We start from the raw sequence: 57,671 nt of genomic DNA, 5'->3' as shown, positions 1-57,671 counted from the left end.
ACTATTGTTTTTACGATGGGGTTTACGGCTGGTTTGAGGGCTTTTACGGCGGCGGTTTTGGGGGGGATTGGCAATATTGTCGGGGCGATGTTAGGAGGCGTTTTGATTGGGTTGCTTTCGTCTTTGAGCGATCAGTATTTGTCGAGCCGCTGGACTAATGCTTGGGTGTTTGGGGTTTTGGTGGTGATTTTGGCTTTTCGGCCAGGCGGTTTGTTGGGAGAGAATGTTCAGGAAAAGGTTTGAAGGTGCTGGTTGAAAAAATGGCAAGAGATACTTATCGGGACTTCAACAAAAAATACGAGCTAAATGAGTTCTAATGCTTGAAGAGCAAGCATATAACGTTAAAGAATGAGCAATGAAAGAGACGACCCCCGCCGCGATGCCCCCCTGCTTGGATAAATGGTGTCAAAGATTTGACGATATCTTTGGTCATCAAGCCCAAAAACGGGAGTTTAGGAACTATTTAGGCGGATTATTATTGGGCTATCGGGAGCGAAAAAACCTCTCGCAGATGGCGACAAACGCCTTGGCGAGTAATTTACCACAAATTACACCATTTTTTAACTGCTGCGCCCTGACGGGGTTGTTAACCCGTCAGCAATTTGATATTATTGATAGCCATTGCTTAAAGTTGTGCTGTGATTCAAGGTCAAAAAATCAAGACAATGGGAATTCAAAAATAGGTGGGTAGGTTAACTGAATACGGGCGCTCGATACGTGGCCATAGTAGTTTTTAGATTCGATTATACGGTCAATGTTGGGCCGAGCGTTGCGGAGGGAGTTGGCATGGAATGCAAGTCAAGACATTATTACGCTCATTAATCGGAATTAGGCGCACTAAACTACGATTTTTTTAGAGGGGTATGAGGGCTATGTCCTTGATTCTATCAATGTTTTGACTCTTGTTTTCACCCCCTCATGGGTAATGCTTGTATCACAGTTTAAATGCACAACAGCTTATATGGATTGTCCAGTGACCCGCTCACTCATGCTATCTCAACAATCTACTCCCGACAAAGAAGACCCCAAAGTCTCATGGTTCTAGCGCTGGGTTGTTTTAAGTTTGGGAGGAATTCGATAAATAACCCAGTTGGGTGTTTCTTGATAGAGTTCCAATGTTTTTTGAATGTACGCAACCAATTTAGGGTTATCTTTTGCTATTTGATTATTGTCATATTTAACAATTCCCATCCAATCTGCTCCCTGGATAATCAGGTCTTTCAAGAGTAGAATTAAAGTATCCTCTTTTATTTTCTCTCTCCAATTAACCCTATTTTGTCTAATGCTGCCTTGATAGCTCTCAGGAGGAAAAACCCAGCCACGTCGTTGACTATAATAGATAGCGACGGGATCGCCACCTCCACGATTAGCTATGGTAACAACAAGGTCACTTGGTTGAGTTATTTGCTGCAAAGCTATCCCTAGTTCGTAGCCATCTTTTGCCCACGGATAATAGCACCATGTATTTAACTGTTTATAACCAATTCCAGAAATGATTAGTAGTATTGCCGTTATGAGTGCTAATGCTGAAGATGAGCCTCCGACTCGCTTGGCGAATGAAGCAAGTGCTATCAAACCATTTCCTGCTAGAGCGGCGGCGGCTGGGTTGATAATATTTAAGTTAGAGGGATTTGCGACGAGCTGTTGAGCGCCAATGAAGTAATAAATTGCAAAAGCAAGTATCCACCAATGAAACATCCCTGGTACTGGTACAGCTACATTACTTGACTGCTCCTCAGATTCCGGGGTAGGAAGTTTATAATGAGGAGGAAGGAACAAACCAATAGCAACAAGGAGCATGATGGGATATGTCCAAAGCCAGTTATAAATAATATTATATAGTTTAGGAAAGAAATATTTTTGTTGCCACCATTCACGTAACTGACTATCCCACAGCCAGTTCCCGCTGCCAGCAAAGTGGTAAGGCGGATAGGTGAGAGCAAGATGCCTCGCCCACAAATAATAGGCAATTACTGGCAGGAGGATGGAAATAGCAGCTACTCCAATTACTATCAGCTTTTTCGGGCGCAGTAATCCTCGATGACCCAGGACAACAAATATTGTATAGAGCATCGGAATGCCAATGATTAAACCTGGTAGTTTGGTTAAAAAGCCCCAAATTGCAAAGAGGGTGGCAAGTAATAAATAGTACCAGCGGTCAGTTTGTAGGTAAGCAATCAGCATCCAGAAACTTGTGACAACTAATGCAACCATTGCCGGGTCGGGAAGGAAAGACCGATCCAGATATATATTTCCTGGAAAAATGGCGAGAATTGCGGCACTCATAAGAGCGCGATCCCGATCCCAAATACGAGAAACTAACTGATAGAAGGCAAATATTCCCCACAAGCTAAACAGGACAACCACACTGCGTCCCACCCAATCATGCTGTCCCAATAAAGTATAGAGAAGGGCTGTAATATAAGTAACTGTTTGAAATTCGCGTCCATTATAGCTAGGCCCTGGCCCATCCCAGCTAACTTCAGGGTAGAAGATATTCCAATTTCTGCGATATAAATTTTCGGCCATCATGGCTGTGCTTGACTGACGCCAACTAAAGGTATCCATAAATGGCTGATTGATATTAATCAATCGCAAAATAGCTGCCACTACAAGAATTGATATCAGGAGATAAGTGGTGTTCCTATAAATTGGAATTTTCATTGGATATCTGATGATATAAAAAAATATCTGACCTGTAAAGCTACGCAGTAAGCTAGTGGAACCTAGACAAGGGCAGCGCTAGCTAGCTAAGTTTACACATTGGAAGATATATTGGTCAAGCAGCAAAAGCTTAAACTATATGTTAAGGATGAAAAATAGTCAGCGTTCGCTGTCATCTTCCTACTACTGAAAAAATACTTAATGGGGCGATCGGCAACATTAAATTTTTATTTCCAAATCTAAGAGAGCGCTTCTCAATTGAGTGGAATACTGTACGCCCAATTAAATATTCCCTGGTTTGAGCCAGCCAAAAACTTCGCCTAAAGTCAACTGCATTTCCGGCAGAAAATTGGGCATCGGAAGTATATCTGTTGGTTCTTGCAAGGAAATCGGCTGCTGTCTTGCGGGATAGGCTAAAATGTTTTTTTCATCGGGATCGAGCAACCAACCCATCTGACAACCGGCATTCAAACAGTGCAAAATATTGTTTGTGACTTTGGTTTGGCTTTGGGCTGGGGACAAAATTTCTATTGTCCAGTCTGGGTGAGCATTAAATGTATTGGCAATTTCGCCGTCAGCGTCTAGGGGAATGCGATTCCAAACAAAAATGGCGACATCGGGCACAATAGAACGTCCGCCAAAGGTGCAGCGAAGTTCTGGTAGGGCTAGGGCAATTTGCGGTTTCTCTGCGATGTCGTTGGTGACTGTTACGAGTCTGCCTTGTAGTTTGCTGTGTTTTCCTTGCGGCATAGGTTTTTGTAAAATGACACCTTTGATGTATTCGCTAGCGGGTTTGGTTTCTGGGAGTTGCAAAAACTCGTCGAGGGTGATAGTTTTTTGAGGTGCTTGTACCATATAGCGATCGCCCGTTTGAAGTGTGTTGCGGTAACAGTTCCAGTATATAGCAGTTGACAGTTGACAGTTGACCCTTCGACTACGCTCAGGACAACGCAGTTGACCCTTCGACTACGCTCAGGGCACCGCAGTTGACAGTTGACTAATGGTAAGGTGCGTCGCTATGAGATTGTCTATTTTTTTGAGGGATTCTTTGTGGCGACGCACCCTACGACTAATCACTAATGATTACTGACTGCTGACCAAGAATTTTTTGATGGTACCCGCCACGTGATTTATCTCGCGCAAGTCAATCCAAAATCTCAAATCTAAAATCCTTGCGTCCCCCGAATTTATCTCGCGCAAGTCAATCCAAAATCTCAAATCTAAAATCTAAAATCGAATGACTGCTGACTAATGACTGCTGACTAATAACTAATAACTTCCTGCTATGTCAAACAAGATAATCCAAGCAATTAAATCGACTGGTATTTTAGGGGCGATCGCCTCTTTGACTGTTTTGTTATTCGGCGGTTGGAGCGGCACGGTGATCGGGTGGCTGATGGGTACGGCTGCGGGCTTTATGAGCTGTCGGGATCAGAAGGTTTATAGCCCGAAAATGGGTGCTGCGATCGGCAGTTTAGCGGGATTGGGATTGGGAGTTTGGCTGTTAGTTGCGAGTGTGGTAGAAGGGGTTTTGATTAGGCCTTTGTCTGGTCAACCTGCTGTTGCTTTGCCGACTACGCTGCTGTACGGGATTTGCAGTTTGACGATCGCAATTTTGACAGCTACGTTAATGGGTGCTTTGCAGGGTTTGCAGGGGGAACGCCAGCGGCTGGCAACTCTGGTGACATTAGCTTTTATTCTAATTCTGTTTCCGTTTATCGACATTCAGGCTCAGACTGGCTGGATTGCTACTGTAGTACAGATTCAAATCTTTATTATGTTGGCGTTGGGTTTGAATATTACTGTGGGTTTTGCGGGTTTGTTGGATTTGGGATATGCGGCGTTTTTTGCGATCGGCGCTTACACGACAGCTTTGCTATCTTCTGGACAGTTAAATATTACTTGGAACTTTTGGGTGGTACTGCCGATCGCCGCCGGTGTAGCTGCGATCGCGGGCGTAATCCTGGGTATTCCGACACTGCGGCTCAAGGGCGATTATTTGGCAATTGTTACCCTCGGTTTTGGCGAAATTATCCCGGTTGTCTTTAGGAATTTAACCGCGATTCGGATTGACGAACCAGTCTCGAAGATTGTTGCTTCCCTGTTGGGGAAACCCGAGTTGGTGCTGTGTCTGGTTGGGTGCGATCGACCTTTTAACCTCACCGGCGGCGAAGCGGGAATAAACCCGATCGGGCGTCCATCTCTCCCCATCGTCGGCACTTTCAGCACCGGCAACTACTTTCCCTGGTACTACCTAATTTTGCTGCTAGTTGTCTTCGCTTACTTCATGATTTCGCGGTTGCGAGATTCCCGCTTGGGCAGGGCATGGAATGCCATGCGCGAAGATGAATTAGCGGCTAGTGCGATGGGGATTAACCTGGTCAAAACCAAACTTTCGGCTTTTGCGATGGGAGCGACGTTTTCGGGCTTTGCAGGCGCGTTTTACGCCGCCTATATCAGCGCGATTTTTCCCAGCGTTTTCGATTTCTCGGTGTCAGTAATCATCCTGTGTATGGTGATTTTAGGCGGTTTGGGGAATATGACCGGGGTGATTTTGGGGGCTATCATTATCATGTCTGCCGATCGGCTTTATCTGCCACAATTAGCGCAAGTCCTCAAGGGTTTTATGAATACTTTTGTACTCCCCAGGATTGCAATTCCCCAGTTGCGAGACTTTCTAGCAACCAGTTTAGACCCGATTCAAATGCGCTTATTCCTATTCGGCCTAACTCTTGTTGTCATGATGCTCGTGCGGCCGGAGGGGCTGATTCCTGATAAAATACACCAAGCTGAACTTCATTCGGATGCTGAAGCGAGCAATGAGTCTTTAGCAGATGCGAGAAGTCAATAAGTAGGTAAGGACAAAAACCCTAGTATTTTGTAGGCGGGTTTAGCTAAGAATCTAGGATGCAACTCACATTTTGCACCATTCTCAAGAACAGGCAAGATGCCTGTTCCCCAATAAAATTCACTCTTTGTGGAACAGGCATCTTGCCTGTTCATAAAAACCTTATTTAGAATGGTGCAACATCTCAGATACAAGGGAGTTTAGGGGTGTAAAAACCCCGTCCCCATCTAATGTTTATTTGTAACCAACTACTTAGTAAGGGTGAAAGATTAGCCATGAAAAATGTAACGGGTACTGCTTTTATCGTTGCGGAATTTAGGGCAGAAGAGAATGAAGAGGAAATTCCTCTCTATACTGATCATGTAGTAAAAATATGGCTGAATGAGGAAACAAAAAAAATAGCTGACCAAATAGCTCACAACTCTCCCGCAGCTAAAGAAATGGTTAAGTTGCGGACTAAATATTTTGATGATGTTTTGTCAAATCAAATTTTAGGAGGTTGCAAGCAAGTAGTTATTTTAGGTTCTGGTTTGGATACTCGCGCTGCTAGAATTAATGGAGAAGGAGTGATTTATTTTGAAATAGACGACCGCGCTACTCTTCAATTAAAAGAAGAAACTCTCAAAGCTAACAAAGTTACTGCCAATGTTCGCTACCTCCCCGGCGATTACGTAAAAGACGGTTTAATCTCCTTGCTGAAACAGAGTGAATTTGATTTCGCTCGACCGACATATTTTTTGTGGGAAGGCAACACTACCTTGCTTGACAAAAAAGATGTAATATTTGTATTAGAACAAATTCGCGACAATGTTGATAATTTTCGATTGTCCTTTGATTATATGTCGGAAAAGGTAATTTTGAGAACCACGGGCTACCAAGATATCAATGATTACATAGATAAATACGAAAGTATGTATGCACCGTGGATTACTGGGTTTGAAAAGATTGCAGCTTTGGCTGACGAACTCAATCTCAAACTTATTGAAAACTTTTCGACGGCCGATTTACACGCACAATATCGCCCTGGCCGTTCGCTAGAATCTAATCTTTTTAAGTTCTATTTTGTCTGTACGTTAGAAAATATGTCCTAAAATATCCCAAATTGATTCGCGTGCGTGAAACCTCGCGAGCATCCCGCTCGCACTACTATAAAATCTTAGAAAACAGAACCAAAATGTCATTATTAGAAGCACAGCAACTTACAATGCGATTCGGTGGTTTGACTGCCGTCAACCAGGTTAGTTTAACATTGGAAAAAGGCTCGATCGCCAGTTTGATCGGCCCCAACGGTGCGGGCAAAACTACTTTTTTTAATATGCTGACAGGTATCTACAAACCGAGTGGCGGTCAGTTGCTCCTAGAACAGAAGAATATCACGGGCTTACCGCCCGATCGCCTGACAACTTTCGGCATTGCTAGAACTTTTCAAAATATCCGCTTGTTTAACAACATGACTGTGCTGGATAATGTTTTAGTAGGTAGACACTGCCGATTGAAAACAGGTTTGTTGGGTGCAATCCTCCGCCCTCCCGCTGCAAATCTGGAGGAGCGGGAAGCTAAAATAAAAGCGCTCACTATGCTTGATTTTGTCGGTTTAGGTGCTTCTAAAGCGCTGGAGTTGGCAAAAAACCTTTCCTACGGAGACCAGCGCAGATTGGAAATTGCCAGGGCTTTGGCTTCCGATCCGAAAGTGCTGCTTTTGGACGAACCTACGGCGGGGATGAATCCGAACGAAACGGCTGATTTAACTCGCTTTATTTACCGAATTCGCGATGAGTTGAATTTGAGTATTTTGCTGATTGAACATGATATGAAAGTGGTGATGGGAATTAGCGATCGCGTGAGTGTTATGGAGTACGGTACTAAAATTGCTGAGGGAACTCCAGATCAAGTTCGCGCCGATCCTCGCGTAATTGAGGCATATTTGGGAAAAGAAGAAGATGGACATGGATAGTATAGAATAACTATAGCAATCCTAAATGATTTGTGTAATTTTTGTAGGGGCAAACCCCCCGTGGTTGCCCCGATGCAGGCTGGGGTAGGCACGGGGAGTAGGGGTAGCACTACCCCTACATATTTTTACAAATGATGCGAGGATTGCTATAGATAGGCGACTTCTTATTAAAGAAGTCGCCTATCTAACAGCGATAGTTGACATACTTAGGGATGAGAATTAAATAAAATCCACTTTTCATGACTGTTGTGGGATGGGCGTCCCGCCCGTCCTTTCTGGGCGGGCGGGACGCCCATCCCACAAGAAAAAAGGGAAATTATTTAATTGACGATCCTTAGATGTTTTGCATCATTCCTAAACTTTTGATTTAACTTCAGAGAATTGATTCTTAAATTTTCTCCCCTTCGCCAGGAAACAGAAAAATAGGGCAGTGCCTAATATAGTAGTAGGTTCTGGAACTGGTTCGGCTTCGGAAAGTGGTTGCGATTGTGCCACTGCCATATTGTTCTTAACTTCTACTAATCTTAAATTAGTGGTGCTGTCAAAAGTCCGCGAATACACTCCCGAAGTATACAAACTCAGGCTTTTTGTATTACCTTCAGCCAAAAAAGCAAAATTAATTTGTGTTGGATTAAAGTTTCCAGCGAGGTTGTATGACACACTCAATTCCGGGGCTTTAAAAGAGTGCAAACCGAGCCCAAGTTCAAAGGATTCTAAAAGAATGTTAGAAACAGTATCAATTAATGAAAAAGATATACTGCCTAGGGCGCTAGCCCGTTCTGATTGGGGATTACTAACAGATGTAAAAAGATGTAAAATAGTCTGAACCGTGAAGGAAAAAGTTTCTCTCGCATTAATAGAGAAGTCGCCGATCACTGCTGCTTGACTTTGGGCTACACCGAAATAGTTAGTCCCGCTGCCTATGACTTCACTTTGCGAGAGATTTGTTGCCAGCAATTCGTGACAGTTAGATATAAAAAATGCCTCAGCTTTTGCTTGGCTAATGGCTGCACCGCTGTTAGCTATTGTCTGAGTTTTAGTGTTAGTAGATGTACCTGTATCAGTCGGGGTGTGACTGAAGTTATCAATCGTTACTGCTGCTGCAGAACCGGCTAGTGTGGCAGCACGGCTGGGCGCTATACCTACACTCAAGCTGGTTACTAAAGGAGTTGCTAATAAAAATGCGATCGTTCCGCTACAGTGATGGAATTTCATGGTAAATCTCCTTAAATTTGAAACATTTTAAGTGCTGTTATTAGTAAGTTGTAGCGGTTGGTTTCGCTTACGTATCAATACTACCTATTTACTTAAAGATTTTTGTAAAGCTACTGTCAAGAAATCGTATTTTTAAGTAAAAATTATGTAAAGTCGATCGCCACAGCTACTAAAAATAGATTCTATGGGAGCTAGGGCGGGTCTTGATCTAAGTAAAATTACTGTTTACTCTAAAAAAGCTGGATTTTAAATAAATGCAATAAAATTTTATAATTAGTCGGGATAATATAATAAAGCACTAAGCAGAAAGAGTAATCATGTTGGAAATTAAAGACATACACACCTACTACGGAAATATCCACGCTCTCAAAGGGGTATCGCTAACAGTCTCGCAGGGAGAAGTTGTGACATTAATCGGCAGCAACGGGGCGGGCAAAACGACCACTCTCCGCACGATTCAAGGACTGCTGCGCCCGCGAATCGGCACTGTTTTATTTGAGGGAAAGCCTTTAGAAGCACTATCTACAGAGGCGATCGTCCGTTTGGGGATTTCTCAAAGTCCCGAAGGGCGGTTGATTTTTCCGCGAATGACGGTGCAAGAAAACCTGGAAATGGGTGCTTATCTCCGCAACGATACTCTCGGTATCAAGTCAGATATGGAAAAAGCATTAAATTTATTTCCTCGTTTGCGAGAAAGAATTAGTCAAAAAGGGGGAACTCTCAGCGGCGGGGAACAGCAAATGTTGGCGATCGCCCGGGCTTTGATGTCGCGCCCCCGCTTGTTATTATTGGACGAGCCGAGTATGGGATTGGCACCGATGTTAGTCAGTCAAATTTTTGCGATCGTCCGCGATATTAATGCTGAAGGAACAACTATTTTGCTGGTGGAACAAAACGCCCGTATGGCTTTAAGTGTGGCCCACCGCGGCTATGTCATCCAAACTGGTGAGGTTGTAGTCGCCGGTACTGCTAGCGATTTGCAGTCAAATGAAACTGTTCGCAAAGCATATTTAGGTGAAAATTAAATAACTATTCTGGTAATCGGTAATGGGTAATCGGTAACAGCAATTACCAATTACCAATTAGCAATTACCCTATTTGCGATCGCAACTTCCCCGTTTCCAATTCCGTCTCAAAAGCCGCCCGCACCTTTTCCCACTCCGCTTGGGCTTCCAACAGGCGATCGCGCGCCGTACTCACATCAAAAACCTGTTCCCCTCCCGACTCAACCGCCAAGCGACCCATATATTCCAACTCCTTGCAAACAGCAGAAAAAGACACCGCTCCTAAATTGGCGCTGCTCGACTTCAGCGTGTGAGAAGCCAGCTTCAAACTATCAGCATCGCCGAGAAAAATAGCCTCCTTAATAGTTTCTAAATGTTGCGGTGCGTCTACCAAATATATCTTGATCAGCTCCCCCAAAAAATCCGGATCTTCATCATCGTCTAGCTCGCGGAGATTTTGCAAAATATGAAAATCAATCGGCGAATCGGCTCCCGGTTGAACGCTCGAAGATGCCGCAGCATCACTGTCAATGTCATCAGAAATATCTTGATTGTTTTCCTCTGTTACCGCATCCAATTCATCCCGAATCAGAGGTGAGCACTTGCTCAAGGCGATCGCCAACTCTTCCCGGCGTACCGGCTTAGTAATATAATCGTCCATACCTGCTTCCAGACACTTTTCGCGATCGCCCTGCATCGCATTAGCAGTCATCGCAATAATTCTCGGCTTCTTGTTAGCAGGCCATTCCTGACAAATGCGGCGCGTCGCTTCCAACCCATCCATATTCGGCATCTGCACATCCATCAGCACAACATCGTAAGATTGCCGCTTCAGCGCCTCCAAAACCTCCAACCCATTAGCCGCAATATCAGCCCGATATCCTATCCTGTCGAGTAAATGCGTAGCCACTTTTTGATTCACCACATTGTCCTCCGCCAGCAAGATCCGAATCTGACTAGAATTAGCTCCATCCTGTCCGGCAGAATTCGTCGCAACCTGCCTCAAAACAGCAGGCGTCCGCTGCGCGCGGTGTTGTTCTTGAGAATTTTCAAAATACTTCAATCCCGAAGTCAAAGTCACCACATTTGAAACTTCTCCCCTGCCGCTTCTGCCAGTAACATATCCAAAAACTTGCAGCAACACATTATAAAACTGGGACTGTTTTAAAGGCTTAGTTAAAAAAGCCGAAAAATGTACTTCTGTAGTTTCAAGTTTTTTCCAAACTTCCGCCTTACTTAAATAAGTAAACAGTACCAAAGGTAGTGCTATTTTGCGAGGGTTTTTAACGATGACATTCGGATTTAAGCCGTCGTCGCCAGACAAATTGCTCAGCTCAAATTTCCGAATCTCCACAGCCAACGCCACACCGTCCATATCTGGTAGATTCATCGCCAAAATAGCTAAATCGAGCGGCGAGTTTCCTTTGATGATTTCCAAAGCCTCAGCACCCGAAGTTACAGCCACGGGTATCATTCCCCAAGACTCTGCCTGCCGGATCAAAACTTGCCGGTTAATGGCATGATGCTCAACAATTAACAAGCGCTTACCAGCGGCAAATTCCGGTCTTTTTTCCTCAGCCCGGATGTCATTCGCTTCAGCAGTCACCGTGAAATAAAAAATCGAACCCGAACCCGATATCAAGGGCGGAGTAAATTCTTCTGGCGACCTTCCAGCGATACTTTGTCCGGCAGAAACTCCCGGTTGAGACTTAGAACTTCGGGGATCAACCTGGCTGACAACCCACATTGTACCGCCCATCATATCGCTCAAACGCTGGCTGATAGCCAGTCCCAAACCCGTCCCGCCGTAATGTCGTGTTGTCGAAGCATCCACCTGCGAAAAAGCTTTAAACAGGCGATCCATCCGGTCTGGCGGAATACCAATTCCCGTATCTTGGACAGCAAATTGAATCTCGTATTGTTTGCTACGTGCCAACTCTCCCTGGTTAATTGCTAGCGGTTGTGGCTCTAGAATATTAATTTTTTCCGGCGAACTCTTAGCAGCTACCGGTTCAATTTGCCTAGCCGTACAGCACACCACAATTTCTCCAGATTCTGTAAACTTAACTGCATTGCCCAGCAAATTTACCAAAATTTGGCGCAGTCTCGTGACATCTCCTAAAATGTTTTTTGGCACAGAATCATCAATAAAATAAGCCAACTCTAAACCTTTTTCTGAGGCTCTAGGAGCCAGTAATTCTAGAGATTCTTCTATACAGTTTTGCAGCTCGAAGGGGCTGCGTTCCAAATCCAATTTTCCAGATTCAATCTTGGAAAAGTCGAGAATATCGTTAATAATAGTCAGCAAAGCATCGCCGCTGGTACGAATTGTCTCCACAAAATCCCGCTGTTCTGGAGTTAGTTCCATATCCAGCAGCAAGCCCGTCATCCCGATGACCGCATTCATCGGAGTGCGGATTTCGTGACTCATAGTCGCTAAAAATTCGCTCTTAGCTCTATTAGCAACTTCCGCCGCTTGTCGTGCTTGATCCAAAGCTTCATTTTGCTCTGCTAACTGTCGCTGTCGCTGAACTTCGGTTTCTAAAAGTTGTGCTTGAGCTAAGGTAATGCCAACTTGAGCAGCAACATCTTCTAACAGTTCAATTTCGTCGGGATTCCACTGGCGAGTTGCATCGCACTGGTGCAAAGTAATAATTCCATTCGGTTCTCCTTGATAGGAAGTGCGAACAGCCAACATAGATTTTAATCCGATGCGGCGGCACATCGGCCCCGAAGATTCCAGCAAAGGATCGGCAAACACATCGGGAGATGCCAGGGCTATATCTTCAGCGAGAAGTTTTTCTGTGTAGGGGTTATAAGTGACAGAAAGCTCTAAATCTAAAGCCGATTCGTGACCGGGTTCTAAGTATTCCGCGACGCAAGGAAGGTGGGGATAAGGTTCCGAAAGATAGGTGTGAATTGTACAGCGATTGACACCAAATACGCGGCCGATTTGGGTGGCGGTAGTTTGAAAAATTTCTTGAGTGTCTAAGGTCGATCGCACTTTTTGAGTAATTTGTTTGAGTAGTAAAACGCGCTGGTACTGACGTTGCAAAGTTCGCTCTCGCTCTTCGCGGGCAATTTCTGCGCCGATGTAATTGCCCATCAACTTTAAAATTTCAAAATTCAGCGGTTTAAAAGGAGATTTAGTGGTGCGAGAAGTAAAGCTCAAAGTGCCATAAATTCGCCCTTGCACTATTACCCTCGTCCCCACAAAAGCCTCCAACTTGCGGACGCTGTAAGCGGGGTGGTTGCGCCACTGAGTAGTGCCCGCTGATTCGACAGAAATAGGTTCGCTCGATCGCAAAACCTCTCGCTCAAAGGTTCTGCTCAAAGCAAAACCGTCTCCTTTAGCAAATCCAAAGGGAAAATCTTCCGGTACATAAGCCGAAATCACTTCGTAGCGATCGCCCAAAACCCTGCCCAACAGCCCGATATCCATCCCAAACTGACTACAGCCCATTGCCAGCAACCGGATCGTTCGATCGTCAAAAGAGCCTTCCGATGTCACCATTACCTCATAGAGCGATCGAATTGCCCGCTCGCTTTCCCGCAGTTCCTCAACTCCTTCGAGGCGGTTGCAGACATCGTGCAAAGTCCCGAAAATTCCCGCTATTTCGCCTTGCGAATTCCGGCGGACTTGGGCAAATAATTCTACGGAAACAAAGCCGGAATTACTGTGAATTCCCAAGGAGTTTTTCTCCGAAACCGACTTGGACTTAAATCGCAGTTCTCGCCGTTCAAATTCCGACTTCCCGGACAGCAAAGACTCCAATAAATTTGCACATTGCTCGCGCTCATCTGGATGCACCCACTCTAAAAAATTAGTTTGCAAACTTTCGGAAACCGCATAATTAGTAATTTCCGTCCAAGCGCGGTTGAGGAATTTCCAAACCCCCGCCGCATCTATGTGGAAAATTACTGTTGCTTTCAAAGAGTCAAATAGATGGAATTGTTCTCGATCGTGCTCGCGGTTTTTGACTTCAAACTGCTTGTTTAGAGTAATATCTGTATGAGTTCCTACTACCCGCAGCGGTTTGCCAGTAGCGCTGCGTAAAACTTGACCTCGGTTCAGCACCCAGACAGTGCTGCCGTCTTTACAGTACATCCGATATTCGGCTGCAAAATCCGGTGTCTTTTGGGCGAAGTGTTCTTCTAAAGCTGCCTTTACCGAGTCAATATCATCTCGGTGGATGCGACTCCACCATTCCGATCGGCGATTCGAGATTTCCCCTTCTTGGTAGCCCAGCATTTCTTGCCACCGCGCCGAATAAAAAAACTCATCTGTTTCGAGATTCCAGTCCCAAATCCCCTGATTGTTGACTGCAGGGGGGAGATTTTGCCGCTCTACGAAAGTGTGGTGAGAAATTTCAGCCATCTCGTGGCTATTTGCTGCTGTCCGCTGTATTTCTGCTGAGAGTTTTTTGTATTGAGCGTTGCTAGATTCTAGCTGGCGCTGCAAAGCGATCAAGCCAGAATGCAGAGATTTGGAATCCAGCGCTTGTAAAAGGATAGTTTTAGGATTAATAATCCCGATCGGGTGATTTGTTTCATTGATGACTAATAAAGGCAACTGGCAGTAGTGTTTTTGCAGCAGCGCGACGGCTGCTTCGAGGCTAGAGTGCGATCGCACCAGTGGCGGCGAACTGCTGCAAATTGCTCCCGCTTTAATTTTATTAGAGTCTCTTCCCAGGGCCTGTAACTGCACAATATCCCGCGAACTTACCACCCCAACCAGTTTGTGAATGTTGGGATTTGTAAATTTGGAATTGTGAGCCGCGCCAGTCGAGTGTTGATCGGGGGTTTCAGTGATTAATACATAACTAACATGGTGTCTAAACATCAGTTGCGCCAAATAGCGAACCGAAGAATTAGAAGGAGCGTGAATTATTCTTGAAGCTGCTATTTGAGGGATTTGATAAAGTTTAATTAAACTTGCGGGCAGCTCTAATTTCTGATGCACAATTGGCAGCGGCGGAGGGAACGCGAAAGCCGCAGGTGGCGAAGCGCTGCTTATTGCTTTTGGTGTCGATTCCCCAATTCCCTGCAACATTTGCACCAAGCTTTGAGAGCTAATTAAACCGACAAGTTCTTCAGCCTCGCTGACGACGGGCAAATGGCTGATCTGATGTTTATCCAGCAGATTTGCTAAGGCAAAAAAGTCGGGAATTTCCGATTCTCTGGCTACAGTTACGGTTCTGATCATGATTTGCTCGATCGCAAATCCCCTCAAAGCAGCGCCGATCGAATTTAGCTGTACGATATCTCGCGCTGTAAAAATCCCCAGCACTGTCTGGCTGCTAGGATAGGGAGCTTTTGAGCCGTTGAGAGGCCGCCCGTTGCCTCCTGCGTGTAGCGCACGCGGTACACCGTTGTAGAAACCCGACTGTTCCCGCGATTGTGGGGAAGTCCCGTTCGTGGGATTTCCGAGTTGATAATTCCCGCGCGGTTCTACCACGAGGACGTAACTGGCTCCTGTGCTACTCATCAGCTCGATCGCCTTTTCTACGGGCGTCTCAGGGGTGACGGTGAGGGGATTGCGGTTGATGACCTGACTGAGGGAGGGAATAAACATCAGGGGGCATAAAAGTGATATTTGTTGGAAAAAGCCGATCGCGAGCAGCAGGTTGATTGAGAGGCTTTACCCGCGAGATTTCCAAGCGCGCTCAAAGTTTCTGTACGATTCAACTCACCCATACTTCCAGCATCTTGGCATTTAAAATTAATTCCGTGCCATATCCTGATAATTGACGGCTTCTGACTTCCAGAACCAATGCTATCTGCCAGAGGGCGGACATGAAGGCGGGCGGGTAATTCCTCGCCTAGCCTAACTGCTGCGGGTTTACGAGCAAGAATTTCTGCGATTGTCTAGACTGCACCCTACTTTCTGCCCCTCAACGGAACTCTCGCTCACATTCTGCTTGAGGCCAGATACCTGCACCCTACCAATTTACCAGCGACAGGAGGGGAATCACAACATGACATTTAGGTATTGCAACTGTGCAATTGGGGGTTCGAGGGTTCGAGGGTTCCAGGGTTCCAGGGCCAAACAGGCAGAAAATAAATAATTTTGAGCATAACTAATTCTATCTTATCCCAATTATGGCCCAGAGGATTTGAGCTTCAATTCTGGCGATCGAACTTGATGAGAATAGCGCTGTTCCCTGCCAGTGTAAAACTCGCATTGCCGCCCTTGAGCCTTAAGCTACCAACAACCTCATCCATTGTTTTAGAACTGAACTCCCGCACCGTGCCATTACCAGTTTTTATCAGCTCCGAAATATCAGCATTAACAGTGTAAGATGTTGCTCGGTCATTGACAACCAGCAAGTAAACATTCTTGCTAGAATCAAGAGTGGCAACTGCCCTTAAATCCGAACTGTTAGTGATAGGAAAAAAGGTAGCTTTCCCGCCCTGCAAAGCCCTAATTCCCATCCGTAAAGCATAGTAGCCCGCCCGCCGTTTTCCCCCGTCCCCTAGCAAACCTTCCGCCCCTGCGGGCTTGCCCCAGTCGTACAAACAAAATATGTGACTGCCGTCAATATAATTATCCCCCGGTTGAGAACCTCGAATCAAATTCTTAATCAAATTTAAAGCTAAAGATAAATCACCGTAGCTCATGTTGTAAGTTCCCCATTCTCCTACCCAAAGCTGCGAGTTAGCGCGGACAGTACCGTTCATCCAGCCGCGCACTTTGCGGGTGTAGTTAGAAATATCTGCATCGTAGTTGTGGACATTGACTGTATCGAAATAATTCGGTATTTCCTGCAAAGCACTAGCCGGCCAATTGCTGCCGCCTATGGTTTTCGGGCCGTGGATGCGGTAAGTGCGCGAAGGCAAATAAGTTTTATAAACAAAGTCGATCGCATCTTTTGCCACCTTAACCAATTCAAAATAGTCAGCCCTAGTCCCGCCCCAACCCTGATCGCGATTGTCCGGTTCGTTGTGAATTTCCCAATCATCAACGCGGTAATCATTGCGAACATTCAGCCAATAAACCGTAGCAAAAACGTGTTCCCACCACTCGTTCCAATCTTCTCCTGTGCGCGGCGGATTCAGTTGCAGCGCCCAACTGGGATTCCAGTTATTATCAACATTCCGAATACTCACCACCGGGCGAATATTTGCTTGTTTTAGAGTATTAAAAATAGTCCTGGCATTGCCTTCCCAAACCGTACCCGGTTTTCCAGACCACCAATAATCGCTACCCTGGGGCGGATTAGTCATAATCTGATCCCAATGTGCCCAATTAATTATATTTGGATTTGTCTTAATTTCGTTAATAGATGGCCAACCGTATTTACCGTCGTCGTCTTCGGCTTCCCACCGGGACATCCCGCCGTAAATGCGGTAGGTATTAATTCCCAAATCTTGCAAATCTTTGATGTCGAAATTGATATTGCCCTCGACTGCACCGATGTAGCGAGTGCTGACACCCGCAGCAGTGCCGGAAATTTTAATTGTTTCGATGTTTTGAGCAAAAGTTGTTATTCCGATGAACAACCCTAGGCTGATGGCAATTAAAACACCTAGAAAAAAAATCAGAATTCTAGTTTTTGATAACACGTGATTATTAACTACTAATTTAGGTTATTTTCTGTTCGAGGTAAATATACCCATCGCTAATCTAACTTAGGATCGCAAATTAAATAATTTACACTCTTGAAAGTGGGATGGGCGTCCCGCCCGTCCTTTATGCACGGGCGGGACGCCCATGCCACAAGAACAATAAAGATTGTAAGTTATTTAATTCTCATTCCTTAACGGGCGATCGAGTTTGTTACCTGTTGTAATAAAAAAGCATTAACTATACCAATTTCCCGAATTAACACATAAAGTAAAATAGCACAGGTAGCAGTCAAAAGTGAAGGTTCACCTCGAACAACCACAGTAAAATATTTGGGTATAACAATTAACCATATAAATTGCGTTAAATATCTGGCGGGGTGACAACGCCGCCGGAAACCCAGCCATGCCTCATATTTGATCGACTTGTGTTAAAAAAGATAGGTCAGAGCATTCCAAGGGACGATCGCCTTTTGTTCGCGGGTAACAAGAAAACATGGACGCCCAAGCTGCAGATAAAGCGAGTTTGGGCTTGATCTGGGCTGAAAATTTGTTTAAGTCCCGTTAGGAAAAAACGCTTTTATTAATTAATTAGACGATCGCCATTTAATAAAAACATTAAACCCTCAGCAATTGCCGAGGGTTTATTTCCCAAATCCTACAATTTTCCCCACAAAAAATATATCGGTCTAAAGGTAGATGATATTGGTGACCAACCTAGGTTACGCTAGGAGAAATTCTATACTTGTTTATAGCCACAAAACAGGCGCATCAAAAATGCAATAATTAGACCCAAAGCCCCACTCGTGAAGCAACCTAAAACATCGATGGATTTCTCTAGAGTAAGTCTTAAAGGAGCATAAAAATGTTAGATATTGATGAAATGAGTTCAAAAGAAATACAAGAACTTTTGCAGCAAGTAGGACACGGACACCTCGGCTGTGTATTTGAAGGGCTTCCCTACGTTGTGCCAATGCACTATTATCTCCAAGATTCGGACATATACATTTTCACAACAGTCGGGATGAAAACGAAGTATATGGACGGCAATCCAGAAGTCTGCTTGCAAGTGGAAGAAGTCCGCGATATGGAACACTGGCGCAGCGTTGTCGTGAACGGGCGAGCAGAACGCCTTACGCAGCAGGAAGACATCGATCGCGCGATGGAATTGGTCAAAGAACACAATCCCAAACTTTCGCCCGCCATCAATCGCACTTGGATTGACTCGCTGGGGCGTGCGGAGGCGATCGCAATTTACCGGATTCAGCCCTGGGAAATGAGCGGGCGCACGACGGAGGGAATCAGCAGTCGGTGAACGTCGAGACTCACTTGTTACCGGGTTTTTTACGAAAATACTTAATTAAGATTTTCAATCTCGGTAAAAAACCCGGTTGACGATCGTCAGGGCGCCTCCAAGACTATAAATTCCTAAAAAATGCTGCCGGATAAAATAGTGCCAAATATCAGCTCAAACAGCTTTGCTTGCCAAAAAATCTCTCATGTACCGATTCACTAACTGCGGCTGTTCCTGCTGCACCCAGTGGCTGCAATTAGGAATGTAATGAATCTGAAAATCCCGCACATAATCTGCGGTTCCATAGGTTAACTCTTTGCCGAAGGCGGCATCATTTTCTCCCCAAATCATCAGCGTCGGAACTTGCAGCACGCTCCAATTCTGGCGATCGAGAAATCCGCTAGCCAGATTGCGGTAATAATTGATAGTAGCAGTCAGAGCGCCCCGTTTGGCAGCCGCATCTTTGTAAGCTTCCATATCTGAGGGACTAAAGGTGCTTTTGTCCACTGCCATACCTTCCAAAGCGGCCGAAATTGCCTGATAGTCGCCCAACTGAATTAACAACTCCGGCAAAACTGGCAACTGAAATAAAAAGATGTACCAACTTTTCAACAATTGTTGGGGAGTGCGTAACCCTTCAGCAAACTTGGCCGGATGCGGTAGATTCATCACAATTAATTTATCCACCATTTGGGGATAAGCATAAGCAAAATTCCAGGCGATCGCGCCTCCCCAGTCGTGACCAACTAAGACGCAACTTTCATACCCCAAACCCTGAATAATTCCCTTGACATCTTGCACAAACTCTGACATCACGTAAGCAGATTTATCATGAGGTTTGTCGCTGTCGTTGTAACCTCTGAGATCCACAGCGACGACTTTATAATCTGATGCAAATTCTGGGATTTGATGCCGCCAAGAATACCAAAATTCAGGAAATCCGTGCAGCATCAGCATCAGCGGCCCAGAACCTTGAGTGACATAGTGCAGTTTAATGCCGTTCGTAGCGATAAATTCGTGTTTCCAAGCAGCTTCTAGCACAGACATATTTGATGCTTCCTCTAGCTATCAAGATATCCTAGCAGTTGCTTTCTTTGACAGGAACCAACTTTGGGCATATCTAGCAATTATCGCAGCACCTGTCAACTCTTCCTCTTCTCTTCTCTTGCTTTGTGGAACAGGCGTCCCGCCTGTGGTTCTTCGCGAAAGCGGTTCGTAAAAAAAAGCCGATAGCCGGATTCCCGAAAAGATTGCTATCTCAGTCAAAATATTAGTATAATGTTGCTGGCATCCCCACAACTGTTAAGGCAAAAATCACTGACTTTCGAGCGATCGAGAATCCCGATTCGCAAAAATTTGAGGTTTGTGAGGGTGCAAGTTAAATAATTCAGATCGGGCGAGTGTACTAGGAATTAAAGGAGTTAATATCATGTCTGGCGATCGCCTGCAAAACATTGTTAACCGCTTGACAGATCGTCTAAAGCGCGATGTATTAGTTGAAAAATCCCTCTACGACATTCGAGAAGTTTTGCAGAGCGATCGCGCGGTGCTTTATCATTTTTACAAGCAGTGGCAAGGTCGAGTGACTTACGAGATGTTGAGTGCGATCGAACTCTCTATCTTGGGTTCAACAGGGCCAGACGAATGTTTTAACGAAGAATACGCCGCTTTGTACGAAGCCGGCAGAGTTAGAGCAATTGCAGATATTGAAGTAGAACCAATTAACCCATGTCACCGAGATTTTCTGCTTAGCCTGAAAGTTCGCGCCAATTTAGTCGTGCCAATTTTAACAAACAAAGGACTGTGGGGGCTGTTAATTGCTCATCAGTGCAGCGGGCCCCGCACTTGGTTGCGATCGGACATTGAATTCATGCAGCAACAAGCACAAAATATGGCAATGTCTCCCACAATTCAAGATAGTTAATATTTAATCCCAGATTCTGCTTGGTGACAGTTGGGGTATCGAGCATAAAATATATATGCGAAAACCGAGACAGAAATATTTACACATATATAATGTTGCAAAGCTTAGGGGAAGAGAATTTCAGATTCTATTTTGTGTAATTAATTCTGTCTAACTACTTATCCATCTAACTGTTCCAAACCTTGGTCTCTAGGAATAGTTGGTGGCAAGGAGTTTTCGGATGCTGGGGGAGCGAAACCCAAGAATGATATCTTGAGGAGACACGCCACGTTGAATCAGTTCTCGATCGATGTATATCTCGGTACTGTTGTGCTGAATCCAGATTTTATTTTCAATGATATCGAGCTGCATGGCACACCCATAGATGCGATATTCGTCGCGCCATTCGTTGTGCATAACGAGATATCGATCGCGGGCGATATCGAAAATTAACTGAGCATTTGCGTCATTTTTAGAAAAGTCTTCGAGAAAGTCACAAACAATTTTGCGGTATTCGTTTAGTCTATCCATTGGTCGATCGCCTCACGAGTTGGATTGTAAATAATTAGTCGAATTTCATAACGTTCGATGACAGTTTTTGCGGGTTCAAATCTGAGAAAACTTTGGTAGGTATCGGTGGGTACTGCCAGATACAGCATACGTTCTGGTTCGCTAGAGACTTCGATGGCAACGCGATAGTTGAGGAATTGACCGAGGGCAGTGTGGAATTCAGAAATGGTGGAGCCACCTGCGAAACTTTTGACTTCTACAGCTATTTTACGTCCTTCTTTTTCAGCGGCGATCGCTTCTTCGGCTGCAAGAGCGATGTAGACATCAGCAACACCATAACGTAACTGGTAGGGATCGTGGGTAATCTTCCAGCCATCTTTTTGTAGGGCGATTTTGACCCGGTTGTGGAAGAGATCCTTTGCCATTTTTAGTTTGGGTTCTAATTGGACGTATTCCCCTTAGATAGCATTACGATCGAGTAAGACTTGCTGTCTTCGGATCATACCGGAATTGATCGAGGGTTCCTTCCTTGATTTTTTCGATCGCCTCTTCAATCGCCTCTAGCGGAACAAGGAACCACTCCCTCGGTTTCACGGGTATGCCAAAGCGATCCGGCAATTCCAACTCCAATCGAACACTGCTGAAAACCTTTTGAAGTAGTGTCTCAAGTCTCTTGGGGTTGATTTTTGACAGTTTGAATGTTACGACGATTTCCACTTCTGCGAACAAATAAGTCGAGTCTTTCTTAGCGGTGGCAATTCGGCTTTTTACATCACCTCTGGTAACACCAATCTTGTGAATGACAGACCGATGCTCAGCAATGAAGGGATGATCGGATTGGCTTCTCAGCACGTAAATGTACCCAGTTGTTAAGTCGTCTTTTGCTTCAATGCCAGAAAACAGGGGACCGAAATCGGGGTCGGTGATGCGGCGGCTGGCCTTGTCTTTATTTAACGCACGCTGGAGCGATCGCAACAGCAAATCGCTCTCGGTGGCATTGTCATAAACCACCCTCAGCCGGCAGTCCGATCGACCATAGTCGCTGACAAACGGCTCACCCATATCGGCCACCATCACCTTCTGCCCATCAAGGATGAACAAATCCCCTTCCTTTACGGCCGCATAGTCCTGGTATTTGATGGTTTGCCGTTCGCCCGACTGCAATTGCCGTTGCACTTTGTCAAAGATGGGTTTGAATTCATCAAAGTCCTGGCAGGGAGTACGTTGGGCGATTTCCTCCGCTGCTTTGATTTCGCTGCGCGATCGCACATGAGTAAGCTGGGTAACGTCGTTCTCTGAGGCTGCATCGACTCCCAGGGAGGCCAGCAGTGCTTCATCTGTCAGATCGCGAACTGTGATCAGGCTGGCATCAGTCTCAGCATCTAAAAGTCCGCGTGAGTCTAGCGGTTCCAAGACTGCGCGACATTCCTCCGATTCTCGCAGGCGATCGAGCCGTACTGCATAAAGCCGCTCGAAGATATCCCGATCTTCCCCATGTTGGGGCAGTCTGCCATATTCTTCCACAAACCGCTCGATCTCCTCAAAGCCTGCGACGATCCGCTCTTCTCTGGCAGAACGCTGGCCGGAGGGTTCGGGGGTCATGTCCATGCCCAATTCACCCAGCAATTCCAAATCATCATCGGTGGTGTACTTAGGCATTAGTTTCCTCCTTTACTTTGCGTTGCAGGAAGGCAACTCCTTCTGCCATCCGTTTTTCCCAGGGATCGACTGCTGTGAGAGAGGGCAACCTGCCCTTTTCTTGCTTGAACCGCAGCGCCCGTTTGGCTAATTCCCGCGCTTCTTCCACGCTAAGGGTTACTCGCTTAGCCGCAATGACTTCCGCCACCTGCTTCAGCCGTTCTTCGCTCATGGACTTAGCCAGAATGGCGTAGGCTTCGCCAAAGGGATTGATGCGATCGATCAGATCCATATCGAGGTCTGTTACCGATAGGGCGAACTTCCTCACCCCATCGAGGAGTGAGGTGTTTTTCGCTGCTTCCCCACCACCAGGATTTGTGGCGTACTGCCCACCACTTTCGTTCATGGTTTTTTTAGCTTGTTGGACGAGGGTGAGGGCGGCGATCGCGTGTTGGCGGACGGCTTCTCGATCTTCCGCTTCTAGATTTGGGAACTTCTCTTTGACGATTTTGCCCATGCGAACTTGGGTTAGTTCTTCCGGCACCAATTCTTCATCAAACAGGCCGCGCTCGATCGCTGGCTTATCTTGGACAAATGCCGTCACCAGTTCGGTCAAGTCTTCGCGGCAGATGCGTTCGGCTTCCGGGCTCTTGGGTTCGGCTAATCCCTTAATTTCCATTTGAATCAGGCCTCTCTCTGGATTGATGCCCACGTTGCACTTGCCAGGATTGTAACCATCTTCCCCGTAGTCGAAACCGGGTGTTGGTTGATTGTCGGGGCGCTTGGGTTTGAACTCGAAGCGCGGCGCGAGCACTTGCTCCATCAGTAGGCTGGCTGCAATGGCTTTGAGCGTGTCGTTCACCGCCTCGGTGACGGCAGATTCGGCGGCATCCGGCTCGGCAATCAGGTTGGTGAACCGAGCGCGGGTTTTCCCTGGTGCATCGCGGGTGGCGCGACCGATAATCTGAATAATCTCGGTCAAACTGGAGCGGTAGCCGATCGTCAGGGCGTGCTCGCACCAGATCCAATCGAAACCCTCTTTGGCCATGCCGAGGGCGATGATGATGTCCACACGATCGCGATTGTTCTTCTGGGTGGGGTCTTTTAGGGCGGTGGCGACTTTATCCCGTTTGGTGGGGTCGTCGTCTACGAGATCGGCAATCTTGAGGATCGTGCCGTCGGCGGTTTTGACGAGTTGAAATCCCGTCTTGGGATCGGTGCCTTGCCATTCGCCCAGTTCCTCGATGATGTGCTCCACCTCGCGGATCTTGTCCTTGGTGCTTTCGCGGGAGTTGACGTTGGGAATGTGCAGGATGGTTTTCTCTTTGGGGTTTAGCACCTGCACGATTTCGTCGGTGTAGCTACCCGCGTAGAAGTAGTAGCCGATGTCGAGTTGCTTCAGGTATTGGTAGCCGTTGAGCTGTTCGTAGTAGGTGTAGGTGACGGTATCGAATCGGGATTCGTCTTCGGGGTGCAAGACGGCTTCGGCATCGCCGCGAAAGTAGGAGCCGGTCATGGCTATGATGTGGGTTTTGTCGCGGGCCATGAGTTGGCGCACACGATCGCCCAGCTTGTTGTCTGGGTTGGACGAAACATGGTGAAATTCGTCTATGGCGATGAGGCGATCGTCTAAGACTTCGATACCGAATTTGTCCACGGCAAAGCGGAATGTGGCGTGAGTGCAGACCAGAATCTTGGCACCGCTGGCTAGAAACTTCTGCACCGCGCCCACTTTGCCGCCGTCGTTTCCCGGTGCGTCGCAGAGATTCCACTTCGGCTCAACTTGCCAATCGGCCCAAAAGCCAAACTGACTCAGCGGCTCATCGTGGAAGCTGGAGCCGATCGCCTTTTCTGGCACGACGATGATAGCTTGTTTGAGGTTTTGGTTCTCTAGTTTGTCCAGGGCGATGAACATCAGTGCGCGACTTTTGCCGGAGGCGGGGGGCGATTTTATTAGGAGATATTGTTCGCCGCGCTTTTGGTAGGCGCGTTCTTGCATCGGGCGCATACCGAGGGCGTTGGGGCGGGTGGAGGTGCCATCCTGGGCGTAGGTGACGGAAACTGAGGGAATCGCGATCGGTTTGCTCATCGGAATTTTTTTAGATATTTTTCTGCTAGAGCTGGTTTAAGAGTTCTGTGGGGGAATAAATGGGGAGGTTGCTACCAATGAAGTCTTTCCGATCGCGGGTGACGATTCCATCAAGTCGATTGAGGGTCGCGCAGGCGAGTTGGATGCTGTCTTCAAAGTCTTTCAGACCAAGGCTGAGAGCAGTTTCGACGGTCTGGCGATCGACAGCACAAAATCGGAGTCCAGTTAGTAGCCGATGAATGGCAGCAAGGGCGACTTCACGACCTTCGGTTTTACGGATGATGTAGAAAATATTGGTGATGGTGGTTGCGGCGATATAGCCTTCTAAGTTGCCCCGTTCAATTTGCTCGAAGAGGGCGATCGCGGTTTCGACAAAGGGTTCCCGTTCCAGGATTAGGTCTAGGACAATGTTGGTATCAATGAGAATTTTCACGGGATGGCTTACTGGTATTTTTGGGTGAGATAGTCGGTATATTCTGCTTGTATGTCATCCTCGTTTGGGGCTGAACCGGGACGTTTGGCGATGCCCCGGAGTCCGGTGAGAGTGCCGGGGGGGATAGTTTGACGGGGGGAGAGTTTTTTTTGGTGGAGGAATTCGGCGAAGTTGAGGACTTCGTTGATTTGGCTTTCTGGGAGAGTTTGGATAAGCTGGTAGAGTTTTTCGGCGGCTGTCATGATTTTTTGGGGATGGATGAATTTTTACTTTTATTATGGCTGAAGGGTCTAGGGCTTAGTTTTACCTTTAGCAGGCTTTTTCGGGGGGCGTTTGCTGGGGGTCATTTTGGTGTATGGCTCGAAGAGATTTTCGAGGCGTTCGGTGTCGTTTTGAAGTGGCGATCGATGTAGATGCGATCGAGCAGCGACTTCTTTGGGGTAGCGTGGTCTGCGCGGAGGTTGGGGGGCATGGTTTCAGGGTGACTCCCATTTGCTTTTAAGCACTTAAATCCTTGATTTATCAGGGTTTTGAGCTTTGGAGCTTCGTCATGTGGATTTGCATTTAAGCACTTTTACGCCCAAAAAGGGAGGTAACGACTCTGCTCTAGCTAAGCTAACCATTAGAATCAATATCGCCCATGACAGCAAGCGCCAACTTAAACTTAAGTTCTTCACTGAAATCTTCCTCGAAAATAAGAGACTCAATCAGTTCACATAAAAACTCTTTAGAAATTTTTCCTTCTGCTATCCAGACGGCGATATTTTCCATTTCTAGGACAAACTTTATTACCACAAAATCGTAACCATTGAGCTTTAGAAAATAAGCTCCCAATGCAATACTAGAGCGTTTATTTCCATCATTAAAAGCATGAAACTTGTTGACAGCAAAAACTAGGTGAGTTAATTTGTGGTGAATCTCAGGATAATAGAGATCGTTTTGAATATGTTCTAATGCACTCTCTAGTAGACTCGGATTATTAGACCCCGGAAAGCCCCCTGATTTTTCGATAATCCAATCATGCAGCTCGATCGCATAATGAATGTCAAAGTAAAAGAAATTTGCTGCCATAACTTACCGATCCTTCAATCGCTTAAATACAGCCAAAAGAGCCGGATCGGAAAGTTGCTCTTCTAAAGAACGGCTGGTTTCTCCTAAAAATTTATCAAAGTCGCTCTCTGGAACACTTTGGATATACGCTTCTAATTGTTGATGCAGAGCATCCCGAAACCCTAGATCGCGACTGGCCATTTTGATGCGGGCATCTTCAATAATGGGTTTTAGGTAGGGGTTTTCCTCTGCCGATTCAAATAGCGAATCAACCTCTTTCTGTTTCAGCTTTCGTCCCACCTTTTCTGACTCGGCTTTCAATTCTGCTGCCAAACCATTCTCTAGACTGGCAATGGCGATCAGAACTTCGGCATACATGGTATCACGGGGACAATCGTTTTTACCCAGGCTTAATATCTGCTTATATTCTTCGGCTTTCTCTCGGAAAACAATCTGATACACTTTGTTGGTGTAAATGCCATACTTAAATTTACCCATGTCGAGGTAATTATCAAGGGCATCGGTAAAGGTTTTACGATAGCTAAATTCTTGATAGACTGCTGGTAAGTAATTGTTATCTCTCTGGTTAATGTATTTGGTATGTCCGCCTGCCCGTTCTGCCATTACGTCAATGACGATATCTAAGATGCGCGATCGAATTGCACGGGCTCGATCGCTCTCCACTAGCACCATTGCTAGATTTAGAGTCGCCCGGAAGGTGAAAACCCCTAGGACTGTGGTTTTGGTACCGTAATCAGTTACGGTAGCATCCATCAAAGTCTTGAACTCTCGAAGTTTCTGGCCTCGTAGCACCCTATAGCCATTAGTCTTCAGCTCATGGTTGTGACTGGATAGATACTTTTCAATTGTACTTTCGCTGATACCGAAAATTTCAATCAGTTGTTGTTTGGTAAATAGCAGTTCTTCATCATAGTAAGTGCCTCCTAATCCTAAGTATTCTTCTATTTTTTCTAGGGCATAGCGATTGTTGAGGATATTTTGGCGATCGAGTGGCGATGAAGTTAAATCTTTTGCCATCATCATTTTTCTCCTTTGGTTTTACGTTTGGCGGACTTTTTTGGCAGTGCTGGTTGACTGGTCATTTTTGTGTACAATTCAAACAGTTTTTCGAGGCGTTCGGTGTCGTTTTTGAAGCGGCGACCAATGTAGATTCGTTCCAGGATTTCGTCGTTACGATCGTGCGCTTCCCTAACCAAAGGAAATTCGGTATCCATACGATCGCGATCGTACATTTCGGCGATCGTGGCTGGGAAATAGTGCTCTCGCGCTAGCAGGATATCTTCGGCGCAGCGGGTGAGGTCGGCTTTGTTTTGGTCGGTGAGGGTGGGGACGGGGAAGGTGTTCCAGCCGAGGGTGTTGGAGTAGCGAAAGTCTGTTTTTAGCTTGCCGCAGACGGTGGCGATCCAGACTAGGTGCAGGCGGGAGGCGATCAGCGCCATGTTCCAGAGGGGGGCATCGTAAAGGGCGAAGGCACTATCGTTAATAATAAATGAAGAGTCAAGAATACCTACTGGCAGAAATGAGCGGTTTTCTGAGGAATGCCTAGGTACGATGAAGCTCCATATCCTAGCTTCTTCTATATCACGAAATTGATGTGCACGTTCTGCTAGCTTTCTTGCACTCTCATCACAACTTGCAAGACGATTAGCTCTATTTTTCTGTACTCTATCAGCAATAAACGGAATAGACTTTGCTGCGCCAATATCCACATCTCTGATCCAAAGGCAGTGACGAGATGTTCCATTGATATAGTCATGACTACCTGCAATGGGTCGCAAGTATCGGGAAATCGCCTCAGCATCTTCTACAGGTATGTCATCTCGGAGCACAAAAAGATATCCGCCATCAACCGGTTTGTTCCCATAAGTCATTTTCTCCACAAGGGAAATTGGTTCTCGTCTCGATTCAACAAATACGTTTGACGCAGCTACCAAATAAGCATTAATGTTTTCAGCTTCCTTCGCGATCGTCTCACCGTTATTCTCAACGGAAATCAAATATCGAACTTTATCAACGTGATTGGAAATCCCAACAATAACTACAGTTACCCCAGCGTTATGACTCGCCAGATTCGCCCACTTGAAAGATGTGTGAGCGAAAGCAATCTCGTGTCCTGTTTCAAAAATTAGCGGCCATAGAGTCGGAACTTGTTGGCCCTGACAAATCGAATTTGTGGATACAAAAGCAGCAGCAGATGTCGTTTGCATCCCATAATCCGCTGCTTTCATAAACCAGCCAGACACATAATCAAGTGACTTCCACAACTTGGTACGTCCATCGAAAACAAGCTTTAGATCATCCTTCTGCTCTTTCGATTGCCAAGTAGAACCCAAATAAGGTGGATTCCCACAAATATAGGTTTCTCCGCCCTCATTCTCAAAATCAATCTCCGCCACTTCCCGCATCTCGCCAAACAAATCCAAATCCTCGCGCTGCACCTTCACCCCCGTCCCCGTCGGCGGACAAAGACTCAACCAATCCAACCGCAACGCATTCCCACAGGTAATCCAGTTATCATCCTTCAGTGGCAAAAACTCCGCCAGCGCCAACTTCGGCCCCCGATACAACACATCACATTGATACTCCGCAATAATCAACGCCAACCGCGCAATCTCACAGGAAAAGTGACGCAATTCAATTCCCCGAAAATTCGTCAGCGGAATCTCAGACTTGCGATCGCCCTCACCCCGAAGACGATTAATCTCCGCCTCAATTTCCCTCATCTTCTTATACGCAATCACCAGAAAATTCCCCGATCCACAAGCCGGATCGAAAACCCGAATTCGCGCTATCCGTTGCCGCAAATTCAGCAACTTACGGGCGTTATCCCCCGCTGCCTCCAATTGCTCCCGCAAATCATCCAAAAACAGCGGATTCAACACCTTCAGGATATTCGGCACACTCGTATAGTGCATCCCCAACGCACCCCGCTCTTCATCATCCGCCACCGCCTGAATCATCGAGCCGAAAATATCGGGATTAATCTTTGTCCAGTCCAGATTGCCAACATGAAGTAAGTACGATCGGGCAATCTTGCTAAAACGCGGCACCGCCACCCCACCCGAAAACAGCCCTCCATTCACATAGGGGAATCTATCTGCCCAATTGCGAATCTTCGCCGCCTCCCGATCCTTAAGCGGCGTACACATCGCCCGAAACATCTCCGACAGCACCTCGTGCGTATTCGACGAATCACTCGCACTCATTTGTTCGATGGTGGCAGTGAAGAGGGCATTGCTGTGAAAGATATTCGTATCCTCCGCAAAGAAACAGAAGATTAGTCGCGCCATGAAGTGATTTAACGCTTCCCGGCGATCGGCCTTGTCCCACTCCGGGTTCTCCTTCAGCAGCTCGACATACAGGCGGTTGAGGCGCCCCGTAGCCTTGATATCAAAGGCATTCTCCCGGATCTGCTTGACTGTCGTAATGCCCGCCAAGGGCAGGAAAAAACCGAAATGGTTGTGAAAGTCCGGGTAATCGCAAGCGACTATCTCCCCATCAGCGAGGTTTTCCGCCTCAAAACTTTTGCCATCGGTGGCCAGGATAAACTTAACCTTATACCGAGCCGTCGCCGCACTATCCCGCAACGCCGTGAGGGTGTTTGTCACCTCGCCTTCCGGGCAAACCTTCACATGAATATTGTTACGCTGGAGCACGCCACCGAGATCCGATTGGTTTGAGCCACCGCTTTTGCTTTTGAGCCGCTTGAGAGTCGTCGGCTTGTTACCAAAGGCTTCGAGGAAGGCAAAGGGGAACTCTTCCGAGTCAAAGGGCGCTTCAGCCAGCCTGGAAACTGCTTCTTCGATTTCGACTGCATTCATACTTCGACCATAGGTAGCTCAGGGGCGGTAGCTCAGAGGTTCCATTATCACCTCATAACGCAATTTTGGATTTTACCTTGATTTTCGATTATGGGGGTTGCGATCGCAGCGTTTTGGGGTGGAGGGCGATCGCCTACATCTTTCTTACTCCCCATCAGCATTTCCCTTCATCGAAGGTTAGGTGCTGTAGTGAGAATTAACTAACAGCTACAGCCTCCCCCAAAGGATGCTGCTCTAAAACAGCTTTCAAATACTTCCCAGTATAAGACCTCTGATTTGCCGCCACATCCTCCGGCGTCCCCGCCACAATAATTTCGCCGCCCTTATCTCCCCCTTCAGGCCCCAAATCGATCGCCCAATCGCAGCACCGAATCACATCTAAATTGTGTTCGATTACCAAAATTGAATTACCCTTATCCACCAATCTTTGCAGCACATTTAACAAATGGTGAACATCATAAAACGACAAACCAGTCGTCGGTTCATCTATCAAATAAAGCGTCTTCCCAGTAGCGCGGCGCGACAGTTCCGTTGCCAATTTTACCCGCTGCGCTTCGCCTCCAGAAAGCGTCGGCGCCGGCTGTCCCAACTGAATATAACCCAAACCAACATCAACCAAAGTTTGCAGTCTGACGCCCGCCCTGGGAATATTTTTAAACATCTCCAAAGATTCCTCCACGGTCATGTTCAAAACATCAGAAATCGACTTGCCTTTGTACTTCACTTGCAGCGTTTCCCGGTTGTAGCGCGCACCCTTGCAAACCTCACACTGCACGTAAACATCCGGCAGGAAATTCATCGAAATCACGTTCACGCCTTGGCCGCCGCAAGCTTCGCACCTTCCCCCTTTCACGTTAAAAGAAAACTGCCCCGCTTTGTAACCTCTTGCCTTCGCTTCAATGCTTTCGGCAAACAAATCCCGAATCACATCAAAGACTCCCGTGTAAGTAGCGGGATTAGAGCGCGGAGTACGACCGATGGGAGATTGATCGATGACAATTACCTTATCAACCACATCATCGAGAGAGCGTTCCCCTTTAGTTTTTAGGGCGTCCATATCGGGTGGTAAAGGCACTTTTTTGGTGATATAGTGTTGCAGCGACGGGTACAACAATTCATTGATTAAAGTTGATTTTCCCGAACCGGAAACCCCCGTCACGCAGACGAGTTTTCCGAGGGGAATTTCCACATCGATATTTTTTAAATTGTTGCGCGTCGCATTGATGATTGAGAGAGCTTTGCCGTTGCCTTTTCTTCTTTCATTAGGGGTTTCAATTACTCGCTTTCCCGACAAATAAGCACCAGTCAAAGATTCCTCTGCCGCCAGCAAATTTTCTAAGCTTCCTTGCGAGATAATTTTGCCACCGTGAACGCCAGCACCGGGCCCGATATCGACAATGTGATCGGCCGCTCGCATCGTTTCTTCATCGTGTTCTACGACAATCAAAGTATTGCCTAAATCGCGCAATTTTGTTAAGGTTTGCAGCAGGCGAAAGTTGTCTCTTTGGTGCAGTCCGATGCTCGGTTCGTCCAAAACGTAGAGCACTCCTGTCAAACCAGAACCGATTTGAGTCGCCAGCCGAATTCGCTGGGCTTCTCCGCCAGAAAGTGTCATTGCGGCGCGGTCTAAAGTCAAGTAATCTAACCCGACATCAAGCAAAAATTGCAGCCTTGCTTTGATTTCTCTCAGGGCTAAATCGGATATTTGGAATTGCCGATCGCTCAATCCCAAATTATTGACTCGTTCGCGGCATTCGCGGATCGAAATACTGGTTAAATCCACAATTCCGTACTGTCCCAACCGCACCGAAAGCGCCTCGGGTTTCAAGCGTTTGCCGTGACAAACCTCGCAAGAGCGATCGACCCGATACTGTTCCAACTTCTGCTTGATCAAATCAGAACCAGTATCGTCGTACTGGCGCTGCAACATGGAAATTACGCCATTAAAATCTCTCCTAAAATCGGTGGTGTTGCCGTCGCGCTTTTTACCTTCTGCGGTGCGCTTTTGTTCATTGCCGTACAAAATCACGCGCTGGTGTTCGGGCTTTAATCGATACCAAGGAGTGTCGATATCAAACCCGCAAGTATCAGCAATACTGCACAGCAAAGAAAGATAATAAGAATTATCTTTGTCAGACCAAGGCGCGATCGCACAATAAAGAGGCGCTTTCTCGTCGGGAACTACCAACTCCGGCGCAAAAGTCCGCAAACTCCCCAAACCGTGGCAGTTTTGGCACGCGCCGTAGGGCGAATTAAACGAAAATAACCTGGGTGAAAGTTCCTCCATTACCGCGCCGTGTTCGGGACAAGCAAAGTTTTCGGAAAATACGATCGGCCCCTGCGGTTGGGAATTTTCATCACTCGGTAACTCTTCAACGATCGCAATTCCCTCTGAATGGCGCAAACAAGTTGCCAGAGAATCAACTAAACGTTCTTCTAAACCGGGTTTTTTAATTAACCGATCGACAACTATCTCGATATTGTGCGTTAGATTTTTATCTAATTCGATATTTTCCGAAAGTTCTAAAATTTCTCCGTTAACTTTGACGCGAATAAATCCTTCCGCAGCTAAACTCGACAATAATTTGCGGTGAGTGCCTTTTTTTCCGCGCACAACTGGTGCCAGAAGATGAAAGCGAGTGCCGTCGGGAAGTGCCATGACTCGATCGCACATTTCATCAATTGTCTGCGGCGCAATGCAGCGATCGCAAATCGGACAGTGCGGTTCACCGGCTCTGCCGTAGAGTAATCTGAGATAATCATAAATTTCTGTAACAGTGCCAACAGTCGATCGCGGGTTATGAGAAGTTGACTTTTGGTCGATCGAAATAGCCGGACTCAAGCCCTCGATCGCGTCCACATCCGGTTTGTCCAACTGTCCCAAAAACTGGCGCGCGTAGGCGCTGAGAGACTCGACGTAGCGGCGCTGTCCCTCGGCAAAAATTGTATCGAAAGCGAGGGAAGACTTACCAGAACCGGAGACGCCAGTAAAAACGATCAGGCGATCGCGCGGCAGTTCCAGATCGATATTTTTCAGGTTGTGCTGTCTCGCACCGCGAACCCGAATCGTATTTTGGTTGTTAGAGTGAGAATTCGTCAAATTATGCCCGTTGCGGGATGCACTTGGCTGGCTGTTTGAGGTTTCGGCGCGTTGGGACATGAGAGTAGTGCAAAACAGTGCTTAACCATCTTAGCGCTGCCTTTGGAATAGCTGGCATCCAAACTCAAGAATATCAAAGAATTGTCAAATAAGTTTCCGTCGGCCCGTCGGGCAAAACCTTCAATCTTTGATTTTTCAAATCGACTTCAATTCCCAGCGCTTCCATCGGAATCACCCCTAAAAGTGGAGTTTTTCCCTCTGGCAATTCCAAACACTCAAAAGTCCCTTCGCGGCCGCACAGAGAAATCGAAGCATCCCGAAAAATCCTCGCCTCACTAATGCCCGTGGCTGTTTCCACAACCACTTGCTTGAGAATTTTCAAACCCAGTCTGGCGATGACATCTTTAGGCAAACACAAAGTTGTCGCGCCCGTATCCACCAAAACATTTTCTAGAGTAACAGACCTGACTTGCTCCATTGGAATCAGACCATCTTCTGCTTTAGCTTCATCAATCCGATTCGTAATTACTAGGGTTGTGATAACTTTTCCCATTGGAGTTTCCGTAGTTGTTTCCATTACGTTCAAATTATCATAAATTGCTGCTTCAATTTTAGCACATAGTTCCACAGACTGTAGGACGATGCACTCCCCACTTTACACCGCCCACCTGACGAATAGCTCTGGCTAAATTATCAATTTATTGCACACCAATAAATTTGTGAGTTTGCAAAGATAGCCTGTAACTAGGATTTTGTTTTAGCAATCCCAAAATAATTGGAATCGCTGAAGTTTTTGAGTTCCATTCTGGCTGCAAGAAAACCGGAATATTCACATTCTTTTCCAAATGCTTGTGATAAAATTCAACTTCTTCGCCCGTGCTAACCACCAACTTAATTTCATTAGCTCTAGTCCACAAAAGCTCTTGCACCGGATATTTAGGATTGACGTGTTCTTTAGGAGAAAGAGTAATCCAAGCCTGCGGGGAAACATCCTGCCAGTAAGCACCCGAAGTTTCAATACTCACCTGCTTGTCAGCTTCTAACAAAGCTTCAACTAACTCCGGCAAATCGCCGTGTATAAAAGGTTCGCCACCAGTAATGACCACCCTCGGAGACTGCAATTGAGCGAGCAATTGGGCGATCGACTGCGGTACAGACGGCAAACCTTTGCCCCCATTTTCGTAGCCTGTGTCACACCAAGGACACCGCACAGGGCAACCGGCCAATCTGATAAAATCAACTAAAGTCCCCGTCCAGTAACCTTCGCCTTGAACAGTACACTGAAAAGTTTCGTGAATTGGTAATTTTAGTTGTAAATTAGACACCCGAAGTTACGCCTCAAATCAATTAATTACGTTGTTTAGATATAATATTCTTAAATTGTTATTTCTTCGCGGTTTGCAGCAAATAAAAACAGTCCTGAACCTATAAACGGGGTTTATGAAAAAAAATTATCCGTTTTATCCTAAGCAATCCGGTTTCTTCATAGCTTTGGTATGAGTCCCTTAAAAATCCACCACAAACCGCAAATAACTCTTTAATTATGCTGTTCAGGTTCCATCAGAGTAGCCCAACGGCGTTTTAGGGCCAAAGTCAGTCCGTCAGCAATGGGGACAACACTGAGAGTAACTCTGGGATCGTTACGCAATTTGTCGTTAAAAGTACGAATGGCGAGGGTGCTTTCGTCTTGTACTTGAGGATCGGCAACTCGTCCAGACCACAGAACATTGTCAATTACAATTAAACCGCCATTGCGTACAAGTTGCAGCGATCTCTCAAAATAAGCCTCATAATTTTCTTTATCGGCGTCGATGAAGGCAAAATCAAACGTTCCAGCTTGTCCCTCGGCTATTAGTTTGTCGAGAGTATTTATTGCTGGGCCCAACTGCAAAGAAATCTTATTAGCAACGCCCGCAGCTTCCCAATAGCGTCGTGCGATCGCAGTATATTCCTCGCTGACATCGCAGGCAATAATTTGACCGTTAGGAGGCAGTGCTAAAGCTACGCACAGCGCACTATAACCAGTAAAAACGCCAATTTCTAAGGTTTTGGTGGCTCCCATAAGCTGCACCATGAGCTCCATAAACTGACCTTGTTCGGGAGCAATCTGCATCATCCCCATAGGATGCTTAGCAGTTTCTTCCCGTAGTGAAGCCAGAATATCTGGCTCCCGCAGAGAAATAGATAACAGATAATCGTAAAGTTGATGTTCTAGGCCAAGAGTTGAGTTCGCCATTGGTTTGTCCTTGCTGCTCACTTTTGATTTTAGATTTTAGACGCCCTGTTAATGGAAATCGGAGAATGTAGAGTTAATTTAGGCACCTATTTTGCTGTGGCTGAGGGCAGGTTGCAGTAGCACTGTCTCGGTTACACAGAGGAAACTTGCAAAACGCGCGCTCTACTTCCAAATCAGTTTATCAGGAAATTGGGTTTAAAACCCCGTCACTTCGGCTACGCTCAGTACATCGCCTTCTAGGGCGGCTTTAATTTCTTAAATCCATTCCTAAAAATCAGGAATTGCTGGTATTGGTAGTATACTAAAATCGTCAAGGTTAAACTCCTTTACCATCGTGAAACAGTTAAGACACACTTTTAGGTATAAACCGGGGGACGCAGAGCGGCGAAAACTCTTAAAACAGCTAAAGGATCAACGCATCCTTAAACCAGTAAAAACAAACAATTTCTTGATTTGTTAAGTAGGGTAGGGCATACCCAAACTCGCTTGCTTGTATCCTAGTACGCTTTTGGAGATAGACCCTCTGGGGTAACAGTGAATTAGACTCGTCAATTTGTACTATTGTACGGTTGAAAGGTTTAAGGACTGCCGCAAGGACATGGTGCTTAAAGGTCAGTCGATGAATTAAGAATCCCCACGCCTTTAGGCTGGGGAGTGTCAACTCAGCCACAGGTGATTTAGCAGATCTGAAAAATAAAAGTTGAGAGAGGGGATGGTTTCCAGATTGCTGCGTTCCTCCCCATGCGTAACGCCGTGAGTGATACCACTTCTCAAAAAAATGCCACTGTAGACAAGCTGCACAGCCAAACATAATCAGTTATTCCTAATCTCAAATCTTAAATAGAAATCCTAAATCAATTGCAAACACATTGGGCTTCCCCAATTCTGATGAAGTTGGTATTAATTAAGATAAATTTTGGTGACTCATTTAGAATTGCTAAATTTCAACTTTCTAATGGTATGAGTTGGGGAGACGGTGACTTCATCCCGCTCACTAATCGCCAATGATTCATTATTTATAACTTATGCACTCCTCACAAACCAACCGTTTCATTTAACTATTATTGATGGGTTAAAGCCCGTGTATTTTTCTTAAAAAAACCCGGCGTTTGGAAACCCTTGTGTCCCAGAGTATTACTAATCACTAATAAACTGGGTTCAATAGGACGATTTCTTAACTGTCACAGCTTATTCCTCCACACCTAAACAACATACCCACAATCAAAACAACATTCTACGATTGAGGTAGAGCAAGTATTTGTGGAAAAAAACAGGTTTTTCGCCACTCTTGCCCTGCATTGTTACTCATAACTAATAAACCGGGATTAATAGGACGCTCACTTAACTGTCACAGTTTATTACTCCAGACCTAAAACACCTACCCACAATCAAAACAACATTCCACCAAGGCATCGCTATGTATTACACTTTCGCAGGTTTTGGTGCCGCCACAGGCATATTTTTACTGCTAGTTTTTGCCATTCTGCAATGGCTGCACGTCTCGGCCGGCAGTTTTATTGATTGGGTAATTGCCATTGCTATTTTTGAATGGCTGTTGCTGATAGTTACAGTTCCCTGGAATATCCATTTTGAAGCTAAAGAAGTTTTAGCGCAAGCCGCAGAATCGACTAAAAAAAACATTGCTGTCGATCAGGAACAAGTCAAATACGTTACTGTATTAGTTAGCCGATCGCTCTTTGTGGCGATCGCACTTCACCTGTTTAGCGCGATCGCACTTTACGCCCTAGCCGCCGCCGGAATTAGTGCTATTGGCTATCTCAGTTCCGCTGCTGCACTGCTGTTAACTGTACTGCGTCCAGCTATCCGAGGTTATCAGTATTTAGCCCAACGGCTGACAAGTATCCGCCGCCAATTTTTGCACCCCCGCGAAGATATTGTCGAACTCCGCAGCCGCTTTGCAAAGTTAGAATCGACAGTTAAAGATTTGGCCAATCAAATAAGTTCAGACAATCCGAATTCGTGGGTGGCTGTCCAAAATCGGGAACGGGAAGCTATCAGAAGAGAATTAACTACTGTATCCGCATCTCTACAATCTTTGCAAGCGACCAATCAGGCAGAGCACACTAAACTGAGAAGAGATGCAGAAAGTGCGATCGCCCAACTCACCGATGACGGACAATTTCTCAACCACGTCCGCGAAATCATCCGCTTCTTTAAAGAATCGTAAAGTCAGTTGATAGTTGACAGTTGACAGTTGTCTGTTGACTGTTGACTGTTGTCATTAGTTACCAATCCCCGATGCCCGATGCCCAATTGCAAATTCCCTATCTTTAGATAGATGCCAAATAGTTGCAAATAGTTAAAATTTTAATAAAAACAGAATTTAGTCAGTCTTCAGGAAGACGCAATAAAGGTATTTTCCCTAACAGCAATTTTTCGCAAACTATAACCAAAGATAGTTTGTGAATGAGCTAGCTTTGGATTAATATTTAAACATAAGCCAAAGACCTTTTTGAAAAGATAACTCAGGAATAAATCATGACTAATCGCCAACCAATACCGCCCAAAAAAGAAGTTAGCAAATCAACACCGGCCGACGAACAAATCGAAGCCAATATGGAAGCCCCCCACTACGACAGGGGCATTACTCCTGCGGAGACAGCAGCGCGGCAAGAACGCGAAGGCGCTAACTTCATGCACCATACCACCGAAGGGAAGCAGAAAAGTGCAAAAACTGATGACCAAACCGATGACGAAAGCATTCACACTACAGATGGTTATACAGTAGACCAAGAAGGTCTAGTTAACAATTACGCGATCGAACCGGAAATGTACATCAACGAACCGGGCGATTTGAGAGCAAAAGAAGAAGCCGAAGCCGCAGAACGCGCTCAAATTCTCGCAGAAATCAAAGATAAAAAAGGCGAGGAAGGAAAACTGACAATGGATGCAGACACCCGTGGCAAAGGGCCGGGCATTATCTAGATTGTGTGCTGGGTAGTTGCGTTTCAGCGCGCGAGGTTGCAACTACTGCAAAGCACAGGGGCGGGTTTTTATAGTTCCGGCAATTATCGATCGATATTTCCGGTATCACCCGCCCCTATTTTCTTTTCCACATCTGTTTTTTGAGTTAAGAGGTTACATCTTACATCTTGCACCAATATCAATAATCCTTTTTTGGGCTGGGTCTCGTGCCCGACCCCTACTCCTCACAATAAAACTCATTGTTTGTGGAACAGGCATCTTGCCTGTTCTTGAGAATGGTGCAAGATGTGAGTTACATCTGAGATATTGCACCATTCTCAATTACTTGTTTAGGAACAGGCAAGATGCCTGTTCCACAAGAGATGAATTTTTTTGTGGAACAGGCATCTTGCCTGTTCTTCAGAATGGTGCAAGATGTGAGTTACATCGTACATCTCTCAATTACCGTATCAATCGGCAAGTTTTCACACCCAGCTCAAAAACGCCTTAAAATTCCTCAAGCTTTAACATTTTCCCTCAGCCAATTAAACTTAGCCTCAGCTAGCGCCAAATTTTCCAGAACGTTAGGATTGATATCCTCGCGTTCAAATTCTGGTTGATCTAGTTCAATATTGCGACCATATTCTATATGTCGGATCGTACCGCGCATCCTGTCTGCCAGACACAGTGAAATTCCATAATAAAACCGGGAAGCAAAGCCCATATCGTTTTGAAGTTTGATTACTAACTGCCGCCTAGGAATTGCCAGCAAGTGAGTTTCTTCGATCGCCTTCACCGTTGCTAAAGGAGGGCGAGCATCAATGAAAGAGACTTCTCCCACCAGTTCTCCGCTGGCTATTTTAGCGATTTCTCTAGTCCGCTCAGCCTCGATTAAAACGCTCAAACTCCCATTCAAAACAATGTAGAGCGCATCTATCTGCCTCCCTTCATGGATCAAAATCCCGCCCGGCTCTAGAACTTCTTTTTTACCTTTATGGACGATCCAGTTGATATCGTCATTATTTAACTGGCTCAAAATAAAAAGTGCTTTTTTTCTGCTGCTGTCGGCCATAAGTTTTAGCTCTCGATCGCTTCTTCTTTATATAAAATTTAGATGGCGCGCGATCGCAACTTCTTCCGAAGCAGTCCTCGCTCAATAGAGTTTTTTTTATCTTGCCTAACTTCTTCGCAAAACCCCTATCGGGCAGGCTTTGCTCATAGCAGATCAATCACGCTGAAACATAATCTCTCAATACTAGCATTTGTTAAACAATCTTTTTTAACTCGATAGACCTCCCCAACATCCGGCGAAATTCCCGTCTCAAAAGGAAGTGGGTTCACCCGCCCAGCTTTGGTGCGGGATCGGGCGCGGCAGACAATGCTCCGCGCCCAGTCTTGCTCACTAAATCGATCGCAAATCAGGATAGCCCGCCAACATATCGTCAGCAGTCAGAGTGTCCCCGTTCGCTTGAGGAGTCCACAGCACCTCAACCGCCAGCAACTGCTCGCTCGATACTCCCCCAATCTGACGCAAAGCTTGGCGCAAATCTTCAGAGTTTTTCACTGCTGGCAATTGCAATTTACCTTGAGTACCGACAATCACCGTCACCACAATAAATTCCCCAGGATCTGAATTCAAATCAGAAGCAACCAGCGCCCCATTTTCCTGCAAACCAGGCAGGATATTGCTGCTCCCTGCTTGTCGGAGCTGATTGTTATAATTCGAGAGCGTTTCTTCAGTAAATTTGCTGCGTTCTGCCAAAGAAAATTGATTAAACTTAGCTTCGGCTGCTTCCAAGCGAGTTTGCACAGATTCAGCGCCCGCGTAAACCCAGTATTCAGGATGCCGCAGCAGCGCCAGAGTAGATTCTTGCAGCACTTGAGCGCGACCGGCCGCTGTATCGGTATCCGCTTTTCGGGCTAGGGAGTCGAGTTCGGCTTGCAAACCGCGGGCCTCTGCTAGCAAACCAACTTGCAAGCGGCCGACAGATACGGTGGTAGTGGGGGCGCTGTTGCCGAGTTCGTCAGTTCCGCCCCCGGCGCGGCGGAAGCTTTGGACGAGGAAATTAGCGATCGAAATAAAAATCAAAATCGAGAACAGGCCGCCAAACCCGCCCCCAAAGCCAAAAAACGGCAGCAAGAACGGGAAACCGAAGCCGCCACCAAAGCCACGGCCTGGGTAGTAGCCCCCTCCCGACGGCGCGTAAGTGCGACTAGGAGACGAGTAACTGCGCGCCGGAGCTCTAAAAGAGCCGCCGCCGATGCGTCCTCCGCTGCGGGCCGCCAGAGCTCCGTCAGCGTTACCGAGGGCTAGCGTCAGTACCAGACCGATCGCAAATAGTGATTTCAAAAGCGGTTTGATCTTGGAAATTAGTTGCTTGTACATAAGACCGTTACTATTCGATACATTTATAATTTACAGTCTATCCTCGCTTCTGGGCAGCCTGGTTATAGGTATGAAGCCAGCGAGATATCCGTACCAACCGATCCAACCACAGTTAGGCATGAGTCTGCAAACGAGAAAAGCTAGAAAGGACTGGCATTCCTGACTACAAACAATCGACATCCTGGCTTTTACAGAAGTTTACTTAAGTCCAGGGCGATCGGCCAACAATAAGCTTTAGACTTTTAAAGAAGCGCCACGAGTCCTAGAAAACAGGGCTTTATCTACCGTAAAAAAAACATTATGTTTCCAACTCACCGCCCCCGCCGCCTCCGCAACCATCCCCAACTCCGCCGGATGGTACGCGAAAATATCTTGACAACCAGCGATTTAATTTACCCCTTATTTGCCGTACCGGGGGAAGCTTTTGCTAAAGAAGTCACATCGATGCCGGGAGTTTACCAGCTATCGGTAGACAAAATAGTAGAAGAAGCAAAAGAAGTCTACGACCTCGGCATTCCGGCTATTATTTTATTCGGCATTCCCGCAGACAAAGATACCGACGCGACAGGTGCTTGGCACGACTGCGGCATCGTCCAAAAAGCGACGGAAGCAGTTAAAAAAGCCGTACCAGATTTAATCGTCATGGTCGATACTTGTCTGTGCGAATATACCACTCACGGTCACTGTGGCTATTTGGAAGTCGGAGATTTAAGCGGCCGCGTCTTGAACGATCCCACACTAGAATTGCTGAAGAAAACCGCCGTTGCTCAAGCTAAAGCCGGTGCAGATATTATCGCACCGTCGGGAATGATGGACGGTTTTGTCGGAGCAATTCGCGAAGGATTGGACTCCGCTGGATTTGAAGATATTCCCATCATGTCTTACGCGGCAAAATACGCCTCAGCTTATTATGGCCCATTCCGAGATGCAGCAGAGTCTGCTCCGCAATTTGGCGATCGGCGCACCTATCAAATGGACCCAGGAAACGGCCGCGAAGCTCTGAAAGAAATTGCTCTCGACATTGCCGAAGGCGCAGATATGCTCATGGTTAAACCCGCTTTAGCTTACATGGACATCATCTGGCGCGTGAAGGAAGCAACTAACCTGCCAGTTGCTGCTTACAACGTTTCTGGGGAATATGCGATGGTGAAAGCCGCCGCCCTCAACGGTTGGATAGATGAAGAAAGAGTAGTGATGGAAACTTTGACAGGATTCAAGCGTGCTGGTTGTGATTTGATTTTGACTTATCACGCCAAAGACGCCGCCCGCTGGCTGCAAAACTGATTCAGTTGATTTGAGATTAGAGATTAAAGAATTGACTCCACAGCACAATCTTCGGGTGTTCTTGTGGAGTCAATACTTCTCTGGATCGGTGATTTTTGAGCAATTAGGCAACACACAAGCTATAGCTTACGCTTACCGATAAACGACGCCTCGAAACCGAGTTTTTACCGTTTCAGTGGGCTGTAACTGAGATATTGCACCATTCTCAGGAACAGGCTTTTCGGCTTGTTCCACAAGAAAATTCACTCTTTGTGGAATAGGCCGAAAAGCCTGTTCATAAAAAGCTTATTGACAATGGTGCAACATTTCAGTTGTAACGAAGTATTGCTATGAAAAAACCCGGTTTCTCTGTAGACAAACTCCCACCCCTAAAAAATCAGTCATTCCCCATCTAAAATCTCTAATCTCAGATATCAAATGGTATGAGTTCTAAGTTGGGAATTTTGAGTCAAAGACTTTTTTTCAAGATTTACCCCAAAAAGTATTAATGATCACCGAAATTAGTTAGAAAATATGTATGAATAAAAATAGTTTTGTAAATGGGGAATTCAACCATTGATCGTTCCCAAGCAAAATCAACTTTCACTCGTGTAAAACAGTAAAAGTAACACAGTTGAGATACAACTTCAAGGCAGATTGAGCATGACATCAACGACTAGGGATTCCAGTCACATTCAATTTTGTATAGGTCGCGATCGCGCAGACATCGCACAGATCCAAGAACTATTTAAAGCCGCCGCCTTTTGGGCGAGGGAACGCAAGATAGAAGATTGGGAAATTGCGATCGCCAACAGCGAACCAGTTGTTACAGTTTGGGACGACTCACGGGCGATCGGCTTTGCCAGAGCCACCTCAGATGGCATCTATCGAGCCACCATCTGGGATGTCGCCATTCACCCGGATTACCAAGGTGCAGGACTCGGCCGCAAATTAGTGCAAACCGTCTTGAGTCACCCTCGGATGTGCCGAGTAGAGCGAGTTTACCTGATGACAACTTACAAACAAAGCTTCTACGAGCGCATCGGTTTTCAGCAAAACGCTAGCACCACAATGGTACTTGAAAATCAGCTTCTAGAAGAGAATCTCGAATTAGAAATTAGCAACGGCGAATTGCTAACTGCTAATTGTTAAATACTCACAAGATTGGCACCAAAATCTATAATATGTAGGGTGCGTCAGGGCGCACCTTACTCCCTATAAATTACCCACAATCAGGACACAGCAGTGCCCTTTCCCTACAATTATCGGCAATCAGGACATACCAGTGCCGTTTCCCTACAATTAATAGAGCGATAGCTATATTAAATCCGTTAGGATTGCAACGATCTAAATGGAGGACACGGCAGTGCCCTGTCCCTACAATGTTCTCTCCCTTCTCCCTTCTTCCTTCTTCCTTCTTCCTTCATCAGAAAGTTGCCAAAGGAATAGAACACTGAGTCCGGTTAAAATTGCACTCTTCGGACTCAGAAGGCACAGCCAGAACCTCCAACTTTCCGCTCATCAAACTTAAAAGAGTCTGATTCATCAATAACCTCATTCCAGAAGACACCTGAGAATTATCGCTGCTCTTGGTAATATCACACTCCAAATTGTGCTTCAGCAAATCCCAAGACTCGCTCCAAGCACTCACTGAACGCTGATCGTCCACCCAAATGTGAACGCATCCAGATTCCGGCGAAGAATGCGCCGAAACAGAAATACTCCCCTCCTCCATCTGAGCAACAGCAGTATCTACCAAATTGACTAAAACTTGCCTAAACCTCGGCAAATCTGCCAATACATAAATCCCCGGATCTGGCGGCAATATCTCCAAACGAATGCCGCGATTAGCAGCTTGCAAGTAAGTTAAATCATCAACCTCGTCAAAAACCTTAGCTAACTGAATCGGCTCAATATCCATCCTTTCAGTGCCGTGTTCAGTTTTAGCAACAGAGATAATTTCATCTATTAATTTCACCAGCTTGAGTGCCGCGGCGTGAGCTTGCTCGACAAACTCTCGTTCCTCAGCAGGATCGTCGCACAAATCTGAGAGAATTAATTGCAGCGTACCAATCATAGTGCTCAGGGGCGATCGCAACTCGTGAGAAGTTCGAGCCAAAAAACCCGCCTTAAATTGGCTCATCTCCGATGCCATCTGATAAGCCAATTGAGTTTGCTTAAGTTGCTCGGAAAGGGCATCAAACTTCTCTAAGTGAATTTCTTGAGGAGGTGGGGCCACTTTGGGCGCCGGTTCGGGCTGTTGCGAGCTTTTTTGCCGCAGGCGCCAAATCAAACTGCTTCCCAAACCCAGCCCCAGTCCCATACCTAAATATATAAAGTTGCTCCAGCCGATCGGCGCCATATTGCTTTGCCTTGGAGTTTAGCTTTTAGCATTCTAACTCGATCGCGCCTTGTCGCAATATTTCCCACTCGCTGCCCGTCCATTTAGCCACAGTCGAAGGCAAACTCGAAGCTGTTGTCGCTGTTGCTAATTCAGAAGGAACTAATGTCAAGACTTCGGGAAACTGAGCCTCAATTTCTGCCACCGACTCCAGAGGCGGCTGGCCGGATAAATTAGCACTGGTAGTAGCCAAAGGGCCTGTCTGCTCTAGAATCTTTAGGGCAAGGGGAAAGTTAGGCACTCGTACTCCGATTGTAGTCCGATCGATGGGATTGAGAGCCGCCGGGACTTTTGCCGAAGCCGGCAGCACCAAAGTTAACGCCCCCGGCCAATAGGATTCGGCCACTTGCTGCCACAACTTTAACTCTGCTGGACTTCCCTGCACGTAAGGCCACAAAGCCTGGGCCGATGCTGCCATCAAAATTAGCGGTTTGTCTTGACTGCGGCGTTTAGCTGCAAAAATCAACTCCGAGCGATCGGGACGCGCAGCCAAAGCGGGTACAGTATCTGTAGGAAAACTGACGATATGATTACCAGAAATTGCCCCTTGAACTAGGGAGTCGATCGAAACTTGTGTCATGCCATTTTAGATTTTAGATTTTAGATTTTAGATTTTAGAATTGCGGCATATTCTTGAAACCTAAAGACGGTACGCTAAGGCAAACCGATCGATTCCTGCTAAATCAGCAAATATCTGAACTCGATCGTAACTCCCGTGACTTTGCAGCATATCAGCTACCGCCGCTTCTTGTCCCGCCATCATCTCGACCAACCAAACACCCCCAGATTCTAAATAATCGGGAGCCGTTTCGACCAAATGCCGGATGCACTCTAACCCGTCCAAACCGCCGTCTAAAGCCTGATGAGGTTCATGCTTCAAAACTTCCGGTTGCAGAGTCAGCACCGTGCTGCTGGGAATGTAAGGGGGGTTAGACACCATGCCGCTAACGCGACCTTTGAGAAATTCTAGCGGTTCCCACCACGAACCTTGATAAAAATTAATTCGCGATGCAAAACCCAAATTCTCAGCATTCAGTCGAGCCACTGCCAAAGCTTCCGAACTGCAATCTACCGCATAAACCCTAGCATTTGTCAACGCAGAAGCTAAGCCGATCGCGATCGCCCCGCTGCCTGTCCCCAAATCCACCCAATGCGATTGGGCAAATTCTCCCCCCCGAAGCTGGGAGAAGTTTAAATCTTCTCCCCCCCTTAGTAAGGGGGGGTTGGGGGGGGTAGATTTTTGATTGATATTTTCTGCTTCTAAACGGCTTTTAACAGCTTCTACAGCCAAATCGATCAGCAATTCCGTTTCAGGACGCGGAATTAGCACCGCCGGCGTTACTTTGAGCGAAAAATGCCGCCAATGTGCAACTCCCGTTAAATACTGCACCGGCACCCGTTGCTGCAAGCGCCGCTGCCACAATTGAGCAAGTTCAGATAAAGACAACTTTAATTCTATTTTTGGCCAATCTTTAAACGACTCCAAACGCAGAGCCAACCTATCCAAACCTGCCAGCTCTTGCAGCAGCCAGTCGATTTCTGCTAGGGGAATGTCATGGGCGATCGCCTCTGTTTTAGCTTGATTCACCCACTGCCAAAGCTCTAAACCAGAAACAAACATAAGACTTTTTGGGAATTGGGCATCGGGCATCGGGCATCGGGAATTGGTAACTAATGACAACAGACAACAGTCAACAGTTAACTGTCAACTGTCAACTGTCAACTGTCAACTGTCAACTGACTAAATATTAGCGAGCTGGAGCCGGAGAGGCTGGAGCCGGCCGAGCTGGAGCCGGAGCAACCTGTGGATTTTGGCCCGCACCGGCAGGTTGGAGCGATCGCACAAATTCCAGCGACTCCCGCGACGGAATCAAAATCATTTGGGTCAAAAACGGGTCGTTTTCAGTACGCAAAGCTTCCAAAACGCTCTCCAAGTTCACCACCTCAATCTTAATTGTGGCAGTCACGTTGGGCTGCTGCTGCTTAAAACGATCGACCATACCCTGTAAATCCTCCTTGTTAAAAAACAAGGGAATCACCTCTTGCTGACCCCGCTGAATCGTCAAATAACCATTTTCTGCGCCGCCTCTTGCCAAAAACAGAGGTACACCGTTGAACTCATTAACTTGTTGACCAGTCTGCTGAAGTACAGTTTTAGCCGACTGCACCTGCTGTGGAGCCGGAACGAAAGCAAATTGCACTTCCTCCGGCTTACCTTTATTTGCTTGAGTGAGCTGATAAATTTCGCCCAGGGATACTGGCATCACGCGCACCGTGGCCGCCAACTGAGGATTTCTGGTTTTCAGTTGATCGACAAAAGCTTGAGCATCTTTCTGGCTGATGAAAATTCCCGCCACGGAAGCATTACCAGTTTGACCCTCACCCTGCTTAGGAACAGAAGCGATCAAGGGCGCACCCTGAGCGTCTGTAATCGTAAATACCGGCACCGAGCGCAATTTTTCCAAAATTTGCGGCTCCGGCAGTGCCAGTGCAGACATCTTGCCAATTGGGGAGGGGCCCAGCAGAGTGCTGCCGACAATTCCCAATATTGCGCCCAAACGAACTAATGATTTCATGTTTTTTCCATCAGGAGCGATCCTGAAACACATTAACGCAAAGACTCGCGCTTTCACACGATCGGCAAAAACTGCCTCAATTTGTTTTCATTTTGACGAAATGTAAACATCAGAGACAGTTCTGCTTCAATCTATTATTTAACATTGTCCGATCGGGATGACAGGATTTGAACCTGCGACATCCTGCTCCCAAAGCAGGCGCGCTACCAAGCTGCGCTACATCCCGGTGTTATAGTTAGCTAACCTCTAACCATTAACACACAAAACCGCTTGCTTGTCAAGCTTTATTAAATATTTAGCTCTCGATGGAGCTAAGGCGAAGTTTTTTTCAGGTTGTGCGGTTTGACGCCACCCAAAAACCGATACCACCCCCTGACTCCTATCGCGATCTGCTCAAATCGACTGACAATACTTGCACAGCTTTATAACTGCCCTGATGCCGGGATACATCCAAGCGTAAGTGAGGGCAGCGCACAGGTGCAGTCGGTGTTGGCAGCGTCAATATTGTATTGTAGATCCTCAACAAATCAACGCCGACCTGCACCTCGCTCGCTAATCAGGATACCAAAACATACCTTTAATCCCCTCTGGATCGGACATAAAGCCCAAATTGCGGTAAAAATCCACCACTTGAGGGTCAGCAAATAAGGTAATGTTGCTGATATCTTCACTGCGGAGTTTTTTAATGATGTATTTCATCAGCGCCTTGCCCATGCCTTTGCCCTGGTAGTCGGGATGAACTACCACATCCCAAAGCGTGGCATTAAAAGCATGGTCTGAAGTCGCTCTGGCGAAACCCACCAGCCGTCGCTGGCTGCCCCGCATCTCCCACATAGAGACGACTAGGAAGCTGTGCACAATAGCTTTTTTGACTTTACGCAGGGGACGGCGGGACCAACCCACTGCATTACAAAGTTCTTCGAGTTCGTAGAGGTCAATGTCCCGATCGCAACTGAAAAAGATGCGAGCGTTTCCGCTGGCGGGCTTGCGAAACGTTGGGGAAAGCGGATCGCCTAACCCAACAGCCACATCTTCCTCAAAATCCGCTGTTTGGGGTACAGAGGCAGACTCAGAACTACTAAATAAGTTTTTCCAAAAACCCATGCAGGCGCGGTTAAGGTAGTAGAAGTTGGACGACGAGAAAGAGAACCAGACATATAAACCCACTCCGATCGGCGTAGGATCAATTGCCGGTAGCCTCTTGAGGAACAGTTTACGGTACACTCATCTTACGCCGAAAACAGGGATTTGTCGTCCAACATTGAGTCTGCGCTTTTTTTATTCTGTCAAGTCTGGTAGAACTGTTCTGCTAGCCAGTGCCCAGACAACCCGCTTTTAAGGTAAAATTTGTTGCCGAACCAGGACAGAGGTATATTGGGAAATGCTTCTTTTGAGTGCCGCCGATCGCGCCGGAACTTATACCCTTGGTGGGAAATACCACTGGAATGGCGCAACGTGACATTCTCGTGATAAGTTCTCAGACCACGAATTTCTTGATGGTACAAGTTCCCGGATTTATCCGTGGAATCAATCCCAAATCGAAAATCGAAAATCCTCAAGCCCCCGCATTTATCCGTGGGGTCGCCTCTAAAATCTAAAATCTAAAATCTAAAATCGATTGACAGATTTGACTTTTGCTTTTAGTGAGGAGACGGGCACAATTTAAGTCGAATCGTCGAATCGAAAATCCCATTGCCATAAGGCATGGAAGAGTCAATACCTAGTATATCTCCCGCACCTTCTCCTCAATTATGGCTTCGGGTTTAAAACCATCTACACTAGAACTTCTCAAGCGCTTTAACCGAGCGTTTCCGCAGTTTTATGAGCAATTTGTCAGCAGCGAAATCCAGTTGCAAAACCTCAAATTAGCTTACCAGCTTTACAAAACTCGGCAAGCAGTCATCGAAATCCGAGCCGAAGGTAACAAAAGTGCCCTGCATTTTGCTTACCGGAACCAGTCTTTTCTATTGAGCGATATTTTTGGAGTGCTCGCGGCCTACGGGCTGACAATTCACAGTCTGAGTCTGTACGGTCAAATTTACCCCCCGATGCTGGTATTTATCAAATTGGTCGTATCTCGCGGTGGCAAGGTACTGGCAGATAAAACAGCAGAAAACGTCTGTAGAGCCGTTCGAGAGGCATTGGCGGGGCATTTTGAGGTTGAAGAGATGTTGGCGGTGGAATTTAATTTAGACGCGGGTTTGGAAGATGTGGCAACTGAATTCTACGTCGATCCGGTTTTCCACTTGCCAGCTTTGCTGATTGAAGCAGATAATCAGCCTGGACTTTTTTATAAAGTTATGTATGCCATCTGGCAAGAGGATTTATTGGTAGTAAATGCTAATTTGCTAGTTTGGCGGGGGCGAACTCGCCTGATTCTCTACTTGTTGGGGCCCAATGAAAGTTTAATTCCCGAATATCTGGGGCAAAAAATCGCTGAGGGGGTGCGACAAAGATTGCTAGGCGAGCGATTTTAGGGCAAGCTGCCGATGCTCCCTAAATAACTCGATTTCTATAAATATAGCAATCCTCGCCTCATTTGTAAAAATATGTAGGGGTAGTGCTACCCCTCCTCCCCGTGCCTACCCCAGCCTGCATCGGGGCAACCGGGCGTGGGGAGAGCCCCTACAAGAATTACACGAATCATTTAGGATTGCTATAGACATTAGTTTGCAGAAGTTTTCCAGTGAGATAGGATAAAAAGCTCGGCAACATTTTTCGTACAAACGAGTGTAGATAGCGGTTCTCATAAACATGGGACACGCCGAAACGATGTTGTCAATCTTTTTAAGTTTTACAGCGCCTATTTACTTAAATAAGATCGCGGGACTACAGGCAAAAGTCGCAAATATCCGCAAAAATGCGCTCCATAAAATTATGTATCACTTCGCCCAAAACTAGCGATAGGTAACGCTAGCTAGAGAATTAAGAGATTAAATAAATTGTTGTATGCTAAAAATTTAGTTGGTTGAATAGTTGAAGGTAGGAAGTACGATTTTTTTTTGTAAGTAACCTACAAAAAAATATAATTTGACACTGGAACACCGAGAGTTAACAACTTTCAAATCGACCAATTTTGGGAAAATTATTGCCACAAAATATCCTTAAAAAATCGCGTTGATTTATGTCGCAATTGCGCTCATACAGCAGAGAGAAATTTGAATACTGCAAAAAACATAGAACGCTGGTTTGAAGGAATATTTATTCTCGGCCGATCGCATAAAAGGGCAAGCTATGCCAAGATTGCCCGTGCAGTGGACAAAAGTAGCGTCAGCGACCGCGCGTTGCACCAGGAAGTAAGCGGTAAATCGATAAAGTTGAGTATTTTTGACTTAACTTATAGCGCTTGTTGGGTAGATGAGGTAAACAATTGAACTGAAAAAGCTTGAGAACACAGGATTTCGGCGTACTCTCTCTTTCTGAGAAAGGCTATACATAGGTTTACATCGGTCTTATGGAGCGGGTAGGATAAAAGTATGGCAACAATCGACATCCTAGGGGTTCGGCACGCTTACGATTTGACGGCTCCGACTTCAACTTCCCCGGTTCTGGTATTTGTCCACGGCTGGCTGTTAAGCCGCCACTACTGGCAACCTTTGACCGATCGCTTGGCATCAAACTATCAGTGCCTTACCTACGATTTGCGGGGGTTTGGCGATTCTCAATCCGACGGTGGCCTTCATCATGGGCATTCCGAACCGCTAAATTCCTGCTACACTCCGGCAGCTTACGCTCGCGATTTGGAAATTTTACTCGAAAAACTCGATATATCTTCTGCTTGGCTGGTGGGACACTCTCTGGGCGGTACGATCGCCCTTTGGGGAGCCAGCAAATTCTCCGATCGCGTTAAAGGCGTGGTCTGCATCAATGCAGGGGGCGGCATCTATCTTAAGGAAGAATTCGAGCGGTTTCGAGCGGTAGGCAAGCAGCTAGTGACAATGCGTCCCGGCTGGCTGCCTCGGTTGCCGTTAGCAGATTACGTGTTTGCCCGCGATTCTGTAGCCCGCTCGATCGGCAGATCCTGGGGAAGGCAGCGCTTAATAGATTTCGTGGGAGCTCATCCAGAGGCAGCTTTGGGGGCTTTGTTGGACTCCACCACAGAAGCGGAGATTCACCTCTTGCCGCAAATAGTATCCCGACTCAAGCAGCCTGTTTATTTTATTGCCGGTACTAAAGACAAAATTATGGAACCAAAATACGTGCTGCATTTGGCTAGCTTTCACTGGATGTTCCAAGGTTGCGGCGAGAATGTCCTTCAGCTTCCCGATTGTGGTCATTTGGCAATGGTGGAACAGCCGGATGCAGTGGCTAGTTACCTGCAAAATATTCTGAAAGAACATGATTAGATGGCATGGGGCATGGGGCATGGGGCATGGGGCATGGGGCGTTAGAACTTACAAATAACCAATAACCAATAACCAATAACCAATAACCAATAACAACTGACTTCTTCCTTAACCTAAAATCTGTTATGTTTAAAGAGGTAAGTCTGCCCGATCGCCCTTTTGGTACAGACGTTTCGATTAATATAGCGACTTTCAACTCTAAATTCTAATTCTGCTTAAATATCTGTGCGCGTTAACCTCACCGATCGGCAACAACACATCCTTTGGGCAACGGTTCGCCACTACATAGCAACAGCGGAACCCGTTGGCTCAAAAGCTTTGGCTGACGAATTCAACCTCAGCGTCAGCCCAGCTACAATTCGCAATGCGATGGGGACTCTTGAAAAAGCTGGACTGCTTTATCAGCCCCACACTTCGGCAGGACGAGTCCCCTCTGACTCCGGCTACCGAATTTATGTAGACCAGTTGATTCAGCCGTCTGATACGCTGGCCCGCAAGGTGGAACAGGTACTAGACCAACTCAATTGGTCGGATGGTCGCATGGACGCGGCACTCCGCGGCGCTGCTCAAATCCTGGCAACTATCAGCGGTTACATAGCCATGATCACCATACCGCAAACCAATATGGCTTGCTTGCGCCACTTGCAACTGGTGCAGCTAGAGCCGGGAAAGGTGATGCTGATAGTGGTGACGGATGCCTACGAAACTCAGTCGGTTTTGGTGCAGTTGCCGAGGGATGCAGAAGGTAACACGCCTGATGCCGAAATTGTCGATCGCCAGTTGCAGATTTTGTCGAATTTTTTGAACAGCAAGTTGCGGGGACGATCGCTCTCGGAACTCTCGGCTGTAGACTGGAGCGAGTTAGACCGCGACTTTGAGCTGTACGCTGAGTGGATGGGAACTATGCTGACTGCTTTGAGCAGCCGCCAAAGCAATCCAACCTACACGCGGATTCTGATCGGCGGTTTAGCAGAAGCGCTGCGCTTGCCTGAGTTTTCGCAGTTGCAGCAAGTTCAAACCCTGGTGCAATTGCTCGAACAAGAGCAGGAACTGCTTTGGCCTTTGATTTTTGAATCGCCGGAGTTAGACACCCCCGGCAAGCGGGTAACGGTGCGTATTGGTTCGGAAAATTCTTTAGAACCGATTCGTGGCTGTACTCTGATTTCTTCGACTTACCGCCGGGGATCGGTGCCGGTGGGTAGTGTTGGGGTTTTGGGGCCGACGCGGATGGTTTACGAAAATGCGATCGCGGTTGTGGAAGCTGCGGCGGATTATTTGTCAGAAGCTATTGGCGGAAATCGAGTTGGTTTTCCTGATGGGGATCGAGGGCGATCGGATAATCCTTTGTTAGATGCACCCTAATTTGATAGCCCCAAGCTTAACTGGCTTGGGGTTTTATTGTCTGTGGATGTACTCGCAACCTTTAAAAACAGGGTTTGGTGACAAAAAACCTAGGCTTTTATACTCTTTTTGAGGCAAGAAACTAAAGCTTCGCGGTTGACAAGAGAGTTTTGTAAACAACCCGGTTTCTGTGTCCATGAGCGGCTCGGAAAGTGGCAGGAGTTGCGGGCGATCGACTTTCCAGCGATCGCGAGAAAGAGATGGCGATGGTGAGCGATCGGGCCTTCGCAGAAAGTGGCCGCGGATCGTTAGTCGAACGGCGGGTTTAGCAGCCCAACTGACGAGTTTTGTTGCCAACCGGGTGGGCTGCTAAAACCGCTCTAGGGATAGCGGCTATGACCAATGAATAGATGAGGCGTCCACCCTGGGAGCGTCGATTCCCAAGGCAGCAGAATGTCAAAATATTAAGACATTTTAGAGAGTTCGTCAAAAACAACTAAAAAAGATTAGTGTGGATAGGAAAGCAATATTTCTTTTGGGAATAGCCCGGGTTAGACAATTGCAAATAACTTGCAGTGAATTTGGCTTGATTGCCACTCCATAAAAAATTTAACCGCTGAGTTAAGATCGAAACGAAATTTAGGGAATTTTCTTTTAGCATTCAATGAAATCGACTGATAAAACTAAGAATACCTTTGCGATAACAACGCCTCTGTATTATGTAAACGATTTACCTCACGTTGGCAGCGCTTATACGACTATGGCTGCGGATGCCCTAGCGCGATTTGAGCGGCTGCGGGGAAAATCTGTTTTGCTGGTTACGGGGACGGATGAACACGGGCAGAAAATTCAGCGGACAGCCGAGAGTTTGGGACGATCGCCCCAAGCTCACTGCGATTCAGTGGTTCCGGCGTTTGAGACGCTTTGGGAGCAACTCGATATCCAGTACGATCGGTTCATTCGCACAACTTCGCGGCGTCACGAGTACATTGTCAAAGAATTTTTCCAGCGCGTCTGGAACTCCGGCGACATCTACTTGAACCAGCAACAAGGCTGGTACTGCGTCTCCTGTGAAGAATTTAAGGATGAACGGGAATTGTTGCCGGGAAATCGGTGCTCTGTCCACACCAGCAAGGAAGTTGAGTGGCGCGACGAGGAAAATTACTTTTTCCGTCTGTCACGGTATCAAGACCAACTGCTGGCATTGTACGCAGAACGTCCCGACTTCATCGCGCCGGAAAGCCGACGCAACGAAGTGCTCAGTTTCGTCAACTCTGGACTGCAAGACTTTTCCATTTCTAGAGTGAATCTCGCATGGGGTCTGCCAATGCCAGTTGACCCCAGTCACAGCATCTACGTGTGGTTTGACGCTTTGCTGGGATACGTCACCGCCTTGCTAGATCCTGACAGCGACCCGATTTTGGAGAATGCTTTATCTAAATGGTGGCCGGTTGACTTGCACTTGATCGGCAAAGATATTCTTCGCTTCCACGCAGTTTACTGGCCGGCAATGCTGATGTCAGCGAATCTACTGGTGCCGGGTCGCGTTTTCGCACACGGGTTTTTGACCAAAGACGGCAAAAAAATGGGGAAAACGGAGGGTAATACTTTAAACCCTGTCGAATTGGTCAACAAATACGGCGCTGACGCAGTACGTTACTATTTCCTTAAAGAAATTGAGTTCGGAGAGGACGGCGATTTTAACGAAACTCGGTTTATCAATATATTGAATGCTGAGCTAGCAAATGATTTGGGGAATTTGCTTAATCGTACCCTAAACATGGCTCGCAAATATTGCGGTGCCTGCGTACCAAATGTGTTGGGAGAAAACATTGAGGGCGATAACCTTCTCAAGGCTATGAGCCTGGATTTGGGCGATCGAGTAGCGGGTTTTTACGAAGAGTTGGCTTTTAGCAAGGCTTGCGAAGCCGTGCTTGCATTAGTGCGAGCCGGGAACAAGTTTATTGACGTGCAAGCACCTTGGAGTTTGTACAAGCAGGGACAGATCGAAAGTGTTGAACAAGTGCTATATTCTGTTCTGGAATCTGTTAGACTAGCATCTTACCTTTTATCGCCCATTATTCCCAATATCAGCAACGCTATCTATCAACAGCTAGGTTTTTCAATTGACTTTAACGATCGGGTTACAGTTAACAGTTTAGCGAATTTTGCAGCTCATGCTGCGTGGGGCGCTTTGCCGGCAAACCAAACTCTGGGGGAACCCCAACCTGTTTTTAAGCGGATCGAACTGCTGTAAACAGTACCTTCATAGTTGGCAGCCAGCGCTCTGGGTGTGATGACAGACTACGAATTAGCAGTTATTTCCTTACCAATCTTTCATAAAAATCGAGGCATAACAATCATGTTGAATAGAATAGAAAGCAACGACCTTTTTACGCCGGAACAGGTACTAGAAAATCGTGGTAGAGTGGCAATTTTTATTGACGGTTCTAACCTTTTTTACGCGGCTTTGCAGTTAGGAATTGAGATTGATTACACTAAGCTGCTGTGCCGTTTAACTGCGGGATCGCGGCTGCTGCGCTCTTTCTTCTACACGGGTGTCGATCGCACTAACGAGAAACAGCAGGGGTTTTTGCTGTGGATGCGCCGCAACGGCTACCGGGTGATTTCTAAGGATTTGGTACAGTTGCCAGATGGTTCTAAGAAGGCGAATTTGGATGTAGAAATCGCTGTGGATATGATGGCTTTAGTCGGGTCTTACGACACGGCGGTTTTGGTGAGCGGTGACGGCGATTTGGCTTATGCTGTAGACGCTGTGAGCTATCGCGGTGTGCGGGTAGAGGTGGTGAGTTTGCGATCGATGACGAGCGACAGTTTGATTAATGTAGCCGATCGCTATATCGACCTGGAAATGATTAAGGACGACATCCAAAAAACATCGCGCCCTAATTATGCTTACCGCCCTTTGTCTGGTTTGAGCTTGATGGAGGAACACGACGACAGATAGGGATTTGGTAATGGGTAATTGGTAAGGGTTAATAGGTGATGATTAATGGGTTGAATCATTGAGAATTAGAAGTTAAAAATTTAGACAAAGCATGACACATTTTTAATTTTTGATTAAGTGTTTTTCACGACCCAATTATCAATTACCAATTCCCCATTCCCATTCCCAATTACCTATTATCAATTCCCTATTCCCAATGATTCATCTCCAATCCCAAATTCCCAATCTCAACTCCCCAAAATTGAGGCTGCTATTTTTAGCAGCACTGATTTTGGGGATTGGTGCTTGTGCAGTTCCGCAAGAGACTCAAAAGAACAAATTAGCTGAGGATCTCCAAACTGCTCAACAGTCAAACAGCACTTTAACTTTAAACAAAGTAACTCTAGAACAAGCAAACGAAAAGGGCGAGACGTTCTGGAAAGTCAACTCACAAAATGCCGTTTACAGCAAAGACAAAAAAATAGTTAACGTTCAGAAACCTGTAGGCAAATTGTTTCAAGATGGCAAAGAAATTTACGATATTCAGGGAGAAACTGGCCAGGTATTTCAGGAAGGAAATCAAGTTTTTCTCAAAGGTAACATAGTCGCTACTGACCTTAAAAATGGAGTGGTATTGCGGGGAAATGAGTTGGAGTGGCGGCCAAAGGAGGATGTTTTAGTTGTCCGCAACAATTTGACGGGAGAGAACAAACAGGTGACGGCTTCAGCGAAGGAAGCGCGGGTTTTCACTAGGGCTAAGAGGATGGAGTTATTCGGCTCTGTGGTGGCGAATGTTAAAGATCCGGTTTTGCAATTGCGAACCGAGCACTTAGTGTGGTTTATGGATCAACAAAAGGTAAACAGCACCAAACCTACTCAAATTGACAGATACAAAGATAAAATAGTAACAGACAGCGGTTTTGCCGACCAAGTAGATGTAGACTTAAAAACCAAGATTGCGACGCTGACAAAAAACGCTCAGTTGATGCCTTCAGATCCGCCGCTGCAAATAGAAAGCAGTTTGATGAGTTGGAATTTTCCGGCGCAATCTGTGATATCGCCCGGGCCTGTGAAGGTTTTTCACCGCGTGGAAAAGGTGACGATGACTGGGGATACGGGGCGGGGAGATTTAGAGAAAAAAGTTTTTTATTTGACGGGCAATGTGGTAGGAATTGGGGAAAAACGTCAAGCTCAATTAAATACCGATCGCGTAACGTGGTATTTAACTAATCAGACTTTTGATGCAGAAGGAAATGTGGTTTATCGGCAGCTAAATCCGGTGTTTAATTTGACTGGGCCGAGGGCGGCGGGAGAGTTGAAAAATCAAACTGTGATTGTTAAAGGCGACGGTGGTGGCGGCCAAGTGGTTACGGAATTTGTACCGGATGAGTATCAGGGAACTTTGGGAGAGTAGATGGGATTGCAACCGCAGATGTTGGCAGATGGACGCATGAACGCTGTATGAATGCTGTTTATCGCCACACTCGCCTCAAATTCAATACAAATCCCGGCAATACATCTTCGCCAGACAACTCGGCTGGATTGATCGATATTTCTACTTCTGCCTGCTGTCGGTAAATCTCTACCCGCCGATTTTGCGGGTCAATCAACCAGCCCAATCTCGCCCCGTTGTCGATATATTCCCGCATTTTAGTTTGCAGGGTGGAGAGACTGTCGGAGGCCGATTCCCTACGGGATAGCTTCGCTTCACGCAATTCTACTACAAAGTCGGGGCACAGCGGAACAAAGCCTTTGCGTTCTTGTGCAGTTAGTGCTTCCCAGCGAGTTCGACTCACCCAGGAAGCGTCGGGAGAACGGCGAGCACCGTTAGGAAGGATGAATCCGGTAGAAGAGTCAAAGCCTTCTCCTAAATCTTCGTTTGCTTCACACCAGTTGCCTACTTGCGTACTGATACTGAGGTTGCGGCTGCCTGATTCGCCTCCGGTGGGTGGATTCACCAAAAAAACTGGGTCTGAAGCCCCGTCCTTCTAGGACGGCTTTTCTTTGACTTTGAGGCTCCTGATTAACTCCCTAAGTACGTCGGTTTTAGTCCTGCCTACAGCTTTGCAGTGTTCTTCAAGAATTTTAAATTCAGACTCTTGAATCCGAAAATCTAAACGTTTCTTCATGATTTTATCCG

The 57,671-nt window shown here is 46.5% G+C and carries 48 protein-coding genes, 1 tRNA gene and 2 pseudogenes (1 of these 51 running past the window's edge); 21 read left to right on the top strand and 30 right to left on the bottom strand.

The window, feature by feature from the left end:
- Both QT987_RS00255 and QT987_RS00250 read left to right on the top strand, forming a co-directional pair.
- A protein-coding gene (locus QT987_RS00255) for a branched-chain amino acid ABC transporter permease (RefSeq protein ID WP_333236258.1) crosses the window boundary here: on the top strand, positions 1 to 243 show its 3' portion. The gene continues 903 nt to the left of window position 1, outside the view; 243 of the gene's 1,146 nt are visible here — the last part of the coding sequence; its start codon lies beyond the left edge, outside the window; it ends in the stop codon at positions 241 to 243.
- Positions 244 to 355: 112 nt separating this feature from the next.
- A pseudogene (locus QT987_RS00250) lies at positions 356 to 575 on the top strand (IS701 family transposase); the annotation flags it as partial.
- A gap of 466 nt (positions 576 to 1,041) precedes the next feature.
- On the opposite strand, the gene QT987_RS00245 reads toward QT987_RS00250, so the two are convergent.
- Positions 1,042 to 2,664 (bottom strand): glycosyltransferase family 39 protein, encoded by a 1,623-nt coding sequence (locus tag QT987_RS00245; protein ID WP_333236256.1) that lies wholly within the window; start codon positions 2,662 to 2,664, stop codon positions 1,042 to 1,044.
- Positions 2,665 to 2,946: 282 nt separating this feature from the next.
- Positions 2,947 to 3,519 (bottom strand): Uma2 family endonuclease, encoded by a 573-nt coding sequence (locus QT987_RS00240; RefSeq protein WP_333236254.1) that lies wholly within the window; start codon positions 3,517 to 3,519, stop codon positions 2,947 to 2,949.
- Positions 3,520 to 3,949: 430 nt separating this feature from the next.
- Between QT987_RS00240 and QT987_RS00235 the strand changes: the two genes are divergently transcribed.
- From QT987_RS00235 to QT987_RS00225, 3 genes are all read left to right on the top strand, one after another.
- The gene (locus tag QT987_RS00235) at positions 3,950 to 5,515 is read left to right on the top strand and encodes an ABC transporter permease subunit (RefSeq protein WP_333236252.1); all 1,566 of its coding nucleotides are present in this window, start codon (positions 3,950 to 3,952) and stop codon (positions 5,513 to 5,515) included.
- Positions 5,516 to 5,787: 272 nt separating this feature from the next.
- Positions 5,788 to 6,603: an SAM-dependent methyltransferase gene (locus tag QT987_RS00230; RefSeq protein WP_333236249.1), complete on the top strand. Its 816-nt coding sequence runs from the start codon at positions 5,788 to 5,790 to the stop codon at positions 6,601 to 6,603.
- A gap of 83 nt (positions 6,604 to 6,686) precedes the next feature.
- Positions 6,687 to 7,466 carry an ABC transporter ATP-binding protein gene (locus tag QT987_RS00225; protein WP_333208328.1) on the top strand — a complete coding sequence of 260 codons (780 nt, stop codon included), beginning with the start codon at positions 6,687 to 6,689 and terminating at the stop codon, positions 7,464 to 7,466.
- 354 nt (positions 7,467 to 7,820) lie between these two features.
- Here the strand turns inward: QT987_RS00225 and QT987_RS00220 are convergent, their stop codons facing one another.
- The gene (locus QT987_RS00220; RefSeq protein ID WP_333236247.1) at positions 7,821 to 8,681 is read right to left on the bottom strand and encodes a PEP-CTERM sorting domain-containing protein; all 861 of its coding nucleotides are present in this window, start codon (positions 8,679 to 8,681) and stop codon (positions 7,821 to 7,823) included.
- A gap of 317 nt (positions 8,682 to 8,998) precedes the next feature.
- Between QT987_RS00220 and QT987_RS00215 the strand changes: the two genes are divergently transcribed.
- Entirely contained in the window at positions 8,999 to 9,706 is a 708-nt protein-coding gene (locus QT987_RS00215; RefSeq protein ID WP_333236245.1) for an ABC transporter ATP-binding protein, read from the top strand.
- A gap of 64 nt (positions 9,707 to 9,770) precedes the next feature.
- Here the strand turns inward: QT987_RS00215 and QT987_RS00210 are convergent, their stop codons facing one another.
- A complete protein-coding gene (locus tag QT987_RS00210; protein WP_333236243.1) occupies positions 9,771 to 15,260 on the bottom strand; it encodes a response regulator in 5,490 nt (1,829 codons plus the stop codon).
- Between the two features lie 548 nt (positions 15,261 to 15,808).
- A complete protein-coding gene (locus QT987_RS00205) occupies positions 15,809 to 17,251 on the bottom strand; it encodes a hypothetical protein (RefSeq protein WP_333236241.1) in 1,443 nt (480 codons plus the stop codon).
- Between the two features lie 883 nt (positions 17,252 to 18,134).
- On the opposite strand from QT987_RS00205, the gene QT987_RS00200 reads away from it, so the two are divergent.
- Positions 18,135 to 18,566 (top strand): pyridoxamine 5'-phosphate oxidase family protein, encoded by a 432-nt coding sequence (locus QT987_RS00200; RefSeq protein ID WP_333236239.1) that lies wholly within the window; start codon positions 18,135 to 18,137, stop codon positions 18,564 to 18,566.
- Between the two features lie 153 nt (positions 18,567 to 18,719).
- Here QT987_RS00200 and QT987_RS00195 read toward each other — a convergent pair whose 3' ends face one another.
- Positions 18,720 to 19,592, bottom strand: a complete 873-nt coding sequence (locus tag QT987_RS00195) for an alpha/beta hydrolase (protein WP_333236237.1) — start codon at positions 19,590 to 19,592, stop codon at positions 18,720 to 18,722.
- Between the two features lie 382 nt (positions 19,593 to 19,974).
- Here QT987_RS00195 and QT987_RS00190 point away from each other — a divergent pair, with 382 nt between their 5' ends.
- Positions 19,975 to 20,469 (top strand): GAF domain-containing protein, encoded by a 495-nt coding sequence (locus QT987_RS00190; protein WP_333236235.1) that lies wholly within the window; start codon positions 19,975 to 19,977, stop codon positions 20,467 to 20,469.
- Positions 20,470 to 20,658: 189 nt separating this feature from the next.
- Here QT987_RS00190 and QT987_RS00185 read toward each other — a convergent pair whose 3' ends face one another.
- Genes QT987_RS00185 through QT987_RS00160 form a run of 6 tightly spaced genes read right to left on the bottom strand, consistent with a single transcriptional unit; the run spans position 20,659 to position 25,360 of the window.
- Positions 20,659 to 20,979 (bottom strand): XisI protein, encoded by a 321-nt coding sequence (locus QT987_RS00185; RefSeq protein WP_333236233.1) that lies wholly within the window; start codon positions 20,977 to 20,979, stop codon positions 20,659 to 20,661.
- Positions 20,967 to 21,383, bottom strand: coding sequence for a XisH family protein (locus QT987_RS00180; RefSeq protein WP_333236231.1), 417 nt, complete (start codon positions 21,381 to 21,383; stop codon positions 20,967 to 20,969). Before QT987_RS00180 ends, QT987_RS00185 begins: the two co-directional genes overlap by 13 nt.
- A gap of 43 nt (positions 21,384 to 21,426) precedes the next feature.
- Positions 21,427 to 22,617 (bottom strand): GIY-YIG nuclease family protein, encoded by a 1,191-nt coding sequence (locus QT987_RS00175; RefSeq protein WP_333236229.1) that lies wholly within the window; start codon positions 22,615 to 22,617, stop codon positions 21,427 to 21,429.
- Positions 22,610 to 24,685 (bottom strand): DEAD/DEAH box helicase, encoded by a 2,076-nt coding sequence (locus tag QT987_RS00170; RefSeq protein WP_333236226.1) that lies wholly within the window; start codon positions 24,683 to 24,685, stop codon positions 22,610 to 22,612. The genes QT987_RS00175 and QT987_RS00170 overlap by 8 nt, the downstream gene beginning before the upstream one ends.
- Positions 24,686 to 24,710: 25 nt before the next feature.
- Positions 24,711 to 25,118, bottom strand: a complete 408-nt coding sequence (locus tag QT987_RS00165) for a PIN domain-containing protein (protein ID WP_333236224.1) — start codon at positions 25,116 to 25,118, stop codon at positions 24,711 to 24,713.
- An 8-nt stretch (positions 25,119 to 25,126) separates the two neighbouring features.
- On the bottom strand, positions 25,127 to 25,360 hold the full coding sequence (locus QT987_RS00160; RefSeq protein ID WP_333236222.1) for a DUF2281 domain-containing protein: 234 nt from the start codon (positions 25,358 to 25,360) through the stop codon (positions 25,127 to 25,129).
- A 113-nt stretch (positions 25,361 to 25,473) separates the two neighbouring features.
- Between QT987_RS00160 and QT987_RS00155 the strand changes: the two genes are divergently transcribed.
- Positions 25,474 to 25,620, top strand: a complete 147-nt coding sequence (locus tag QT987_RS00155) for a hypothetical protein (protein WP_333236220.1) — start codon at positions 25,474 to 25,476, stop codon at positions 25,618 to 25,620.
- A 113-nt stretch (positions 25,621 to 25,733) separates the two neighbouring features.
- On the opposite strand, the gene QT987_RS00150 is transcribed toward QT987_RS00155, so the two are convergent.
- From QT987_RS00150 to QT987_RS00120, 7 genes are all read right to left on the bottom strand, one after another.
- Positions 25,734 to 26,189 (bottom strand): type II toxin-antitoxin system death-on-curing family toxin, encoded by a 456-nt coding sequence (locus tag QT987_RS00150; RefSeq protein ID WP_333236218.1) that lies wholly within the window; start codon positions 26,187 to 26,189, stop codon positions 25,734 to 25,736.
- A 3-nt stretch (positions 26,190 to 26,192) separates the two neighbouring features.
- The gene (locus tag QT987_RS00145; RefSeq protein WP_333236216.1) at positions 26,193 to 27,212 is read right to left on the bottom strand and encodes a DNA-binding protein; all 1,020 of its coding nucleotides are present in this window, start codon (positions 27,210 to 27,212) and stop codon (positions 26,193 to 26,195) included.
- A complete protein-coding gene (locus QT987_RS00140) occupies positions 27,209 to 30,010 on the bottom strand; it encodes a DNA methyltransferase (RefSeq protein WP_333236214.1) in 2,802 nt (933 codons plus the stop codon). The genes QT987_RS00145 and QT987_RS00140 overlap by 4 nt, the downstream gene beginning before the upstream one ends.
- 196 nt (positions 30,011 to 30,206) lie before the next feature.
- Complete coding sequence (gene uvrA / locus QT987_RS00135) at positions 30,207 to 33,170, bottom strand: excinuclease ABC subunit UvrA (RefSeq protein ID WP_333236212.1); 2,964 nt, start codon at positions 33,168 to 33,170, stop codon at positions 30,207 to 30,209.
- A 73-nt stretch (positions 33,171 to 33,243) separates the two neighbouring features.
- Positions 33,244 to 33,687, bottom strand: coding sequence for a retroviral-like aspartic protease family protein (locus QT987_RS00130; protein WP_333236210.1), 444 nt, complete (start codon positions 33,685 to 33,687; stop codon positions 33,244 to 33,246).
- Positions 33,688 to 33,808: 121 nt separating this feature from the next.
- The gene (locus QT987_RS00125; RefSeq protein ID WP_333236208.1) at positions 33,809 to 34,435 is read right to left on the bottom strand and encodes a 7-carboxy-7-deazaguanine synthase QueE; all 627 of its coding nucleotides are present in this window, start codon (positions 34,433 to 34,435) and stop codon (positions 33,809 to 33,811) included.
- Between the two features lie 212 nt (positions 34,436 to 34,647).
- Positions 34,648 to 35,346 carry a class I SAM-dependent methyltransferase gene (locus tag QT987_RS00120; protein ID WP_333236206.1) on the bottom strand — a complete coding sequence of 233 codons (699 nt, stop codon included), beginning with the start codon at positions 35,344 to 35,346 and terminating at the stop codon, positions 34,648 to 34,650.
- A 1,417-nt stretch (positions 35,347 to 36,763) separates the two neighbouring features.
- On the opposite strand from QT987_RS00120, the gene QT987_RS00115 reads away from it, so the two are divergent.
- Positions 36,764 to 37,534 (top strand): hypothetical protein, encoded by a 771-nt coding sequence (locus tag QT987_RS00115; RefSeq protein WP_333236204.1) that lies wholly within the window; start codon positions 36,764 to 36,766, stop codon positions 37,532 to 37,534.
- Positions 37,535 to 37,845: 311 nt separating this feature from the next.
- On the top strand, positions 37,846 to 38,292 hold the full coding sequence (locus QT987_RS00110; protein WP_333236202.1) for a hypothetical protein: 447 nt from the start codon (positions 37,846 to 37,848) through the stop codon (positions 38,290 to 38,292).
- Positions 38,293 to 38,788: 496 nt separating this feature from the next.
- Here the strand turns inward: QT987_RS00110 and QT987_RS00105 are convergent, their stop codons facing one another.
- The gene (locus tag QT987_RS00105) at positions 38,789 to 39,343 is read right to left on the bottom strand and encodes a cyclic nucleotide-binding domain-containing protein (protein ID WP_333236200.1); all 555 of its coding nucleotides are present in this window, start codon (positions 39,341 to 39,343) and stop codon (positions 38,789 to 38,791) included.
- 330 nt (positions 39,344 to 39,673) lie between these two features.
- The gene (locus QT987_RS00100; protein ID WP_333236198.1) at positions 39,674 to 40,657 is read right to left on the bottom strand and encodes a DUF1517 domain-containing protein; all 984 of its coding nucleotides are present in this window, start codon (positions 40,655 to 40,657) and stop codon (positions 39,674 to 39,676) included.
- A 300-nt stretch (positions 40,658 to 40,957) separates the two neighbouring features.
- Here QT987_RS00100 and hemB point away from each other — a divergent pair, with 300 nt between their 5' ends.
- Together hemB and QT987_RS00090 are read left to right on the top strand one after the other, a co-directional pair.
- Positions 40,958 to 41,941, top strand: a complete 984-nt coding sequence (gene hemB, locus QT987_RS00095) for a porphobilinogen synthase (protein ID WP_333210665.1) — start codon at positions 40,958 to 40,960, stop codon at positions 41,939 to 41,941.
- A gap of 642 nt (positions 41,942 to 42,583) precedes the next feature.
- The gene (locus QT987_RS00090; RefSeq protein WP_333236196.1) at positions 42,584 to 43,072 is read left to right on the top strand and encodes a GNAT family N-acetyltransferase; all 489 of its coding nucleotides are present in this window, start codon (positions 42,584 to 42,586) and stop codon (positions 43,070 to 43,072) included.
- A gap of 274 nt (positions 43,073 to 43,346) precedes the next feature.
- Here QT987_RS00090 and QT987_RS00085 read toward each other — a convergent pair whose 3' ends face one another.
- The 7 genes from QT987_RS00085 to QT987_RS00055 form a co-directional block, all read right to left on the bottom strand.
- Positions 43,347 to 44,282 carry a HAMP domain-containing sensor histidine kinase gene (locus QT987_RS00085; protein WP_333236194.1) on the bottom strand — a complete coding sequence of 312 codons (936 nt, stop codon included), beginning with the start codon at positions 44,280 to 44,282 and terminating at the stop codon, positions 43,347 to 43,349.
- 25 nt (positions 44,283 to 44,307) lie between these two features.
- Positions 44,308 to 44,901, bottom strand: coding sequence for an L-threonylcarbamoyladenylate synthase (locus QT987_RS00080; RefSeq protein ID WP_333236192.1), 594 nt, complete (start codon positions 44,899 to 44,901; stop codon positions 44,308 to 44,310).
- A gap of 60 nt (positions 44,902 to 44,961) precedes the next feature.
- On the bottom strand, positions 44,962 to 45,942 hold the full coding sequence (locus QT987_RS00075; protein WP_333236191.1) for a HemK/PrmC family methyltransferase: 981 nt from the start codon (positions 45,940 to 45,942) through the stop codon (positions 44,962 to 44,964).
- A gap of 127 nt (positions 45,943 to 46,069) precedes the next feature.
- A complete protein-coding gene (locus QT987_RS00070; RefSeq protein WP_333236189.1) occupies positions 46,070 to 46,897 on the bottom strand; it encodes a Tic22 family protein in 828 nt (275 codons plus the stop codon).
- Between the two features lie 152 nt (positions 46,898 to 47,049).
- A tRNA-Pro gene (locus QT987_RS00065) sits at positions 47,050 to 47,123 on the bottom strand.
- Between the two features lie 326 nt (positions 47,124 to 47,449).
- Entirely contained in the window at positions 47,450 to 48,001 is a 552-nt protein-coding gene (locus QT987_RS00060; RefSeq protein ID WP_242725747.1) for a GNAT family N-acetyltransferase, read from the bottom strand.
- A 205-nt stretch (positions 48,002 to 48,206) separates the two neighbouring features.
- Entirely contained in the window at positions 48,207 to 48,359 is a 153-nt protein-coding gene (locus tag QT987_RS00055) for a hypothetical protein (protein ID WP_333236187.1), read from the bottom strand.
- 289 nt (positions 48,360 to 48,648) lie between these two features.
- On the opposite strand from QT987_RS00055, the gene QT987_RS00050 reads away from it, so the two are divergent.
- The 8 genes from QT987_RS00050 (at position 48,649) to lptC (ending at position 56,945) form a co-directional block, all read left to right on the top strand.
- The gene (locus tag QT987_RS00050) at positions 48,649 to 49,374 is read left to right on the top strand and encodes a hypothetical protein (protein WP_006631881.1); all 726 of its coding nucleotides are present in this window, start codon (positions 48,649 to 48,651) and stop codon (positions 49,372 to 49,374) included.
- A gap of 681 nt (positions 49,375 to 50,055) precedes the next feature.
- On the top strand, positions 50,056 to 50,271 hold the full coding sequence (locus QT987_RS00045) for a hypothetical protein (protein ID WP_333053293.1): 216 nt from the start codon (positions 50,056 to 50,058) through the stop codon (positions 50,269 to 50,271).
- Positions 50,272 to 50,373: 102 nt separating this feature from the next.
- Positions 50,374 to 51,243 carry an alpha/beta hydrolase gene (locus QT987_RS00040; protein WP_333236185.1) on the top strand — a complete coding sequence of 290 codons (870 nt, stop codon included), beginning with the start codon at positions 50,374 to 50,376 and terminating at the stop codon, positions 51,241 to 51,243.
- A gap of 219 nt (positions 51,244 to 51,462) precedes the next feature.
- Complete coding sequence (hrcA, locus tag QT987_RS00035) at positions 51,463 to 52,605, top strand: heat-inducible transcriptional repressor HrcA (protein WP_445299362.1); 1,143 nt, start codon at positions 51,463 to 51,465, stop codon at positions 52,603 to 52,605.
- A gap of 175 nt (positions 52,606 to 52,780) precedes the next feature.
- Positions 52,781 to 52,957: a hypothetical protein gene (locus tag QT987_RS00030; RefSeq protein ID WP_333236181.1), complete on the top strand. Its 177-nt coding sequence runs from the start codon at positions 52,781 to 52,783 to the stop codon at positions 52,955 to 52,957.
- Between the two features lie 291 nt (positions 52,958 to 53,248).
- Positions 53,249 to 54,841, top strand: coding sequence for a methionine--tRNA ligase (gene metG / locus QT987_RS00025; protein ID WP_333236178.1), 1,593 nt, complete (start codon positions 53,249 to 53,251; stop codon positions 54,839 to 54,841).
- Positions 54,842 to 54,946: 105 nt separating this feature from the next.
- On the top strand, positions 54,947 to 55,552 hold the full coding sequence (locus QT987_RS00020) for a LabA-like NYN domain-containing protein (protein ID WP_006631885.1): 606 nt from the start codon (positions 54,947 to 54,949) through the stop codon (positions 55,550 to 55,552).
- 196 nt (positions 55,553 to 55,748) lie between these two features.
- Complete coding sequence (gene lptC, locus QT987_RS00015; protein ID WP_333236176.1) at positions 55,749 to 56,945, top strand: LPS export ABC transporter periplasmic protein LptC; 1,197 nt, start codon at positions 55,749 to 55,751, stop codon at positions 56,943 to 56,945.
- A gap of 58 nt (positions 56,946 to 57,003) precedes the next feature.
- Here the strand turns inward: lptC and QT987_RS00010 are convergent.
- Positions 57,004 to 57,492: pseudogene (locus tag QT987_RS00010) on the bottom strand (Uma2 family endonuclease); the annotation flags it as partial.
- A gap of 27 nt (positions 57,493 to 57,519) precedes the next feature.
- Positions 57,520 to 57,660, bottom strand: a complete 141-nt coding sequence (locus tag QT987_RS00005; protein ID WP_333236517.1) for a ribbon-helix-helix protein, CopG family — start codon at positions 57,658 to 57,660, stop codon at positions 57,520 to 57,522.
- Between the last annotated feature and the right edge of the window lie 11 nt (positions 57,661 to 57,671).

The sequence above is a fragment of the Microcoleus sp. SVA1B4 genome, assembly GCF_036700545.1.
Lineage (GTDB): Bacteria > Cyanobacteriota > Cyanobacteriia > Cyanobacteriales > Microcoleaceae > Microcoleus.
This window is presented reverse-complemented; position numbering and strand designations above follow the sequence as displayed.

Coding starts and splice junctions, on each gene's coding strand:
- QT987_RS00245 (WP_333236256.1), bottom strand. CDS start 2,664: ATGAAAATTCCAATTTATAGGAACACCACTTATCTCCTGATATCAATT.
- QT987_RS00240 (WP_333236254.1), bottom strand. CDS start 3,519: ATGGTACAAGCACCTCAAAAAACTATCACCCTCGACGAGTTTTTGCAA.
- QT987_RS00235 (WP_333236252.1), top strand. CDS start 3,950: ATGTCAAACAAGATAATCCAAGCAATTAAATCGACTGGTATTTTAGGG.
- QT987_RS00230 (WP_333236249.1), top strand. CDS start 5,788: ATGAAAAATGTAACGGGTACTGCTTTTATCGTTGCGGAATTTAGGGCA.
- QT987_RS00225 (WP_333208328.1), top strand. CDS start 6,687: ATGTCATTATTAGAAGCACAGCAACTTACAATGCGATTCGGTGGTTTG.
- QT987_RS00220 (WP_333236247.1), bottom strand. CDS start 8,681: ATGAAATTCCATCACTGTAGCGGAACGATCGCATTTTTATTAGCAACT.
- QT987_RS00215 (WP_333236245.1), top strand. CDS start 8,999: ATGTTGGAAATTAAAGACATACACACCTACTACGGAAATATCCACGCT.
- QT987_RS00210 (WP_333236243.1), bottom strand. CDS start 15,260: ATGTTTATTCCCTCCCTCAGTCAGGTCATCAACCGCAATCCCCTCACC.
- QT987_RS00200 (WP_333236239.1), top strand. CDS start 18,135: ATGAGTTCAAAAGAAATACAAGAACTTTTGCAGCAAGTAGGACACGGA.
- QT987_RS00195 (WP_333236237.1), bottom strand. CDS start 19,592: ATGTCTGTGCTAGAAGCTGCTTGGAAACACGAATTTATCGCTACGAAC.
- QT987_RS00190 (WP_333236235.1), top strand. CDS start 19,975: ATGTCTGGCGATCGCCTGCAAAACATTGTTAACCGCTTGACAGATCGT.
- QT987_RS00185 (WP_333236233.1), bottom strand. CDS start 20,979: ATGGATAGACTAAACGAATACCGCAAAATTGTTTGTGACTTTCTCGAA.
- QT987_RS00180 (WP_333236231.1), bottom strand. CDS start 21,383: ATGGCAAAGGATCTCTTCCACAACCGGGTCAAAATCGCCCTACAAAAA.
- QT987_RS00175 (WP_333236229.1), bottom strand. CDS start 22,617: ATGCCTAAGTACACCACCGATGATGATTTGGAATTGCTGGGTGAATTG.
- QT987_RS00170 (WP_333236226.1), bottom strand. CDS start 24,685: ATGAGCAAACCGATCGCGATTCCCTCAGTTTCCGTCACCTACGCCCAG.
- QT987_RS00160 (WP_333236222.1), bottom strand. CDS start 25,360: ATGACAGCCGCCGAAAAACTCTACCAGCTTATCCAAACTCTCCCAGAA.
- QT987_RS00155 (WP_333236220.1), top strand. CDS start 25,474: ATGGCTCGAAGAGATTTTCGAGGCGTTCGGTGTCGTTTTGAAGTGGCG.
- QT987_RS00150 (WP_333236218.1), bottom strand. CDS start 26,189: ATGGCAGCAAATTTCTTTTACTTTGACATTCATTATGCGATCGAGCTG.
- QT987_RS00145 (WP_333236216.1), bottom strand. CDS start 27,212: ATGATGATGGCAAAAGATTTAACTTCATCGCCACTCGATCGCCAAAAT.
- QT987_RS00140 (WP_333236214.1), bottom strand. CDS start 30,010: ATGAATGCAGTCGAAATCGAAGAAGCAGTTTCCAGGCTGGCTGAAGCG.
- uvrA (WP_333236212.1), bottom strand. CDS start 33,170: ATGTCCCAACGCGCCGAAACCTCAAACAGCCAGCCAAGTGCATCCCGC.
- QT987_RS00130 (WP_333236210.1), bottom strand. CDS start 33,687: ATGGAAACAACTACGGAAACTCCAATGGGAAAAGTTATCACAACCCTA.
- QT987_RS00120 (WP_333236206.1), bottom strand. CDS start 35,346: ATGGCGAACTCAACTCTTGGCCTAGAACATCAACTTTACGATTATCTG.
- QT987_RS00115 (WP_333236204.1), top strand. CDS start 36,764: ATGTATTACACTTTCGCAGGTTTTGGTGCCGCCACAGGCATATTTTTA.
- QT987_RS00110 (WP_333236202.1), top strand. CDS start 37,846: ATGACTAATCGCCAACCAATACCGCCCAAAAAAGAAGTTAGCAAATCA.
- QT987_RS00105 (WP_333236200.1), bottom strand. CDS start 39,343: ATGGCCGACAGCAGCAGAAAAAAAGCACTTTTTATTTTGAGCCAGTTA.
- QT987_RS00100 (WP_333236198.1), bottom strand. CDS start 40,657: ATGTACAAGCAACTAATTTCCAAGATCAAACCGCTTTTGAAATCACTA.
- hemB (WP_333210665.1), top strand. CDS start 40,958: ATGTTTCCAACTCACCGCCCCCGCCGCCTCCGCAACCATCCCCAACTC.
- QT987_RS00090 (WP_333236196.1), top strand. CDS start 42,584: ATGACATCAACGACTAGGGATTCCAGTCACATTCAATTTTGTATAGGT.
- QT987_RS00085 (WP_333236194.1), bottom strand. CDS start 44,282: ATGGCGCCGATCGGCTGGAGCAACTTTATATATTTAGGTATGGGACTG.
- QT987_RS00080 (WP_333236192.1), bottom strand. CDS start 44,901: ATGACACAAGTTTCGATCGACTCCCTAGTTCAAGGGGCAATTTCTGGT.
- QT987_RS00075 (WP_333236191.1), bottom strand. CDS start 45,942: ATGTTTGTTTCTGGTTTAGAGCTTTGGCAGTGGGTGAATCAAGCTAAA.
- QT987_RS00070 (WP_333236189.1), bottom strand. CDS start 46,897: ATGAAATCATTAGTTCGTTTGGGCGCAATATTGGGAATTGTCGGCAGC.
- QT987_RS00060 (WP_242725747.1), bottom strand. CDS start 48,001: ATGGGTTTTTGGAAAAACTTATTTAGTAGTTCTGAGTCTGCCTCTGTA.
- QT987_RS00055 (WP_333236187.1), bottom strand. CDS start 48,359: ATGTCACGTTGCGCCATTCCAGTGGTATTTCCCACCAAGGGTATAAGT.
- QT987_RS00050 (WP_006631881.1), top strand. CDS start 48,649: ATGGCTTCGGGTTTAAAACCATCTACACTAGAACTTCTCAAGCGCTTT.
- QT987_RS00040 (WP_333236185.1), top strand. CDS start 50,374: ATGGCAACAATCGACATCCTAGGGGTTCGGCACGCTTACGATTTGACG.
- QT987_RS00030 (WP_333236181.1), top strand. CDS start 52,781: ATGAGCGGCTCGGAAAGTGGCAGGAGTTGCGGGCGATCGACTTTCCAG.
- metG (WP_333236178.1), top strand. CDS start 53,249: ATGAAATCGACTGATAAAACTAAGAATACCTTTGCGATAACAACGCCT.
- QT987_RS00020 (WP_006631885.1), top strand. CDS start 54,947: ATGTTGAATAGAATAGAAAGCAACGACCTTTTTACGCCGGAACAGGTA.
- lptC (WP_333236176.1), top strand. CDS start 55,749: ATGATTCATCTCCAATCCCAAATTCCCAATCTCAACTCCCCAAAATTG.
- QT987_RS00005 (WP_333236517.1), bottom strand. CDS start 57,660: ATGAAGAAACGTTTAGATTTTCGGATTCAAGAGTCTGAATTTAAAATT.